Origin of the sequence: Leptospira congkakensis, from assembly GCF_004770265.1 — a bacterium.
In the GTDB taxonomy this organism is placed as follows: Bacteria; Spirochaetota; Leptospiria; order Leptospirales; family Leptospiraceae; genus Leptospira_A; species Leptospira_A congkakensis.
Map to the genome: position 1 here is coordinate 519043 of NZ_RQGQ01000004.1, position 57671 is coordinate 576713.

Sequence of the window (57671 nt, forward strand, 5' to 3'; positions counted from 1 at the left end):
TAAATAATCAGTTCCTAAATCCTTTACTCGTAAAGATGGTTCAGTCTCTAAAAGTTTTGCCATCTCCTTTGGATTCACACCTGGATAGGATACACCTGTTTGGTCCACGGGATAATCAAATTTGCGACACATATCATCGCTAGTTTGTTTGGAAATGGAAAGGATAAAACTAGACCGCCTAACTGAATAACTTTGAAACATTCTTTGTTGGACTTTTGCAATCCACCGCATCGTTTCTGGGTATAAATACAAAACCAAATCACAATAGGTTAGAACTGCAGATAAAGTTTTTGGTAAAAAAGGAGGTAAAACTTGTTGGGAACCCCAAAACAAATCCAATCTATTTTTTAATAAATAAAACGGGATGAAAAGATTGTAATACAATCCCCCTTTCCATTTCAAAAACCCACCACCATTCACCCAAGTTACATTAGGTAAATCCAAAACTGCTTTGTGGTCTTCATGGATTGGTAGATGGGAAAATAAAAAGAAATCATATTCTTCTTTATGAGGAAATGCTTTGAGAGTTTCCGCAATCAACCTTCCCACTCCAGAAACTCGTGTGGATAAAGGTCTGGCATCAAGACCAATACGTTTGGTAGGTTTTACCATCGTTCCTTAACCTTGAGGGACAATTGGTGGAAATCAATTTTTGATTCCAAATAAGAAACAGCTGCTTTTTTACCAGCAACAAGTCCAAAGGAAAGGGTCTGAGCTTGGTTGAATTTATATCCTTTGTCTTTCAAAGGAAAACATGTAAAATTCTCTTCATCTAAAAGAGCAATCCCACCACAAATATCCCATTCGTTTTTTGGTTTTAAAGAAACAATAAGATCAATGAACCCGGCTGATAACAAACCTAACTTATAAGCAATACTTCCCATGGATCGGATATCAAAGTCTTCCTGCCAAAAGGAATCAGAAAATAAACCTTCCTTCATTTCCGATAGAGAAACTAGTAAAATTGGTTTTTTGGCAACAGGTTCTGCTTCCCCAAGTGGTTCTAAGACAGATCCACTTTCCACAACAATCGTCCTAAAATTTTCTTCCGTAGCAAAGGGTGGTTGTAACTTAGCAAAAAAAGTAGTTCTATTTTTAGAAAAAAACTCACCTGTCGAAGGATTAAAAATCACACCCCAAATGGCTTCTCCATTACGAACGAGTCCTAAACTGAGTGCAAACTGATCATTTTTTTTGACAAATTCGCGAGTGCCGTCAATGGGATCTAAAATCCAAACCCATTCCTTATCCAAACGGGTGTTTGTATCGACTTTTTCTTCCGACAAAAATCCATGAGTCGGAAATTGTTTCGAAATTTTTTCATACAAAAATTCACTCGCGAACAAATCAGCTTCCGTTACCGGATCGTTGCCACCTTTGTCTCGAATTTGAAAATCAGATTTATAAATGGAAAGAATTGAATCTCCAACTGATAATACCCACCGCCAAACTTCTTGAAAATCGTTTTCTTCCATTCCGTCCTTATTGGAAAATTAATTCTTCTTTTCTTCTTTATGTGCGCCCGCGCCAAGATCCAAACCTTCCGGTTTCTCTAAAACAATCTCTTCCGAAGGAGAGGTTACATAAGTTTCTGGATCAACTGGGAATTGGTATTGAAAATAATATTGTTTGTATTTAACAAAAAAAGTATTGGTTCCTTCCGAACGTTCTGCCTGTAAATCCTGAAATTTGAGATCTTTTAAATCCTTTTTTGGATTGGATAGTTTTTTGGAAAGTGTACTCCGAACAGAACTTACCATATTGGTTTCAAAGTTTTTCTTTTTCTGTTCTTCCGTTAATTTTGGATTTCTAAGATAATCTTCGAGTTTTGTAAACTCCTCCGCCAAACCGGAGTTCTGTTGTGAATAAACAAATGTCACCGGAAAAAATAAAACAATACAAAAAATCCAAACTCGTTTCATAACCAATCCTCTTCTAGTTCATGATATTATCTCTAATGGTGTGTATGCCAATAAGAATTTTTTATCCAAATGAGATCCAAATCTGACCTCTACCTTACGATTGTCTCCTGAACCGGAAACGGATAAAATCCGACCTTCGCCGTAGACTTTATGACGCACCTTCGTTCCCACTTGGTAGTCTCCATCACCCGTTTTGGCAAGCACCGTTTCAAATTTTTCTTCTGATTTTTGGAATCTTTCGGCTCTCGGCGTAAACTCTGGTCTTCGCACCCCGTAGCGACTTTCCGTAAATTCACCATCAATAAACTGAGATGGGAGTTCTTCCAAAAATTGGGAAGGAAGTCTCGCCTCAATATCTCCGAATTTACGAGTAAACCTAGAGAAACTAATTTCTAAATTTTTCCTAGCCCTAGTGATGGCCACGTATGCAAGCCTTCGTTCTTCTTCCAAGCCATCAGGAGAATCTATCGATAAAAAATGAGGAAAGGTTCCCTCTTCCATTCCGGCCATAAACACATGTTGGAATTCCAATCCTTTGGCATTATGAACCGTCATTAAGATTACATAGTCTGGTAAATCTTTGGTATTGTCCTCACTGGTGATGAGTGAGATATTTCCCAGATATTCTTCCAAAGTTGCTTCTGGATTTGTTTCTTCAAATTCCTTCAGCGCATTGACAAATTCATTTAAATTGGAAAGTTTAGAAAAGGATTCTTCTGTTCCCTCATTTTCCAAAAATTCTCGGTAACCAGAATGTTCCAAAACCTCATAGGCGATTTCGGAAGGAGTTTTTTTTCCCAAATCTTCCATAGCAGAATCAAACATTCGATGTAAAGAAGCTAACTTTTGCAAGGTTCCCTTTTTGACATCAGGAACTGATCTGCCCAAACATTCAAATAAAGAAAGACCTTCGCTCACCGAATAGGATAACAAACGACTCACAGTTGTATCACCGATTCCTCTCGGAGGAGAGTTAATGATCCGAAGCAGGGAAGTAGAGTCCACCGGATTCACGACAACAGAAAGGTATGCAATTAAATCCTTAACTTCCTTTCTGTCAAAAAACCGAAATCCACCAAAAATTTTATACGGGATGGCTTTTTTCCGTAAAGCCTCTTCAAAGTATCGGGACTGGGAATTCGTTCTATAAAATACTGCGAAATTCGAATACTTCTGCCCCCTTCTCACACCCATTTGGATTTTTTGTACAATCCCCTCTGATTCTTCCATTTCATTCTGGTAAGAACTGAGTTTGATTTTATCCCCCATGGGATTTTCAGTGCGAAGGGTCTTATTGGTTCTTTGTTTGTTATTAGAAATTAAAGCAGCGGCAGTTTCGATAATGGTTTTTGTAGATCGATAATTTTCTTCCAACTTAACAACTACAGCATCTGGATAATCTTTTTTGAAATTTAGAATATTCGAAATATCTGCACCACGCCAAGAATAAATGGACTGGTCATCATCACCAACTACACATAAATTTTTATGAAAAGAAGAAAGGGACTGAACTAAATGGTATTGGATTTTGTTCGTATCTTGGTATTCGTCTACCATGATGTATTTCCAAAGTCTTTGGTATTTCTCCAAAATCACAGGAAAATCACGAAACAAAATTACCGTTTTTAAAATTAAATCCCCAAAATCGAGTGCATTTCGTAAATCCTTTCGTTTTTCATATTCTAGAAAAACAGAAGCAATCGTCTTTGTATAAGAGTCGTCGGCTTTCTTTTTCGCATATTCTTCTGCAGTCATAAAAGAATCTTTAGCTGCAGAGAATGTATTCGCGAGAGCAGATGGTCGAAACTCCTTCGTATCCATATCTTTGGATTTTAAAATTTCTTTGATGAGTGACTCTTGCATGTCACTGTCGTATACGGTAAAATTATTCCCTATGCCAAGAGCTTGACCTTCCCTACGAAGTAGATACAAACAAAGGGAGTGAAACGTCCTTACAAGTGGTTCCCCATTCCCCTCAGGAATCAAACTCCTACAACGAGTTCGCATTTCTTCGGCAGCTTTATTCGTAAATGTTACAGCGAGGATTTGATTGGGATAAACTTTGTGATTTAAAATTAGGTTCGCAATTCGGTAAGTAATGACTCGTGTTTTTCCAGACCCAGCTCCTGCCAAAATGAGGAGTGGACCTTCTACCGCTTCAACAGCTTTTTTTTGTTCTGAATTGAGTCCAACTAACTCCACTTAGAATCGCATATCCCCAATACCAAAAACAAACTGAAAGCTGTTATTGTCTGGATAAAGTCCAAAAGGTCTGTCTTCCACTCCCGTATAACGAATTCTTTGTGCAAAATACAAACGAAGCGGTAATACTGGAATTTGAATTCTAAGACCGAACCCCCAAGAAAAACGGAAATTCGACATAGAAAGGTTTTTACTAGATAAAACTAAATTCCCTGGATCATTCACAACAAGAGGAGACTCAGGTAATTTTTGACCATAGGAATTGTAATTTTCGTAGAGGTATGTTTCCACCGGTTCTTTTTCCCGCTGCGCACGAACCAAAGCATCATAATTTCGGAAGAACTCTTTTCTTTCTCCAACAGCTCTGTTAATTTGTTCATACATCGCACCGGCATCGAAGAAAATAACAAACCAAAGCAAGGAAGGCTCAATGGGAAACCGTAACTCCGAAGTAAATAAAACCCTGCTCGAAGCCCCATCCTTCCATTCATCTGGATAGTATTTATCATCAAAAAACCATCCACGAAGAGATTCATATCCCCCGAGGAAAAGTCGATCTTGTACTTGGATGTAAGGAATTCTTTCTTTGTCCTGATTTTTATACTTAGGTGTTCTTTCGAAAGTGAACACGGATGAAGTTCGGAACTGTTGCACCACGCGCCATCGCCTAAGTGCGTTTTTGCGAATGAGTCCAAAAAATGTATAATCAAACCAAGTGTGGTAGTATTCCAAAATAGGGCTAAACTGGTCAAAATGACTTTCTCCACCAAGGAACTGACCTACGTTATCCACAGAAAAAATTAAATTAAAACCCTGGGTTGAATTGAATACGTTATCACGGCTATCGTAAGCAATACCATTTGTTAGTTGAGAACGAAATTGCCATCCACGATCAACTTCCGCCAAAACCTGATCAGACACAAGGGAAGTGGGTCTGGTTGATGCAAAGAAAGACGGCGAATAACGATGGAAGTGGGTCCAGTTGATGAGAAACCTATGACCAAGTCCCGCACTCACACCCACACCCGAACGTTCGTAAGACGCAACTTCCTTAATCCCTTGGTTGTTGTTCTCCGTAATGGAAGTAGCACCCACGTATAGAGTTCTAGAAGAATAAAAAGCAGAAAGAGTGAGAGACCAAGGTTTATCCATAAACCAAGGTTCTGTCCAAGAAATTTGTAAATAACGGCGGATCGGACCAAACTCCACCCTACCGGTGATTTGTTGTCCAGAACCATTTAGGTTATTTTCACCTAACTGCGTAAAGATGGAGAAACCGGTAATGGTTCCGTATCCACCCCCCATCGAAACAGTTCCAGTGGGTTGTTCTACAAGTTCGATGATAAGGTTCATTTTCGTTTCATCGGAACCGGGTCTCATATTAAAGTTTACTTCTTTGAAGTAACCTAAGTTAAAGATACGTTCACGAGAACGGTTTACCAGTGTGGAGTTAAAAAGATCACCTGGTTTGAAAAGAAGTTCTCTACGGATTACGCGGTCTTGGGTTTTTTTATTACCCTTGATGATCACATTTTCAATAAAAGCTAAGTTATTTTCACGAATAGTAAAATCTACGTGAATGAATTTTTTCCCTCTAAGTTTTGGTTCCTCTTCGTAAACCTTTCTTAATTTAGCAACGTTTAACCTTCCGTATTCCTCATTACAATCAGCGACAGCATCACTACTCCCACGTTTATCGCAATTTTCATACCTTGAAAGTGAACCATCACTTAACTCAATCACCTTTCTACGAGGGATTACTTGTGCAAACAAATACCCTTTCGCTGAATAGGCTTCGTTGATAGAAGCTCTATCTTTTTGAAATTTGCTTTCATCGAATACCTCGCCGACATCAGCAGGTGCAAATTCAAATTGATCTTCTAAAAATTTTACAGGATAAACAGGAGCCCACTCTTCTTTAGGAGTTCCGATAGGGTTGTTTTCTTTGTTTAAAAATTGCGGCATCCCATTGGGAGCAATGGTCATATCATGACTTGTCGAATAACCATTATAGAAGTATTGTTCTCCTTCTATAATTTTAAAATTAACGATCACAACACGTTTATCTTTTTTAAGTGGGTTTTCCCAACGAATTTCCCAATTGGTTCCTTCGTTACTAAGTTCCGCGTCTACATATCCTCGCGATTTCAAATAACCTGCGATTTTTTGTTTATCAGATTCAAAAGCAGATTCCTTAAAAACACCTGATTCAATAATCCCACTTTCTTTTAAATCCATGATCCCTTGCAGATCATAGGTATCGATTTCGTTATTACCAAAAATATTGATTTTACTAACGGGAATTTCTTCCCCTTCATCAATGATGAATTTCACCTTGACCGTGTTAGTTTCAGGGTTAACGGGCTCTGTTTCAAAACGAACATAGGCTAGAAAAAATCCTTCATCTCGGTATTTTTTCAAAATCACTTCTTTGGAAAGAGTCACTTTTTTGGGAGTGATGACTTCGTTTTCTTTTAATGGGATTTTATCACGTAAGTCAGATGGAAAAACTTCATCGGCACCGATAAAATCAATGTCCTTCACACGAGGTCTTTCTTTGACAATCACAAGGATTTTGACCCCATCCCCATCTGCTTCCCCTTGGATATCAATATGGTAAAAGAATCCAGAAACAAAAAGAGCGCGCATATCTGCGTTCAAAATACCTTGTGATAATTGTATCCCAGGACGCATGTCCATTAATTCCAAAATATCATCCGAGGAAGTATTGATATTTCCTTTAAACTCTATTTTGGTAATGACTTTATCTATAAATACAGATTTGTTCGACCAAAGGGAAACCCACTCTGCCGAAACTAGTAAAAGGAGAGATAATACAAAAAGACTAAAGAATTTTATTTTTTTTCGAATATTCAAAAAATCACTTAGATGTGCCTTTTACCATTGCTAGGTTAAAGCGACTAACACCCGCAGCATTGACTGCATCGATTACCTTAACCACAACTTGGTAGGACGCACCACCATCTCCACGAATAATGACTTTGTTTTTTTTAGGGTCCCTTTCTTTTTCTGGACCGAGAAACCCATTGATTTTTTCGGTGAGACCTTCCAAAGCAACAGGGTCAGGATTTTGGTCCAAATAAATTTTACCTTGTTTGTCTACAGTGATTACAAGTTCATCTTTCTGTTTTTCTTTGGCAACACTCGATGAACGTGGCAACTCAACCTTAAGAGCTGTGTTTTTTTCCAAAGTTGCATTCATCAAAAAATAAATCACTATAAAGGAAATAACATCAATCAGAGGAGCAAGTTCGATGTTATTAAATGATTTTTGCGTTTTGCGAAATTTCATTTAATTCTATCGTTTGTTAAGGTGAGGTAACACCAAATCTGTTACGTTTTCCATTTCCGTAATTCTTTCCTCTTTCATTCGAGAAAAAAGATTATAAAAAATGTAAGCAGGAATCGCAATCGCAAGGCCCATAGCAGTAGTAATCAAAGCTTCTGAAATACCAACTTCCGCACCTTGAGTTCCCGCACCTTCAGCAAAGGAACGAACAATCCCGATAACAGTTCCAAGAACCCCAAGTAATGGACCAATCGTAGCAATCGTTCCAAGTCCAGTTAGGTAACGTTCCATCAAATAAATTTGTCGAAAACCCTCTTGGCGAATATCCTCTTCCCAGAACTGAACTCCACGACGTTTGAGATCAAATGCCATACGAAGGAGAACTGCGGCAGGAGACTGAACATCATGGCCGAGTACATCTTTTGCTTCATCCCATTTTTGTTCCCGAGCCAGTTCTCGAACACGACGAAAATGATCTTGTGGGATGGCCTTTAATCGGAAGTAATACACAAGTCGTTCTACAATGATGGTAAAACCAACAATAGAAACAAAGATGATTAAAATAGGAATGGTTTGTGGAGGAACCGAGGATATGATTGAATCTGATTTAGCGAAAGGAAAAAACATGAATGGGACCCCATTGAAGGATTACGAATAGAGTTTTCAGTCTTCCCTTTTTCGCCAAATACTATTTTTAAATGACTAACCTGCTTTTTTCATCAGTAGGTCTGTGGCTGCTTTTAACACCGCAGAAGTCACTTGTTTGCCACCAATCATCCTTGCCAACTCCCGTTTTCGTTCTTCAAAGTCAAGAACCGAAGCCTGTGATACGGTTCTACCGCCTTCCTGCCGTTTTTCGATCTTGATTTGGTGGTCTCCCGCGGCAGCAACTTGTTGGGTATGCGTGATCAGGAGAATTTGCGAGTTTCTTGCTAGTTTTTTAAGCTTTGTCGCCATAGCTTCGGCAGCCTCACCTCCAAGACCCGTGTCCACCTCATCCAGAACCAACATTTGCGGGGATGGAGCCTGTTTTCCGAGTACGCTGCGAAGGGCAAGCATCACCCGAGACAATTCCCCTCCAGAAGCCACTTTGCGGAGTGGACGCGGTTTTTCTCCCGGATTGGCACTAAAATAGAACTCAATTTGGTCCAAGCCCGATTCGGAAAGGAAATAGGATTTGGAGCCTTCTTCCACTTCGCCTTCAGGATTTTCTTCCCAACGAAGAACCACTTGGAGTTTTCCACCCTCAAGCCCTAAATCGGCCATTTCCTTTTGGACATCTTCCTCAAACTGGGAAATGACATTGCGGCGCAATTTGGACAATTGAAATCCGAGTTCCTTCATCTCGCTAAGGCATTGGTCTTTTTTGATTCGTAAAAAATCTTCATCACCTGCTTGTTCATTCCAACGTTCCAGTTCTGATTTTTTCTCCTCTAACAAAAGATTGATCTCGGTTAAACTGACATTGTATTTTTTCTTTAATTTTTTGATATCTTGGAGTCTGGACTGAACCATATCCAATCTTTCAGGACTAAAAAATAATTCCTCTTCCTCTTCTCTGATGATCGACTTTAGAGATTTTAACCTGTCGTAAACCTCTTCCCATTCTTCCAACATTTCCTTTTTTTCAGGAATTAAAATGGAAACCTTTTGGATGGCATGAATGAGTGTGGGAAATACTTTTAGAATTGAATTTTCCTTTTCCGTTAATTCCTCTAATACCAAACGGTAGTTTTCTGCTAGTTTTTCCCCATTTGCCAAAAGGGATTCTTCTGAAGACAAACTTTCATCTTCTCCTTCTTTCGGAGAAATGGATTCGATCTCTTCAATTTCATACTCGAGGATTTCTTTTCGTTTGAGCATACTCCGTCTTGTTTCTTCAAAATCATTTAGTTTTTGTTTCCAATGGCGGTATTGTTGTAATGCAGATTTGAATTTAAATTTTAAGGATTCCAAATTGCCGAACCGGTCAAGAAACTCCAATTGGTTGGACTTTTCGAGTAGAAAGAGTTGTTCGTTTTGGGAATGGATCTCCGCCATAGTTTTTCCCAGTTCCCGCAAATGGGTGGTGGATGCCAAACTCTCCCCAATTTTCACCCGTGCCTTTCCATCTTTCATGAGTTCTTTAGTGATGATGATCTCATCCCCCGTATAACGGAAACCCTGCTCCATCAAATAGTCTTTGGCTAAGTTTTGTCCGGTTAAAGAAAGGACAGCTTGTAAGGAATACCTTTCCTTACCTTGCCTAATATTGGCAGTGGAGCAACGTCCCCCAAACAAGGAAGCCAATGCATCGAAAATTAAGGATTTTCCAGCACCGGACTCGCCAGTAAAGACAGAGAGACCATCCGCAAGGGAAAGTTCCAGGGATTCAAAGAGTGCAAAATCTTTAATTTTCAAATGTGTAATCATATAGACTCCTGTTTGCTAAACATACAATTACTACTTAACAAACAAGTAGTCAATGAAATTTTTTAGATTTGGACAAAAAACGAAATTCTCTCTTTTTCCCATCTGAAACACTGGTGGAAAAGGTCCCTTATGAAAGATTTAGAAGGAAAAATCCACCTTGTATCCAGTTTGCCCCTATTCCGAAGTTTGTCTCGGAAGGAAAAGGTTTGGGTGGCCGAATCGGTCCATATCGTAGAATCAGAAAGGGAAGAAACCCTATTCACGGCAGGAGACTCGGATAGAAGTTTATATCTAATTCTTTCGGGCGGAATCAAATTGTTCCTTCCTAAAAAAGGAGAGGGCAAGCGAGAAGAAGAAGTCCAATACCTCAAAAAAGGGGAGTATTTTGGAATCCAATCCCTACTCACTGGAGAAAAACATAGCCATACGGCTGTTACAGTTTCCGAATCTAGATTCCTTGTTCTTTCCCAATCGGGATTCCAAAAATTAATCCAAAAAATTCCTTATTTATCTCTTACATTTTCTAAAATGCTCACCAAGTCACTCCGGGGAGAACTTTTAGGTGGGAGAGAATACTTTCGTAACTCTGTGGTTTGTTTGGTGCATTCCGATCCAATTGCGAGAGAAACTTTGGCCAAAGAACTTGTAAGTTCCATAGAAGAAGAATCCGGAAAAAAATCTGTAATTTTACATTTTGGACCAAATGGGCAAACCGAGAATCCTTATTTAAAATCGTATAAGTTTAAGGATTCGGACCGTATCAAAGAAACCCTTGGCAAACATTATGCCAGCCATTCTTTTATTTTTTTGGAAGTGTTTCCAGAAACAGATGAAGAACTCAAACGTCTGTTAATTGACGAAGCTGACCATATAGAAAACTATATTTCTTTGAATCAAAAAATCAATCTTTGTGATTCCATCACAAGTGAATCCAAAGAAAATGAAATTCTTTACCATGAAACCAATATCAGGGATTTAATCGAACATGGGAAATGGGAAATCCATATCAGACGAAAGGCAAGAGAACTTTCTGGAGTCCAAATTGGTGTAGCTCTCGGTGGTGGTGCTGCCCTTGGCCTTGCGCAGGTTGGAATCATGAAGGTGATGGAAGAGGAAGGTTTTGTTCCCGATATGATTGCAGGAACTAGTATTGGCGCTGTCATTGGCGCCTTCTGGGCGAGTGGTCTTGGATACAAAGGGATCTTACCTCTCCTTGCGGAAATTGATAGTATCTTCAAAATGTTCAAACTGGTGGATTTATCCTTTCCGGGACAAGGGCTTTTGCATGGCAAACATGTCCGTTCCCTCCTTGAAAAGTATTTGGGAGATTTATATTTTGAAGACCTTCCGATCAAACTGAGACTCATTAGTTGTGATATCTCAACGAGACAAGAAATTGTTCTTTCCGAAGGAAAGGTTTTGGATGCGGTGATGTCTAGTATTTCGATCCCGGGAGTTTTTGTTCCCCAACCTCAAGAGAATGGAAAAACTTATGTGGACGGAGGGATTGTCAACCCCCTTCCCGTTTCTGCCCTAAGTCATGAAGGTGTTGGGAAAATCATCGCCATCAATTCCATGCCGAGTTCCAAAGATGAAATGAAAACAAACAAACTTTTGAATTTGAATGTATTGGACATCATTGTGAATAGTTTGTATTCTTTGCAATACCGGATTGGAAAGTACAGTGCGCAAGAAGCAGATGTTTATTTAAACCCCATCCTTCCTAACTCCAATTGGTTTGAATTTTGGCGGAGTGCTGAATTCATTCAACTCGGGGAAACCGTTGTCAAAAGTTCCCTCGAGGAAATCAAACAGTTGTTTAGCGAAAAAAACTAATCCCTATCGGGAGAAAGGATCACTATGTTAAATGGATTTCTTTCGTTCCTTTCCGATTCGGGAAGGGACTCAGAAAACCTAAGTGCACCAGTGATCACAGTTCCTGTTGTGAGGCCGGCAAAAATTCCTTCTTTTTCATAAAGGTCAGCTTGCAGGTGTAAGGCTTCGTCTGGGTTTACATGGAAGTAGCGATCAATCAGTTTGGGATCATAAACTGCAGGAAGTACAATCCTTTCTCTTTCTTTTGGATTGTCTGTTTTACCATATTCCATGAAAGGTGAGTTTGGTTTTCCTGCAATGATGACTTTCACACGTCGGTCTTGGGATTTTAAATACCTCCCAATTCCTGTGATGGCACCACCAGATCCAGGAGCAGAAATCACGGCCCCCACTTTGCCTTGCAAATCTCTCCAGATTTCAGGCCCAGTGGTTTTGAAATGAAAATTAGGATTTGCTGGATTGGAGGCTTCATCAGGAATCCAACCGCCAATTTTTTTGGCTTTCTCTTCCGCTAGATCGTACAAACGACCAAGGTCTCCTTCATTGGTGACAGTGACCTCAGCGCCATAACTTCGAAGCAACTGAATTCTTTCCGAACTTGTGTGTAGAGGGACCAGGCAATAAACAGGATACCCCTTTACCTTTCCAATCCAAGTGAAACTAACAGAAGAAGAACCAGCACCAACAAGCACCACACTCATTCCTTTTTTTAGTTTCCCTCTCCTTTCCGCATCGATGTACATAGCAATCGCAGTACGATCTTTGGCGGAACCAGTCGGATTTAAAAATTCGGCTTTGAGATAAAACTGAACTCCAGAATATTCCGATCCAATTCGATTCAAACGAATGAGTGGAGTGTTTCCAATGAGCTGGAGGATATTGTCCTGAATGGGTTTGGCAACGGAAAGTTCCTTTCCAAAGATACCTTGTACATTGTTAAGCGCCTGAAGTAGGCTATTGCCTAGGTCATCGATGCCTTTGGAAATTGGATCTATCATTATTTTACTTTAATCAATTCCACATCAAAGACCAGTGTTGAATTTGCAGGGATCGGGCCGATGGCGCGAGCACCATATCCAAATTGTGGAGGGATGGTGAGTTTTCGTTTTCCACCTTCTTTCATTCCTACAATTCCTCGTTCCCAGCCTTGGATGACTTGTCCTTGGCCTAATTGAAAACTAAAAGGTTCACCGCGATCTACAGAAGAATCAAAAACTTTTCCGTTGGTTAACTTTCCTGTATAATGAACCACAACAGTAGTTCCACGAATAGCTTCTCTACCTAACCCTTGTTTGGTGTCTTGAATGAGAAGTTCGTCCGCGAAAAGACTGCCTGTTAAAAATAAAAATCCGAGTAAAATTGAAAACCGTTTCATAGAGCGATTATACTGTTTTCGCATACAACCAGGGAACTTCTTTTTGGTTCTTTTCCTCAAATTTTTGAATAAAATCGGCCTTTTGGAGGGTGAGTCCGATATCATCAAGACCATTGAGGAGGCAATGTTTGCGAAAAGCATCCACTTCAAATGGGTATTTTTTTCCCTCTTCAGTGATCACCACTTGGTTTTCCAAATCGATTTCCAAGTTAGCACCCGGTTTTTTATCGATGGTTTGGAAAATTTCTTCTACCTGGTTTTCTGGTAGAACAATGGGTAACATTCCATTTTTAAAACAGTTATTATAAAAAATATCTGCATAAGACGGCGAAATGATGGAACGAAATCCATAATCTTCTAAGGCCCAAGGAGCATGTTCTCTGGACGATCCACAACCAAAGTTATCTCTTGTCACTAGGATATTGGAACCTTTGTATCTTTCTGCATTGAGAACAAATTCAGGATTTGGTTTTTTGCCAGCGTCATCCAAAAATCTCCAGTCATGGAATAGATGTTGCCCAAACCCTGATCTTTCAATTTTACGAAGGAATTGTTTAGGAATGATTTGGTCAGTGTCTACGTTTGCTTTATCTAAAAGAGCCGCGATGCCTTTTAATTTTGTAAATGCTTTCATCTTATTTCCACTCCCGAATGTCTACGAAATGTCCTTCGACTGCTACAGCCGCTGCCATTGCAGGGCCAACCAAATGTGTTCTTCCACCCTTTCCTTGTCTTCCTTCAAAGTTTCTGTTGGAAGTAGAGGCACAACGATCCCCAGGAGAAAGAACGTCATCGTTCATTGCAAGGCACATGGAACAACCAGGGTTTCTCCATTGAAAGCCGGCATCTAAAAAGATTTTATCAAGTCCTTCCGATTCCGCTTGTCGTTTCACACGACCAGAACCAGGAACAATGATGGCTTCTACTTCTTTGCTAACTTTTTTTCCTTTGACAGTGTCTGCAACAACACGTAAGTCTTCGATACGAGAGTTGGTGCAAGAACCAATAAATACTTTATTTACTTTGACATCCGAAAGTTTTTGACCAGGTTTTAAATCCATATAAGCAAGAGCAGACTCTGCAGATTTTTTCTGAACTGGATCTGTAAAATCCGTTGGAGCCGGAACGGTTGCTGTCACAGGAATCACTTGGCCAGGGGATGTTCCCCAAGAAACCATTGGTGCAATATCAGCAGCATTCAAAACTACTGTTTTATCAAACTGAGCCCCTGCATCGCTCGCATAAGCTTTCCATTTAGCAGCTGCTACATCAAAAGCCTCACCTTTCGGAGCAAAGTCTCTTCCTTTGATATAATTGATAGTTGTATCATCTGGAGAAATGAGTCCGGCCCGCGCACCAGCTTCAATGGCCATATTACAGATGGTCATACGACCTTCCATACTAAGGGAACGAATGGCCTCACCGGTAAACTCAATCACATATCCAGTGGCTCCATCGGTTCCAATTTTACCAATGATGGCAAGAACGATGTCTTTTGCAGAAACAAGGGGAGATAATTTTCCATCCACTCGGATCTCTAAAGTTTTTGGTTTCTTTTGGACGAGAGTTTGAGTCGCAAGAACATGTTCCACTTCCGATGTTCCAATTCCAAAAGCAAGTGCTCCAAAAGCTCCATGAGTGGCAGTGTGTGAATCCCCACAAACAATTGTCATACCAGGATGGGTGAGCCCAAGTTCAGGGGCGACCACGTGGACAATCCCATTGTCAGGATGGTTGATATCAAATAATGTAATTCCGTTTTCTTTGCAGTTGTCCATCAGAGTTTGCATTTGCAAAACAGAGATAGGATCTACTGATTTCCAATCGCGAGTTCTAGTGGATACGTTGTGGTCCATTGTTGCAAAAGTAGCATCAGGGCGACGCACCTTTCGGTTGGTTAATTTTAAACTCTCAAAAGCCTGTGGGCTTGTCACCTCATGGACTAGGTGTCTATCGATATAGATGAGGCAGGTTCCATCATCCTCGTGAACCAAATGGTCGTTCCAAATCTTTTCAAACATGGTTTTCATAACTAGACTCCCTCACTTCCAGTCATAACTCGGACATGGGGTGGTGTGTCCAGGGAATTTGAAAAAATAGGAAAGTTCTAAGGGGTCTGGACTGTGGCTCCGTCTACATAAGTTCCTGAAATTCCCGAACAGTGAGCAGCTGCAGTCCCTGCCCCTCCCGTCAGTGGAGCGGTATAAACACTGATGATATAACCAACGCTGGACTGGGTGACCTTACAGGAACCCACGACACTCGTTTCCGTACATTTAGACGCCTGTTTGGTTCCTGTAAGGCAACTTGTGAGATATCCGTAATAATTTTGACAGACACCACCACCCACAGCACAGGCAAATTTAAAGGTCTTAATCGAACCCCCGTTCAAAAGATCCGAAAGGTCTGAATCTGAAACGTTTTGTACAGGTGTTCCATCGGTAAGCACTGTCAACGGATTTGCAGAGGCACTTTCCTTTTGGTAAAGATAAATTAAATAACTTCCAGCCTTGGAAAAGGTAATCACAGTTGCTGGTGAATCGACTTTGGTATATTCTGTGCCCTCTTTTGCAAGCACTGCTACGGAAAGATCCAAAGGACAACTTGTGGAAACATAAACAGAAAGTTTCGCATAACGAGAAAGTACAACTCGTGTTCCAATTTGAGCCCCTGCAATTTGCATCACTCCATAATAAGTATCTCCTGCAAGAGAAAGCGATACAGATTGAGACGTAGTTGTGATCCCGGTATACCCGGCTTTGATTTGAGTTCCAAGACCTGCCACCGTACAACCGTCAGCTCCAGATTCCTTCGCTAAAAGCAGAGAGGATGCAGCATTATTTTTAGAAGTCTCACCAGAACATCCAAAACAGAATAGAAGAAAGGTTAGATTCACTATTAGAAAAAAAGAATTTAATTGGATCATCTGGAACATCACTCTACCTTCCTCTAAACGATAGGATTGTTTTTCCTATTTGGATTTCGTCCAAATTATGGAGAACTTTGGGACGCAGTAATTTTCTACCGTTTAAGTATACCCCGGTTTCAGAGACACAATCAAACAATATATACTTTCCTTTTCTATTTTTTATCTTTGCATGGAGGCTTGCCACAGAGGGATCCATCAATACCAGGTGATTGGATTCTGAGTTTCCTATCGTCACTTCATCAAACTGCAACTGGAATTGATCCGAATTTTGATTTCCATCCCTTCTAATCAGAACCGCATAGGAATAAGATGTTCCCATTAGAGGGATTTTTTCCGCAATGGCAGAAGCAATTTCACGATCCCGTGCTGCCTTTTCCATTGTCTCCCCATACATTCTATCATAAACTTGAAGTTCTTCTTTTCGTTCGAAAGATTCTGGTTCGGGAGGAGCAGTAGTTAATATTCCTTCCTCCTTTTCTTCGTAACCTCTTAAATAATATAAGGCCGCCAAACAAAGGAAAATGAGGAATAAACTGACTGGGAAAAAGAATAAAGGATCGGATAATTTTAAATATAAAGATTTAAAAAAGGAAAGTTCATAATCGAATTCAAACCGAATCCCCTGGTCTACGGAAACGAATCCACTCGATATAGAACTTGTTTTCCATCTGGAAAGGTTCCAAGGAGAAACATATACTAATTCGTAATCAGAATTTCCGAGCGCACGTAAATAGGAAAAAAGATTCGAATAACTATCTGCTTTTGCGATTGGGTAATGGCTTCCGTTCGCATAACTTGCTAACTTCGTTGCTTCCAAAGAACTAGGAGCAAGGACGATCAGTTGGAGATTTTTGTCCCGAATTCGTTTAGCAAGTTCAGGGATCTCAAAACGGTCCTGCCATTCGGGAGAAAAACTTACGAATATAAGAATGTGATCTTCTGTAGATAAATTTTTAGGAATTCCTTCCAGGAAATTCTCCCAGGTTCGAATGGGGTAAACGGGAGCCGGCTCTTTTGGAAAAGGAAAAGAGATATCCAAAACATTCGATCGAATTCTTTCAAAGGAATGTTTGTTCTCATCTGATTGGATTTGTAATTTAGAAGTCCCACCTGATTGTTCCGAGATCTTAACCAATTGGTTTGCCAATTGGATGATCCAACGTCGGTCTTCTGCGTTTGTATAACTAGGAATGGATATGTATAAGTGGATGGGGTTCTTTGTTTCGGTTTGTTCCAATCTAAAAGATTCAGTGAGCCGAACGACCGAATTCATTTCTTCGGAAAGAACAAATCCTTGGGGAGTCACATTTGTATTGGAATGGAATCGAACTTTAACTTCTGGGTAGGTCCTTACATCTACAGACCTAAGTTTAAACCCAGGTTCTGCAAAAAGAAGTGTCGGTAAAAAAAGACAAAGGAAAAACCCATTACTGAAAGAGAAGAGAAGCTTCCTTAAGTTGTTTTCCATATTCTGTTTTTGGCTCCAGGTTTTGGTTTAGAACCGAAATGGTTTCTATGACTTCCCCTTGTTTCATTATCGTAACTTGGGAGGCCAGACTTTCGACGATCCGAAGCTCGTGTGTAATAAAAACAACTGACATCCCCATTTTTGCAAGGTTTTGGATGGTTTCCAAGACAATTTTTTCAGAAAATGCATCGAGGCCAGTGGTGGGTTCATCCAAAATCAAAATTTCAGGACTTCGTAAAAAAGCGAGGGAAAGTAGAATTCTCTGTTTCTCCCCACCGGAAAGAGATCTTGCATACGCCTTCCAGTGATTTCTGGGAATAGATAACTTGTCCCAAATGGAAAGCAAAGATTCATAAGGAAAAGAACTTAGTCCTGAGAGTTTGAAAAAATCTTTAATTTGTGAATCCATTCTGCGAAAAGGATGGAAGGCCGAATTCGGATTTTGAGGCACCATAAATAATTTAGAGTGAAATGAAGTCGAAAGAACATCTTCGCCTAACACAATAAAGGAATCGTATTGAAGCCGGCAACCTTGAGGAACCATTCCAAAAAGGGAAAATCCTAGAGTGGATTTTCCTGATCCTGATTCTCCAATGATCCCGTAAATGATTCCTCTCGGAATTTCTAAAGAAATTCCCTTCCAAATCTTTTGCCCATCCTTTGTTTCGATGGTTGCATTTTTGATTTGGACAACAGGAAGGTCAGTCGAGCCCAAAGAGTTCCTTTTCAATGATGCTACAAAGGATATGGCCAATCAAAATATGACATTCTTGGATTCTAGCTGTGATTTTGGAAGGGACAATGATTTCCACGTCACCCTTACCCTTTAGTTTTCCCCCATCACCACCCAAAAACAAAACAACCTTCATTCCAATTTTCCGAGCTTCTTCTACCGCCAAAACAATGTTTTGCGAATTTCCAGAAGTGGTTAGGCCCACAAAAACATCCGACGGTTTTCCAAACGCTTGGACTTGTCTTTGGAATACATATTCATAACCATAATCATTGGAACAAGCAGTAAGAACTGCCTGGTCACTGTTGAGGGCAAGGGCAGGAATGGCTTTTCTTTCATTGCCTGATTTGTAACGAACCACAAGTTCCGCTGCGATATGAGAAGCATCACAACTAGAACCTCCATTTCCACAAAAGTATAACAATCCATTTTGTTTCAGTGATTCCACGAGAAGTTTTCCAGCTTTTTCAATCGAAGGCAAAAGAACAGGAAGTAACTGCTGTTTGACAGCGATAGAATCTTCTATTTGTGATTGGATGAGTGATTTATGATCCATGTTTTAATTCCTTTTCTCTTCTTTCTTTTATGGTATTGACAGCATTGCCAAATTCAACAAGAGCAGACCCAAATCCAAATAAGTTTTTGGCTTTGGAATAAGGGTTATTCTGATCTGTATTTCCAAGATTTAGATAAAATAATTCGTCTCGAACAAGATTCTTTTGTCTTTCCGTTGCCACGGATTCAAAAAAGTCCCGGCATTCCTCTCCAATGGCAAGCATCGCCAGTGCCATCGAATTGGGTTTCATTTGTAGGACTAGTTGTTCTTTCCAAAATCGTTCAAAGGATAAAACAACTCTCCAGTCTTCCCGAGGAGCATCACTGTCCAAAAATAAATCTGTTTTGGGAACTGAAAGAGCTTGTAACAATCCCTCCACACCAGAGAGATCTTTCGTTAGACTTTTGTTTAATTCCCCTTCATCCACAAACAAAACGCCGGCCCACTTATCTTCTTTATTTTTATATAAGTGATTACCTGTTACGAGAATCAAAGAGTAGTCTACCCCTTCCGCTCGAAACAATTTGTCGTTTGTTTTTGTTAAGCGAAATTTCGGTGATTCTAAAACGGTACCCGTTGCAATTTGTTTGGTGCGAAGTTTTTTCTTCCAATTTTCAATGGCTACGGCCCATTCCATGGGGAATGATTTTGGTTCCTTTTTTCTTTTGGATGGATCCTGTTCTTCTAATTTTCCACTGGATCGAAAAAGGTTCAAAAACCGGCCAAAGAAACCTTTCTTAGATGTTTTTTTAGTTTTTGCCATATTCTTTTCTAATATTGGACGGTCTTTCGATCTGTTTTCGGTCTAGTTCATACAATTTTGCATATTTCAGAAAGGTTGAAAAAGAAGAAGCTATGGCAATCCAAAGCCCAGGGATTCCATCCAAGAACCCAAACTTAAAAATATAAATTTCGATAAATTTTCCGAAGGGTTTGAAAATAGTTTTGAAGAGAGAAAACCTTTCTCCTTTCGCATAACGAGTGTAAGCAACAATACTAGAGAACTGATTGATGGTTGTGATTTGATGACTAAAATCAGTAAAACTATAATGAAGGATATCTCCCTTCATGACTTTCCCAGAAGAACCAGGTTTTAATTCGATATAGTCATGTGGGTTTTCACCGACCCAAGTCGCAGCATTTTTCAGGAAAAGACGAAATCTACGTAGCGGATACCAACCACTATAACGAATCCACCGACCCAAATGGTATGTGAGTCTTGCAATTTTAAACCCATCGGCAGAAACTGACTCTGATTCTAAAAACAATTCAATAGACTGGATCAGGGTTTTATTCGCACGTTCATCTGCATCAAGCGAGAGAATCCAATCATTGGAACAAAAACCAATTGCTTTGTTCTTTTGTTCCACATGGCCCGGGAATGGAGATTCATAGAATTTTACTTTGGGAAAGGAAGTTGCAATTTCTTTAGTACGATCAGTACTCAATGAATCCAAAACAATGATTTCATCGGCAACTGACAGAACGGATTGGATACAATCCCCGATATTTTTTTCTTCATTGAAGGTGATGATGGCCACCGACAATTTTCTTTTTCTCTTGCCTTCCATAGGAGTTAAAACCTATTCTGAGAACCAAATATGATTGGGAAAGAAACATTTCATAAGATTTCTGTCGTTTTTCTATACCTTTTTTTTGCACTCTCTCCCTTTTCGATTAGTCTTTGCCAGATTTTTGCCGGAGCCTCCCTTTTCTTTTTATTTTTGGACAAAATGATAAAACGAAAATATCCAGATTTGGAATCACAAATCCTTTTTTGGATCCTTCTCTATGTAAGTTTTCTCGTCACACCGATTCTACATTGGAACGAAACCAATTGGAAACTAACTATCTTAAAATCTGAGTTTGGTGATGTCTGGATGGGATTTTTGTTACTACACCATTCGAGTTTATCCACTTACGAAAAAACAAAACTGAAAAAAGCAGTTCTGTTTGGTGCTGTGTTTCTCATCTTATCCGGCTTGGTATCATTACTTTCCCCCTACAGACTTGCTCCATTTGTGATGGATGGATTTCAATATACCGAAGGAAGACGACTGCCTCACCTACTCGCCATTTTTATGGGAAAACTCCCTCTTTATTTACCGATTGGTTTCCAAAGTACTCACCTAACTTATGGGGGATTACTTGCCCTTTATCTTCCCTCTGTTTTAGAAAGGTCTTCTCGTATTTTCAAAATATATAAACAAACTTCAAAATTTCGTTTTGTTCTCATTGGATTTATCATTTTGTCTTTGGTTGGTCTCGTTTTACTTTTTCTCAACCAAAGTCGTTCCATTTGGTTTGGGCTCTTATTTGGAATCTTCTTAATTTCCTTTCAGAAAAGGATTTCTATCAAAAAATACTTACCGACTCTGGGTTTGGGAGTTTTGGCAGTTGCCGGCATCCTCTATTTGGTTTACCAAAACAACTGGCTTTTCCAAAGAGCAATCGATGATTTATTCGCTAAACGTTCGTTAGAGAACCAACGGATATGGATTCATAAAATGAATTTTGCAATTTTAAAAGATTCTTATTTTCTGGGGATTGGATCAGGAAATTATACAAATGAGTTTGTCACACAAGCGAAAGGATTAGTAAATCATCTACCTGAATTGTATTATGATTTGTTTATCACACCCAAGTCACATGCCCATTTTGACTTTCTACATTTTTGGATTTTGGGAGGGTTTCTCTCTGGTTTTTCTTTCCTATATTTTTTATATATAGAAACAAAACTCATTCTAAATACAGGCAAACATACAGTTTTCTTTTTAGGTTTTTTTGCCATTATATTTGCAGGTAGTTTCCAATGTTTTCTGTTAGATGATGAAGTCTTGTTTCCTTTTTTGGGGATTTTATGTTTACTCCCTTCCTTCAAAAGAAAAAAAATCATTCAAGATTCTTTAGCAGATAAAAATCAGATCAAAATTTTTGGAATGATTCTTTTTTGGATTCTACTTTCCTGTTTGGGAGCTTTCTATTTAACAAAAACTCCAGATAAAGATCTTTTTTTACACCGAACTCGCACAGAACATAACTTCCCCGACTCGCAAGCACAATCGTCAATCAATGGAAAATTACTGGTCGCTTTGCCAGAAGGAACCAAGGAACGATACTTCAAACTCGCAGGATGTTTGGATCATAATTCTAACTTTAATGAAACGCACCAAGTCAGAGAGACACCGATTCTCTTCCAAATCCATTGGGAAGAGAATCAAAAAGGAAATCTACCAGATACTCTGACTCTAGAAATTCGGAAACGAGAAAGCTTCGACCAAGACAAAGAATACAAAGTCCAATCAGAACGAATTGTAAAAATAGAAAGTTATCCCAATACAAAGCAGATCCAAAAGATCCAAGTCCATCCTAAGGAATATTTGGGAAAGGGATTAGAGTTTATTGATTTTGGATTTAAGTATACTTGGATGGGAGAAAAACCGGTTTTGCCTAGAATTGAGATTTCGGGAAACTGTGAATGATAGGGGGAAGAGGTCGCTAGGATGAAGAGGTGCTTGAATTAAGTTTGGTTTGATTAGGAACGTCCTGAGGGAATCGCTTCGATCTTCGGCCTTCCTGGCCTTTCGATCTAAAGCCCGTCTTGCTCATAACCTCAGGCTTCCTGCCTTCGGAAAAACGTTTACGCTCCTTCCACCCTTGGCCTCACGCCCAACTTTGCCTTCGACTTCGATAAAGCCTTCGCAGGGTCGCTAGGAGTAAGAGATGTTGATTTTAGTCTTGTTTGATTTGGAATGTCCGCGGGAATCGCTTCGATCTTCGGCCTTCCTGGCCTTTCGATCTCAGCCCGTCTTGCTCGTCACCTCAGGCTTCCTGCCTTCGGAAAAAACGTTTACGCTCCCTATGGGTCGCTACGTTTTTTTGGACTCGCAATCGTTCGATTTATACCTGGAGCGGGAATCGAACCCGCACGGGATTACTCCCACAGGATTTTAAGTCCTGTGTGTCTACCAATTCCACCATCCAGGCGAATCAATCGTGAAAAGGCGTCGGCCGGATTCGAACCGGCGGTCAAGCTTTTGCAGAGCCATGCCTTACCACTTGGCCACGACGCCAATCGTGACTTTGGATAGGCTAAAATAGGAAGGCCTGGTGTCAAATGGAAACTGAATTCACTTTTCATCGGATTGTAACATTTCTCTAAAAAATCAAATTGCCTATGTTTTTCAAAAGGATGGGCTGTAAATATGAACCTAAAGACCTTTCTCACGGTATCCATTCTATCGATTGTCTCTCTAAATTCTTATGCGGACACGGTGAAAGTGAAAGCAACCAAAGAGGTGTTGGAAAACGTAAAAACATCCTCTCCGACCGCCAATTATGTTTTGGTAGAATCAAAAGATGGCACCAAACAAGCGTTTAAGAAAACTGCTGTAGATGTTGTTTCTCTTCCTGTAGAATGGGAAGCTCCAAAAAAGGAAGAAAACCCTGGATTTTTTGGTTCCTTATTTGCTTCTAAAGATACCAAAGAAGAAACAAATACAGAATCGAAAAATCCTGAAGAACCAAAAGAAAACCCAGAAAACCAAAGTTTTTTCAAAAGAAAACTTCCTGAACTTGCAATGGGTGGAATGGCCCTTCTTTGGATTTTACTACCGTAATTTCTTTTCCAAACTTATTTTTAGAAATATCCTAACTTATTCCCACTCTATCGTTCCTGGTGGTTTGTGGGTAAGATCATACAACACCAGAGAAATTTGCGGCAAAACTAACAATTCTTTGGTGATACGTTCCAGTATCTTTCTATCCATCTCATAAAAATTAGCAGTCATTGCTTCGGTTGATTCCACTGGGCGTAACACTACCCCATAAGAATTTGCGCGTAAACCCACAGGAACAAGGACCACTGGCATTTGCCAGATGGAAGTGTGAATGGATTCCTCATAGAGAATTCTGTTTACGATTGAATCAGCCTCTCTTAAGATATCCGAGTGTTCTTTATCTAAAGTCAGTTTGGTATAATGAAAAGCTCCAGAGAAAGTTTGAATCCCCGGGGCAAAAACCACACGATTGATTTCCTTTTTGAAATTGGTGATCTCAACGGCGCACTCGTCCAATTCCTTCCAGTTGGTAGTAAAATCATTTAACACGGCACAGTGGGCATAACTTCTTTGGTCCCCTTGCACTCCGACAGAAAGAATTGGTAAAATTTTGACTTCTGCCTTTTTCTGAGAAAGACCCAAATCAGAAAAATCGAGCACTGGTGGTTTGGTCTCTGGGCTCGCAATCATTCTTACCACAAGGCCAGGCCCTGGGAATGGATGCCTTTCAATCCAACGTTCTGGAAGGCCAAGAAGCCTTCCGAGTTCCCTCACTTCATCTTTGTACAAATCAGCGATGGGCTCAATGATTTTCCCTTCTTGGATGAGTTTTTCAATTTGAGGGACGCGGTTGTGATGGGTTTTGATTTTATGAGAATGTTTGGTTCCCCCAGATTCGATGGTGTCTGGATAGATGGTGCCTTGGCCAAGAAGCCAATGTTCCGAATCCAAACCCAGGGAATCTGTGGCTTTACTTTGTGCTTCTAAAAAGAGATCACCAACGATCCGGCGTTTTTTTTCTGGTTCAAATTCTGATTCTAAGTGATTGTAAAAGATTTTGCTTTCATCCCAAATGGTGAGATCAAAACCAACTTGGTGCAGGTTGTCCATAAGATCTTTCACTTCATTTTTACGCATAAACCCCGTGTCGACAAGGAGTCCTTTGACACGGTCTTTCCCAAGAGCTTTTGCTAGAAGTAGATAAGCAACAGAAGAATCCACACCACCTGACACGAGTAAAAACACATTTTTACCTGGCGGAACTTTCTTTTGTAACTCAGAGATTTGTTCTTCCAGAAACTGAGATATACTCCAACTTGCACCTGCATTACAAAGATTCACAAAGTTACGAAGTAATACTTCCCCTTCTTCGGAATGAGTGACTTCTGGATGGAATTGGATCCCAAATTGTTTTTTAGACTCATTAGAAACGAACGCATAACAACAATTATCCGAAGAAGCAACGATTTTAAAACCTTCGGGCATCCGAACCACTTCATCACCGTGACTCATCCAAACTTTTGTCTTAGGCGAAAGGGATTTAGAAAGTAAGGAATCTGGATTTTGAATTTCTAAAATAGCAGGGCCATATTCTTTTGAATTGGAAGAAACAACCTCACCACCGAGGGCCTTCATTAAAAGTTGGTGGCCATAACAGATTCCGAGAATGGGAACAGAAGTTTTAAAAAATCCATCTGGCAGAAGTGGTGCACCCTTTTCGTAAACACTACTTGGGCCACCTGATAGAATGATTCCAGCATAGGACTCATAGACAGACAAAGGTTCTTCGTTGGAGAGAATTTCTGTATAGGCACCAAGCCTACGAATTCGGGATGCGATGAGGTGAGCGTATTGACCGCCGAAATCGACGACTGCAATTTTTTTATCACTTTTCATGGGATGATTCCAAAATAATTTTGCAATTGTCGGGGTAAACAAATGTCGGAAAAAAAATCAGAATCTTCTTACGAGGACAAACAAGACCATATCCCGTCCTGGAAAACCCCGGAAATCGAGTGGTTTGCCAATGTTTATGCCGGAAAAGAATACAATATCGAATTCACCATCCCTGAATTCACGGCCGTCTGTCCAAAAACTGGTCTCCCTGACTTTGGTTCTATATTTATCGAATACATCCCTAGGGAACGCTGCGTAGAACTCAAATCGCTGAAAGAATACATGATGTCCTATCGAAATGTGGGAATTTTCCATGAAAATGTTGTGAACAAAATCCTAGAAGACTTTGTTCAAGCTGTGGACCCTCTATATGTAAAAGTGGTGGGAGATTACAATGTTCGCGGTGGAGTCAAAACCATTGTGAAACGAGAGTTCAAAGCCTAAATGGAAAACCTGATTGGCTACATTGCTGCCTTTTTAACGACTGTATCTTTTCTTCCGCAAGTGTTACGCGTTGTTATGACCAAACAAACCCGAGACATCAGCCGCAATATGTACATCATGTTTTTTATCGGTGTACTTTTATGGTTTGTGTATGGAGTTTTAAAGTCTGATTTTCCTATCATTCTCGCAAATGCGGTAACCATATTTTTTGTATCGATCATTTTATATTATAAACTCAAAACAGAGGAAGAAACATGAGAAAAGCTTATGTAGACAAAGACAATTGTACTTCTTGTAACCAATGTGCTGATAATATGCCGAAATACTTTATGATGGATGAGGATGATGTTTCTCAAACCCATATCGGAGGAGAGTCAATCAATGATGCGATGATCCCAGACGAAGACGAAAAAAAAGTGCAAAAGGAAATGGATGAATGCCCAGGGGAATGTATCCACTGGAAAAAACATTAGTCGAAACGTTTAAACATTCATCCAATCTTTCAGTTTTGGGAATTTTTCTTCTAAATAATCGACGTCTTCTTCTCGACTGACAAGATACAATTGGTTCTCAAAACTCCGACAATCCTTTTCATTTGTATACAAAGGAGATTTTTTCCCAAGTAGATACGTAGGCAAAACGGAAACACCGCTCCCGAGTTCCAACGCAGTCTTGATATCATGAAGGTTTGGTAAAACAGAATACTCTTTTAATTTCGGTCGAGAATCAAAATTCACCTTCCAGAACCTGCGAACAATTGCGAAGTCTTCGCTATACACAAACCAATGTTGGTTTTCCATCCAAGTTTTGATCATTTCGATTTTGGGTTTGGTTTGTCCACGGAATGGGAAATTGGCATCCGAACTGATGGATTTTGATGCTACAAAAACAAATTTTTCTCTGTATAATTCTTCTAATAAAATTCCAGGAACATTTAACTTTTGATTGGTGATAACTAAATCGATTTCCTTTTTTTCCAAAGAATCCAAAAGTTCAGGAGGATGACCGTACAGGACGTGAAATCTTTCTCCCAATGCAGAAAGATTTGGCAAAATTTTTTCTAAAAAAATCTCCTTGGCTGAACCAATTTTTAGCCTACGAATATTTTCTTTCGGTTTCAGTTGCCCTTCCATCCTTTCCAATTCTTCGATTGGGCCTGCTATCTGAACATACAACCGTTTGGCGGCGTCAGTGGGAATTAAGTCTCGAGAAGTGCGGCGAAATAAAACTTCTTTTCTATGCCTTTCCAGGGATTGTAAATGCAAACTAAGTGCCGGTTGGGAAAGCCCAAGGATTTTTCCTGCTTTGGTTAAATTCCTCTCGCGATAGATAAGGTAAAAACTTTGGTACAATTCGATCGGATTCATTATGGATATTATTTTTTTAATACCTTATTATAAACACCATCATTATTCTAATGACTCGTTTCTCTTGTCTAAAAAATCAGGTAGGAAAAAATTTTCCTACCACAGATATTTAGAATCTGCAAACAAAGCGAGGATCCAATGAAAAAAGTATTATTTGTATTAACAAGCCACGGAGAAAAAGGAAACGCCGGTTCCACTGGTTACCATTTGGGAGAAGTAGCTCACCCATGGAAGGTCTTACACGATGCCGGTGTGGAAATGGATTTGGTCAGTCCGAAAGGGGGCGAACCTCCTGTAGATGGATTTGATTTGGAAGATATGGCCAACAAAGAATTTTGGAACCATCCAGTTTACCAAACAAAACGCATCCATACCAAGTCCCCAAAAGAAATTAAGGCAAGTGACTACTCAGCCATTTATTTTGCCGGCGGGCACGGAACCATGTGGGATTTTCCGGACAACGCGGAACTCCAAGACCTCACAAGATCAATCTATGAATCAGGTGGGATTGTGGGAGCTGTTTGTCACGGTCCCTCGGCACTTGTCAATGTCACTTTGTCCAATGGTTCCAAACTGATTGCGGGAAAACGAGTGAATGGATTTTCCAACGAAGAAGAAGAGATTGTGAAACTAGAAGGAGTGGTTCCCTTTCTTTTGGAAGACAAACTGATTGCTGCCGGTGGTAAGTATTCCAAATCAGCACCTTGGAACTCACATGTGGAAGTGGATGAAAGGCTTGTGACAGGACAAAATCCGCAATCAGCAAAGGCTGTGGGTGAGGCCATTCTTAGTTTATTAAAAAAATAAGAAGAACCCTTTCATCTAAACCGATTCAAATCGAATCGATTTTGGATCAAGGCTTTGTGTGCAAGGGCGGCACACGAGGCCCATTGGTTTTCTTTTCTTTAAAACCTAACATATCTTTTACGATTCTAAATACATCTTTTACCGATTGGAACTGGTGTTTTTTTCCCGTTGGATCATATACAAATCCAATGGTTTTCATCTCAGGGTTTGCATTCCAATACCCATGTCCGTGGACCTTTGTTTGGGACTTGGTAAACACTTCCCCTTTTCTGGTTCCACTAAAAAACATAGTTTGCGAAGTCCGTAAAAGACCCAAGGCGCTAGGATGGATTTTCTTTTGCAGATTACGATTCTCTTGGTCATCTGAGGTTTGGTTTATTCCTTCACCTAACATAATACTAGTGAAAGGAACCCACTCAGCTCCTGGACAGGCCGCTAGAATTTCAGAAACAAGGGATTGAATTTCCGAGTCAGTAAATTTTGCATTCGCACCTGGCAAAAGGATGGCTGTTCCACCGGAACTTTTAAAGGTGAGCTGAAAAGTTCCCTCTTCATCCCGAATGTACCCTTTTTGTTTTAAAACCACATTCGGTGCACAAACAAGATCGGCAGATTGAAACCCGTGATCAGAAACAATCACTAGTCCCGGACCTTTGGGTGCAAATGCTCCCACGGACTGTAAAAATTCAAAAATGACTTTGTCCAATTCCAAAAGTCGGGAAAGGGCTTTTTCTGATCCTGGGCCAAACCCATGGTGGTTGGTATCCAAATCCGTAGTGTAAACAAACATCAGATCCGGTTTTTTATTTTGAAAGAGCCAAGTGGCTGTTTTTAATTTCACTTCATCTTTTGAAACGTCGTTTAACGGAGTTCCTACGGCAAGTTCAGCATCTTTGTGAAGATCCTTGGTGGAAAGCACTCGAAGGAGTTTGTCATCCTCTGGGATTTTTTTTCTCCAATATTGGGGAAGATTCCAATCAATGCCCGCCCCCACAGTCACAGGCCAAAATACGTTAGCCGTAGTTTTGTGATTCTCTTTTGCCAAATCCCAGAGTGTTTGACTTGAGATATCTTCCGCATACCACATCCATCCCCCATCATTTTTTTCAAAAGGATCAGATAAGGTATTGTTGTAGATTCCATGTTCTGCGGGATCTTTTCCCGTCACCATAGAGGTATGTGCTGGATACGTTACCGAAGGATTGACGGTAACAATTTCAGAAACTCCATACTTCTGGAAGATTTCGCTTAGATGTGGGAAATAAACATGGTATTTGGGATCAGATAAATAATAAGCAGGAAATCCATCAATAGATAAAACAATGGTTTGGCGAATCTTGGAGGATTGTCTCGCATGTTTTTCCGAAGTTTTTTTGGTTTTGGCATCAATAGAAACACTAAAAATGAGAAATGCCAAAATCCCGAAAGCGGAGATGATACGAGTCACTACTTGAAAAGAAGTAAAAACCTTTAAGAATAATACAAATTGTATAATTTTTCGCATAAACACTGTTTAGCGAAAAACCTTAATATTCTTGTTCCGATCTCGTAGATCCAAGGAGTTCGTCTGGAATGTCCTCAATGCTATCCCCAATTTGGATGGCAAGGCGGTTCCCTACACGACCCGGTGTGGCCTTAAACTTACTGCGATCCCCTACTTTTACCATAAGGTCGGTTTTGATCGGAGTATTTTCTAATTTGATCACATCCCCCACATGTAAGTTCATAAGGTCATTGAGAGAGATGTCCACACTTCCCACTTCGGAAATCAGAGGAATTTTGACTTGGTCGAGTCGCTCTTGGATGACGGCTCGGTTTTCATCCACTTCCCCTTTACGAATCGAGGAATACCAATACTGTGCTGAAAGTTTATTAATAATGGGTTCAATGGTGATGTAGGGAATACAAAGGTTGGTCATCCCTTCTACTTCACCCACTTTGGTTTCCAGGGTAATTAATACCACCATGTCATTGGGTGGAACCACTTGGGCAAACTGTGGGTTTGTTTCAATGTTTCCAAGTCTTGGACGTAAATCAATTACAGTAGACCAGGACTCTCGTAAGTTTCCAAGAATCCTAACAATGATCCCTTCCATTACAGACAACTCAATATCAGAAAGTTCCCTGTTGACTTTGGAAGATTCACCCTTACCACCGAACAGACGATCGATGATGGTGAAGGAAATGGACGGGTCAATTTCTAAAATGGCAGACCCGCGGAGTGGATCCATATTGATCACAGCAAGAGTGGTTGGGTTCGGAATGGAACGAATGAATTCTTCGTAGGTTAACTGGTCTACCGAAGCCACGTGCACCACAACCAGGGCTCGAAGCTGAGCCGATAAACCGGTGGTTGCCAAACGGGCAAAGGTCTCGTGCATCATCTGCAAGGTACGAATTTGGTCTTTTGAAAATTTATCCGGACGTTTGAAGTCGTAGATTTTGACTTTCTTTTGTTCCCCAACCGATGAGTATTCATCCTCAGATACTTCGCCTGAGGAGATGGCATTTAACAGGGCATCAATTTCGTCTTGGGAAAGGATTTCCGTCATTTTTTTACCTTTACGAGTAAGTTTTTAATCTGCCAAAATCCAACTCGGCTTCCTTCTTCTTGTCGCAAGGTGTATATATATTCGTACCTTGTTTTGAACCGACCCATCATTCTTTCTACATAGACCTGGACTCTCGCATCCCGTTTGGAAGGATAGTCCACATTCATCACTTTAAAGTATTTTAAAACTCCGGAGGGTGTCTCCGTCAAATACTCTTTGAAATCTTCTATGATTGTTTCGCGTTCCCCAAGACCAGCTTCTGTATAGGCACTGCTGTAACGATCATAAGCTAAAATATATTCCGAAAAATCGATCCACTTAAAATGGTATTCCCAATGTTTTTTCATCTCGGCACCGAGAAAGAGGAAGATGGTTTCTTCTGGAGAAAGTCCTCCGTTTTCCGTGATTTGGCGAGTGACCGTTTCTTTTCTCTCTGCTTTGGAATTTTGAAAAAGAAATCCTACTGTATTTCCAGAACGTAAGAAAGCCGATTTATCTTCTGTATAATTGGGATAAAAATAACCGGTCACATAGAATTTTTGATCTGGCAAAAAACTATAATGTTCATCCAGATAGATGGTTTTGGAAAAAGACTCATTGCGGTGGAGGCTGATTTCTTTATTCTCATCTCCCACCAAATTCACGATGGTTGTCCTACGTTTCAGGATAGGATCTGGAAATTCTGGATCTTCTATAGGTGTGAGGATGCGATCATTCTCGTCTTTCACAATGATTTGAAAAGAGTAACGATAATCAAAGGAAGGAAAAATGCGAACGACTTCCTTTCCTGTATTGGTCACAGTGAAGGTAAGCGGAACTCTTTCTCCGGCTTGGTAACTCCGCTTTGTTAAGGAAAGGCTGATTTTTGACTGGAGGGAGACAAAATTATCAATTCGTTCTCCCCTGGCATCTCTGTCAGGAAATGCATAGAGGGAATCTACCAATAGAATTCCTAAAATCATGAAATTTCGGAGAGACCGCATACAGTTTAAGATTTCGGCAGAACCTTAAATTTCCGAAAGAATTTTTAGGACATAAAACCGGTTATCCGGCCCCCATTTTAGCTTCTTCCAAAATATAATCGGCGATACGGATGAGCCTTGTCGTGACTCCCACTAGTTTTTTGTATTGGTAGTAGTTTTCCCTTTGTTTGTCCAAATGTGGTTCCACGAGGGCTACCGTTTTTGAGGAAACCTTGAGGTTTTTGATCTCGTTTTCAGTAACCCCATATAGGTTGGCTTCGGAAACAAAACGGTTCAGTTCCTTTACCAAACTTTCGTCGGTGAGGTCTTGGATTTCAAAAACCTTTTCGATTTTTAAGATAAAGTCGGTTAACGTTCGTTTGATTTTTGATTCTTCTTCCGTCGGGCGGCGTTTGGAAGTGACCTGGTTTAAGGATTCGTATCTTTCGAGGGCTGTTTCATACAGTTGGCTCATTTTTGATTTTTGACCCAAAATGAAACTGATAAAACTGAGAAGTCCAACGAAGGTATCGGGATAACGATTGATTCCCCCGATCTCATCAAGTGCATTCGCAAATCCTTCTTCATTATGAGGGATGGTCATAATGAACTTTAACACCGGTTCCACGGAAGAACCCGATGTGTATTTTTGAATGACTTCGATTCCTTCTAAGTAGTTCATTGGCGTTTGTCGATGATGACAACCTTACGGATTGTCGTCTGTAGATTTCCTTTTTCAATGATTCGGTCAAGCACATCATATCCAGTAATTAAAAATCCAAAAACTGTATGAAGGCCATCCAAATGCGGAGTGTCCACTTGGTTGATAAAAAACTGTGACCCGTTCGTATTGGGTCCTGCATTCGCCATAGCCAAGGATCCACGAAGGGCTTTTTTGCTGGGAAGGGCTTCATTGTAACGGTAACCCACTCGGTGTAATACTTCCAAAACGGGTAATTCCATAGCTTCTTGGTAAGCTTTTTCTACTTCAGTTCGTTTTTCTTCAAACTCAGCTCTCGATTGGATTTTGAATTCGGTGAGTACGGCACGTTGTAGTTGGGATTGGTATTGAGGTGCATCTTTGATTTTGAGTTTGTCGAGACCCAGTGCTTTTCCATTGATTTCATCTTCTGTTTGGTATCCAGGACCACCAGTTCCGTCACCTCTAGGGCATCCACCTTGTGCCATAAAGTTTTCAATCACTCTATGGAATTTTAACCCATCGTAAAAAGGACGTCTTTCGGAACCTTTGTCGGTTTTGAATTCTTTTTCACCTTGGGCCAAATCGATAAAGTTCTGAACGGTTTTAGGCGCAGCTGCATCATAAAGTTCTAAAACCAAATCACCAGCAGTGGTGGAGAACACAGCGTAAATGGCAGGTTTCTCCGGCAACTTTACCGTAGTCACATCTTGGCGTTTGACAATGACTTTGGAAGGAGAATAGGATACAGGTTCATAAGTGATTTTTTTGAAGGTTTGATCACTGCAGAAAATGGTTTGGGAAAGAGCCAAAAAGAGAAAGGCAAAAAATGGGACTTTGTTTGGTACAATGGATTTCATATTTATTTTTTACCCTTTGATTCTATCGATTTTAACTTTTTGGTCAATTCGTTTACCTTTGCTTTCGCCCTTTTGATTTGTTCTTTTTGACGAGGAAGCGAGGTTCCTCCCATCACATCTTTTTTGTCACAAGAAGTTTCTAGGGAAATAGCTGCCTCATAACCTGGATCTGTCAAAACCGCATGGATCTGTCCCCTTTCTCCGCTTGGAATCGTAAACAAATCATAACCCTTTGAAGAGCAATGTTTTACCAGTTCTCCTACAATTTCATGGGCAGAACGAAATGGAATTCCTTTTGCACTCACAAGCCAATCGGCAAGATCAGTGGCTGTGGAAAATCCGGAGCGAAGGCTGCGGATTGCATTTTCAGGAAACACTTGGATTCCCTCTACCATATCCCGGATCCCTTCAATACTCAGTTTGATTTGTTTGACTGTGTCAAATAACGGGAGTTTGTCTTCTTGGAAATCTCTGTTATACGATAAAGGTGTTCCCTTTACCATCACAAGCAAATGAGTAAGACTTCCAACCACACGCCCCGATTTTCCTCGAATGAGCTCGGCCACATCAGGATTTTTCTTTTGCGGCATGATGGAGGATCCTGTGGTTAAATGGTCAGGAAGTTTGAAATAACTGAATTCCTGGGAAGTGTAAAGAATGATCTCTTCACAAAACCGAGAGACATGGATCATAAACTGTGATGCAGCAAAAAGAAATTTAAAGATATGATCTCTTTGACTCACCGCATCCATGGAATTTTCGGAAATCCGAGAAAGGGACAAATCTTTTCGGAGGAACTCACGATCTGTGGCATAGTTGACTCCCGCGAGGGCACCAGAACCCAACACCAATTCATCGGCTCTTTCATAGGCTCCTAAAAAATCTTCGAAGTCTCGAACGTTCGCCCAAAAATGAGATAAAAAATAATGAGAGGCTCGAATCGGTTGGGCAATCTGGAGATGAGTGTATCCAGGGATAATGGTTTTTGTATGCGCTTCTGCTTTTCCAATCCAAGCAAGAAGTAAATCAGCAAGTAAAACCAAAATCGATTCCACTTCCGATTTGATATACAAACGAACATCTTGCGAAACTTGATCATTTCGGCTTCGACCCGTATGGAGTTTTTTTCCCAAATCTCCCAGTAGCTCCGTTAGGCGAGACTCAACCGACATATGGATGTCTTCGTTTTCGATTTTGAATTCAAACTTTCCGGAATCAATTTCCTTCTTTATCTGTCCGAGTCCTGTTTCGATTTTTCGTTGTTCCGATTCGGAAAGAATTCCAATTCGTTTTAACATTCGGGAATGGGAAATAGAACCTTCAATATCGTGAGCATAAAGTTCTTTGTCAAAACTGATGGATTCACCAATACGAATCATGAGTGAGGACGGCGGTGCATCAAAACGACCACCCCATAACTTTTTTTCTTTCATTCGGATTCCTTATCAAAACTATCTGTCCACTGTTTCAAAATCTCTTTATCTTTTTCAGATAAATGAGACTTAGGATGAAGTAATAAATAGTCTTTTGGAGGCATCTCTCCTTCATCCACTTGTTCCCAAACTTCATATATTTTTTTATTTTGTTTTCGTTCTGCCAATTTTCCAAATTCGGAAAAGTTCAATTCTTCACGACCTTCTTCCACATGGTGAGAGATAAGCAATGATGCCGGAAAAATATAAGAATAAGCAGGCCAAACCGTTTCATTCGAGTGGCAGTCGTAACAACTTCGTTTTAAGATTTCTTTGACTTCCTGGTTCGTTTGGATTTCAGAAGTGACAGGGGGGTTGTTTCGAGAGACGGGGAAAAACTGGAGGATCAGAAAAACTCCAAGTATGATGAGAAAAATTCGTTTCACACAGACAGGTTCTAAGCCTTCGTTCGAAATCAAAGTATTATTTTTCTTGCCTTACATTAGAATTTAGTGATCCTTCTCCTGAGAGGTTCCCTTTGGATTTTATTTTTGCTAATTCACCCTATGTATGGATTTTTCTTGGAATCACCTTGTTATTTTCTGAGTTTATACTTCCCGGAACTTTTGTGATGTTTTTAGGAGTTGGAGCCATATTTACCGGCATTTTGGCTCGTTTGGTTCCTATCGAATTTTATACCCAAGTGGTTGTTTGGATAGTTTCCAGTCTTGTGTCCATTCTTGTTGGTGGGTCTGCCGTAAAACGATTTTTTAAATCAGAATCTTCCGTGGATCCTTTCATCCAAGATGATTTTTTAAATCAAATTGTTCCTGTTGAAATTGATATTTTAGTACAAAGGCATGGTGGCAAAATTCGTTTCCAAGGCACACTTTGGGATGCCATCTCCACTGATTCTAAAATCCCGAAGGGAAGTTTTGTTAGGATTCTTTCTAGGGAAAATCTTACTTTCACCGTTGAACAAGTAGAATCATAAACATTAAATTACACTTTTTTTAATTACAAAGAAAAAAACCTTTTCTCTTTTCCTCATCTAAGTATGGTCAAACGTCACAGAGGAGGAAATTATGGGCGCAACCGTCATCGTTGTATTTTTGGTAATTGTCTATATTATAAAAAAGACAATCATCATTGTTCCAGAACAAAGTGTTTATGTTAAAGAAAGATTAGGTGTACTCAATGGGGTTTTAAAATCGGGATTTTATTTTATGATCCCTTTTGTAGACCAAATTCGTTACCGCCAAAACTTAAAAGAACAAACCATCGACATAGATCCACAAGTTTGTATTACTAAGGATAACGTATCCGTTGAAGTGGATGGTGTATTGTATTTAAAAGTCATCGATGGAGAAAAGGCATCTTACGGGATTGATAACTTTATGTTAGCAACCACACAACTTGCTCAAACCACTCTTCGTTCCGAAATTGGAAAATTGATTTTTGATAACCTTCTTTCTGAAAGAGATGAAATCAACGGCCGAGTGGTTTCCAATATCGATCGTGCTACCGATCCTTGGGGCATTAAAGTCACAAGATACGAAATTCGTAATATCACTCCTCCCAAACAAATCCTTCTCGAGATGGAAAACCAAATGAAATCCGAAAGGGAAAGACGAGCCGAAATCACTATCTCTCAAGGAGAAAAGGAATCTCGTGTCAACCACTCGGTAGGAGAAAGACAAGAATCCATTAACATTTCCGAAGGGGAAAAAATTCGTTTGGTAAACGAAGCCGATGGAAGGGCCCAAGAGATCACCCTGATTTCCAACGCCACAGCAAAAGGATTACAATTAATCTCCGATGCTATTAGTAAAAAAGGTGGGAAAGAAGCTGTCAGTTTACAAATCACACAAGAGTATTTGGATGCCCTTGGTATCATTTTAAAAACTTCAAAAACGACAGTGGTTCCCGAAGCTCTTGCAAACATTGGCGGAGTTTTTGAAGGCCTTTCCAAAATCACAACAAAAATCCCACAGGTAGGAGAATAGTATGGAATTCGTATACTTAGCCTTTTGGTCGATCATTGCTATTTATTTGATTTATAATATCTTTCGCTGCATTCGCATCATTCCAGCACAAGATGTATTAATTGTAGAACGTTTGGGTAAATACTCGAGAAGTTTAAGAGCGGGATTTCACATTCTGATTCCTTTTATTGATCGTGATGCGTATTACCATACTCTCAAAGAACAATCGATTGATGTCCAACCACAGATTTGTATCACGCATGACAACGTACAGGTAAAAGTGGATGGAGTGATTTATTTAAAAATCATCGATCCCGTTCGTGCTTCTTATGGAATTGAGGACTTTCAGTTTGCCGCCATTCAACTTGCACAAACTACAATGCGGTCCGTGATTGGAACTATGGAACTCGATAAAACCATTGGGGAAAAAGATGCCATCAATTCTACCATTGTAGCTGCCATTGACCAAGCTTCTGAACCTTGGGGAATCAAAGTCAATCGTTATGAAATTCTCAATATTGTTCCACCAAAATCAGTTCTTGATGCCATGGAAAAAGAGAAGAAAGCACAGATCGCTAAGAGGTCCCAAGTCCTTCTTTCGGAAGGGGAAAGAGATTCAAGAATCAACCGTTCCCTAGGTTTTAAAGAAGAAGCCGTGAACAAATCGGAAGGGGAAAAACAAAGAAGGATCAACTCTGCTGAAGGTAAAGCAACAGAAATTGAAGCCCTTGCGGTTGCGACAGCAAAAGGGATTGAAGCCATCGCTGGTGCTATCTCTGAACAAGGTGGTGCCTCTGCGATCAAACTACAAATCACAAAAGCGTTCATCCACAACTTCCTGAACGTTGCCAAAGAGAATACGGAAATCCTCATCCCAGCGGATGTGATGAATTTACCAAATCTGATTGCCAACCTAACCGAAGGAAAAAAACCAAAAGCATAATAGGACCAACCTAGTATGCCAAAAAAAATGTCTAACATTTGTCATCCGGTGGATTTTCCACCGGATTTTCTGCAAACAATCGAAAGCTAGGTTTTGCCATGGCTTGGGCAGCAAGGGATACAAGCAAAGCTTCGTTATCATCAGGCCCAATCCGATTGGCATGAATCACACCACAACCTTTGCAACGATGTAAAATCACCCATTCTCCTTTTCTCACCCAAATGGAAATTGCTTCCATTTTACTTCCGCAAGTAGCGGCACGGTCTCCCGGTGAATTGTCGAGATGTAAACTTGTCAAACAATTCGGACAATGATTCCTTTGGTCTGTTCCGAAACCTGGAGGAAAAACCATTTGTTTGCATTCTACACAACGAAATTCATCTACATCAGAACGGAAACGATGCGATTTTGTTTTGGGTTTTAGAGAAGAAATATCTTCGTCTTCATCATCAAAACGTTTTTTCTTAGAGAACTTTTGTAAATTAGATAGTTCAGATTCACGTGACATATCCAGTTTTTGCGGCAAAACAAAAAGAGGAGACCAAAACAGTGGATGAGAGGGAATAGACCGCCTGTGCGAAGATAGCCGCCTCCTAATTGAATTTAGGCGGGGTATCCAAAACAAGTTCACCGTTTTGGCGGTCTACACAATGGCTAGAGTTAACATAGAGAACAGATTGAAAGAGATGGAATTGTTGTCAAGGAGAATCGATTGTCAATTTTTTACAGAGGAAGTAACAATTCTGTCCTTCTGGATAGTTCGAAATTTTTCCCACTTCCTCATATCCTAGTTTTGTATAAAATTTAGGGGCCTGGAATCCAAAAGAATAACCAAAAACAAGAGTTGCTCCAAGACTTTTAGCCTCGTTCTCAATTTCTTTGAGTAATTTTGTTCCGAAATCCAATCCCCGTTTTTCTTCGGCCACCCAAAGCAGTTGGAGGTTGAGTCCCTTAAAAAATAAATAACAGAGGGAAGCAGCAACAAGTTTATCACCCTCTTTCACAAGGATGGCAAAGAACTCTTTTTTTTCAAAACTAGGATCACCTAACTTTGATACACTGTATTCGTGCAACAGATTCCAGAGCTCTGATTGTAAATCTTCAGAAGGGTTTACAATCCTTTCTAGTGAATAAGGAGATTCAAATTCCATATGTGAATTGATTTATTGGTTCAGGTAAGGTGGAAACCTATAAAAAGGCTGGGCCACCGAGTCTTTCCATAGGATCTACGATTTGAGTGATTTGTACCCCATAGTAATCATCCAGAATGATGAGTTTTCCTCGACCGACAAGTTTGCCGTTTGCAAGGATATCCAGTTCTTCCCCAATATTTTTATCTAACTCAACCACAGTTCCTTCCGTAAGTTGGAGGACATCTTTGATGAACATAGTGGTTCGCCCCAGTTCGATTGTGAGTTGGAGGGTAACATCTAAAAGTAAATTGAGATTGGCAGTATTACTTCCTGGACTGCCTTGCGATTTGGCACCAGACCTTGCAGGACTGGGAGTGGCACCTGGGCCTAGGGCCGCAGCAATATCAGCAAAAGAAGGACCATTGTCATCCCCACCGCCACCACCGACGAGAGCATCCAAATCATCAAGACCACCCCCACCTCCGGAACCACCAGCGGCAGGAGAATTTCCTCCTCCGCTAAATCCACCGAGTAGTGCATCTATGTCTTCTTGTGATAGTGAACCTTCACCCATATCTTTGCAACCTCTCCAATTTATTCGTCGGTGGAAATCAAAATCCTTCCTTGAAAAAAAAGGGAAAGTTCCGTATTTTGTTCCTTATGTCCAATTCTGTGACCCATCCGGATTATTTTAAAGCAAAGGATTTATTTGCTTCCGAGCTCAAAAACGCCAATTATCAATTTGTTCAGGAAAAGGAAGAGACGATATTTCGATTTCGCACAGAAAACGCTGGCAAAGATCGGATCCTGGACTGTTTGGGAATTGTTCGGAATTATATCGAAAACTTTCGGATCTATAATTTTGAAGAAGGGTACATCAGCATCCAAAGTTTAAACGAAAATCTATTTGAACCACAAAAAAATCTCTCTGGTAAATTTCGGATTCGTTTTTCATTCAAATCGGATTTAAAAGTGGAATGTTCCAAACACGGAGATTTTTCCACTAAGGAAATCCAAACCACGTTAAGCCTCTTCCAATTTTTAAAGTCGGAAGGGCAAACAGCAAAGGACCCAAGGATCCTCCTCCACCAACTCGGAGCCGAAGTTTATGATCCGCATTTGGAAAAAGCAAAAGGGAATGATTTAGGTTTTGATTCTGTTTTTGGTTACGAGGGAGTGAAAGCTCAGATCTTAGAAAGTTTGGTTTTTCCCATTTTAAAACCAGAACCCTTTTACGAGATCACGAAACTCACACGAAAAAAACCAAGTCCGAACCTCCCCCGCGCTGTCCTCTTTGAAGGGGAACCTGGAGTGGGAAAAACCAGTATGGCAAAAATTGTTGCCCATCTTTGTGGGGTTCCCATGGTTTATGTGCCCATCGAATCCATCTTAAGTAAGTATTACGGCGAATCCTCTCAAAACTTAGCCATGGTTTTTGATGCCGCAGCCCTATTTCCTAAGTGTATGCTTTTTTTGGATGAAATCGATTCCCTTGCCACATCCCGAGAAGATGGGCTTTTTGAAGCCACTAGAAACCTACTCAGTGTTCTTTTACGGAAACTGGATGGATTTGCCGAACGCAGCGGAACCATTACCATTGGCGCCACCAACCGAAAAACTGATTTAGATTCGGCTCTTTTGTCTCGGTTTGATCGAAAGATCTACTTTCCTCTCCCAAATAAGGAGGAACGAGCCAAAATTTTAGATGGTTATGCCAAACAATTAGATCCAAACGAACGCCTAAAGCTGGCGGATGCTTTGGAAGGTGCTTCCGGTCGAAATCTTAAGGATTATTGTGACTATGTGGAACGCCGTTGGATCACCCAAAACTGGGAAAAAGAGGACTTTTTGTCCGCTCCCGACATTTCGTTTTATTTGGAATCTTTACCAGATTTTGGATGGAAACGCTAAAAAGTAATCGATTCGGCTTCAATCTTCTAGGAGATTTACCGATAATTTTTACAGGATAGTTGTTTACGACCATTGGTCGTTCTTTGGTATCCTCAAATTAACCTTTTAGGAAGATTCGGACATGAAAATAAAATTAATACTCCCCATCCTTTTGCTCAATATTGGGGTTTTCGCTCAAACTGGTAGCTCGGAAACAGGTTCCACTTCTGCTGGAATTGATCCTACTCAATCCGGTAAATCCATTACTGAGACGGAAAAAGAATTAGATGATAATATTTCTGAAGTAAACAAACGACTTCGTTTACACACAGTTCTATTTAAAATGAAAGTGAGAACTCTTCCTCACCGCACTGTCCTTTACAAAGGGAAACCAAGTGCTGATGGAGAAAGATGTGAAGCTGCTGACAAACAAGAAGCACAAGATAACACTTGTTTGCATCTTGAAGTTTTTGATTTCGTTGGAAGTGAAGACGGAAGATCTAGCCGAAACCTTGGTGCAAAATTCAAAAAAATGGAACTTTTTTTTGAAGGAGTAAACAACGCAGATCCAGATCCAAGAAAAGAACAACCACGTAACCTAACTAAAATTAGAACTTACATTTACCAAAACAACTTCCTATTAGAAGACAAAATCATTTCTGTGATTGTTGACGTTGCGCCAAACGGAGCTGCTGCTCATGATGATAAACTTGAATTGTTCTATCAACATGATGATTATCCTGTTTGGGGAACTCCAGAAACTCCTTCTGAAAAAGGTGTTGGTAAATACATTCTTTCGAACGTAGAGAATACAAAAACAAACCCGATTAGAAACAATTTCAAAAAACAATTTTACTTCAAAAACTTGGACTACTTTGACAAACTGTTTACAAAACTTTTCGATTATAACGATCGAGATTCTAATAAACATTATAAGAAAAACGTAGAAGCATTGAAGAGTTCTTTAAAATACTAAGAACAACAGGTTCTTAATTGAATCTCGTTAAACAATGTCCGAATTGTTCCACGATGTTACGGTTCCCTGCCACACAGGGAACCATTTTGGTTCAATGTCCCGTTTGTTCTCATCGTTTTACCTTTGTACCAGATCAGGAAAATTCGGAAGATTTTCATAGATCGGAACAAGTTCCCTCTTTTCAATTCCAACCATCCTTTCAAAGTTACAAAGAATTATTCCTCGATTTGCTCTATGCTCCCATTGATTATCTAAAATCAAAACAAGGGCCCAAAAGAAGAGAAATCCGTTTAATACCGATCTTACTTTTTACAATCCTCATGTTGTATTTTTGGAAATGGTCCTCTTTTCCAAATACCCCAAAACCAGACGCGAGTGTTGAAGAAAAACTTCCAAACCCCATGATAGAAGAACCAAATCAAGAGTTGGTTCCACCCGACTCTACAGAAGATTTACAACCAGAAACAAAACCTGGGTATGAGATCTAAACATTGAATTGGATTCTTGTTTATGAAACCGAACTTAAAAATAAGCAAATAGTCCACCTAACAGGAGAAAGATTCCTCCATATCCGCACCATCTTGAAGAAAACTCCAGAGGATAACGTTCAAGTAGTGATTCCAGGTTCCGGTAATTTTTTATTTAAAATCCAATCCATTTCAGATTCTTTTGTTAGTTTAGAAAAACTAGAAACACTACAGGATGAATTTCAGTCTTTAGGAATCCATACCTTCTTTTCGCTTCCAAGACCTCAAACAGGAAAAAAACTTTTGCACTTAAGTGGAGCATACGGAGTGGACTCCGTATATTTTTATGCTACAGAATCTAAGAACAAAGAATATTGGACTTCCCCCGTTTATACAAAAGAAACAGTTTCTTATTTAGAAACAGGGCTTAGCCAAACAGGCAATTCTCGATTACCCAATTTGAACTTGGCCAAATCCTTGGCCTGGAAACCATTTTTAAAATCGTGGAAGGGAGAAGTTTTGGTGTTGGACCGCGAGGGAGACGAGTTCCTTAATGATTGTTTAGAATCAAAGGAATCCATTCAAAATTTTCTTTTTGTATTTGGGCCAGAGTCTGGATGGAAGCCGGATGATATTATGTTTTTTAAAGAATGTGGATTTAAGCTGATAAGTCTTGGGAAAATCAATCTCAGAACAGAATTTGCTTATTCTGCTCTTTTATACCAATTATTTTCGATTAAAAACTAATTCCACCCGAAACCAAAAATCGAATTTCATCAATACTGACAAAAGACTTTTCGCTACTATCCAAATAATACTTTCGATAGTTTTGTAACCGCAAAACAATTGGACCAAAGGATTTGGAAATTTCTGCTGCTGCTTGAGTGTTATTGTCTAACTCAAAAGCCTTTCCTTGTGTTTCATATCCTTTTTTTGTATAATAAAAAGACATTAAAAAAGAGGAACCTAAAGGAATGTAAGCAGCAGCAAACACTCGTTTGTTTCCTTTTAATCCATAATCTTCTACAGCAAATTCAAAACCTAAATGATAAAAATTAATATAAATCGTATGATAGTAACCAGTGACTTTGGCATTGGACTGATTTTCTAAATAATCGTATTTAGGACGAAGAGGTGCAGAAACTGGGAATTTTTGAAACCTTTCCACTTCATAAAAACTATCAAAATACATAGGAGCGTAGTTTGCAGTCATCTGACGAAACTCAGGTTTTAGAATGACATTTAAATCCTTCGTTCCTAAACGAAAGATACTTCCATAATGTGTTCCTTGCGCGCCGTCGAGTCCCTTGATTTTATTAAAGTCCAAATAAGGAGTGAATTCGACAAAAGGTAAATTGAGAAGTCGATATTCGATATCCATCCCTTCTACAGAAGCACGAGTCACCTGAGTTGTTTTTGGATTGTCTAAATTCTTTTCTGTGACAGGAGAACCATTGGTATTATAAGACATTTGTACGGGAGCGGCTCTATCCCAGGCTCTAGTATATCCAATCGTCAAACGGTTGTACCATGGATCATTGTCCACAAGTTCCATCCGTGAATCTTTATTAATAGGTCGAATTTCTTTTTTTTTAGTTTCTTCTGCTTGTTTGTTTTTTGATTCTTCCGATCCGGCTTCTTCTTCTACACTTAATCGTCCCGATTCATCAAGGACATTCCCTCGTAAATTCATAAGGTAAACTAAATCGGAGGACTTATCAAATAGAGAAAATAACGATTTTCCAATGGCAAGTGGTTTGATATAAACCCGAGCGGCATTCACTTCAAAATTAACGACGGAATTCGCAAAGTATTGAACTCCGACATAATCTGTATTTAAATCGGCCATGACACCTGGATTATAGGAATCAAATCTAGAGGAACTTTGGTATTTGTTCACAATGGTTCCATGTCCAACATATCCATCCACCATCTTACCTGTATAAGCTGAATAAGTCACCTTACCCGGAACTTGTTGGTTGTAGGTTCCATAAGAAATATAATTCAAAACACGCGAATAATCATTTTTACTATTATAGTCCATCTCTCTGATTTTACCGGCTTTGCTATCCAATTGGAGAGGATCTTTATCGACAGCGAGAGCATTGATAGGAAGAGAAAAGGAATAACCGAAATTACTTCCGTGATTATAGGTAAAATTGGGAGAGATATATCCGTAATAATCTTTTTGAAAACTGGATCCACCAGCATCAAATTGTAAAGCGGAAGCCCGTCTAGATTCCGTTCCTGTGGGAACCCAAACCTGTGCTTCCAAAGTGAATACCAATGGGAGAAGTAGCAAAATTAAGCTTTGGGTCAGAAGAAACTTCATAACAATACGATGATTATCGTAAGGTTTTGGTCTGAAAATAAGAAATAATCTATTTAGAACCAATCCAATAAAACGAACCAATATTCTGCTTTATTAGATTTTTTCTTGACAAATAAGCAAGATAAGATGAGGATGACAAGACCATCGGGGGAATCTATGCCACGTAATTTTAAACCAGAAACTATCGCACTCCACGGAGGACAAGAACCGGATCCGACAACTACGTCGCGTGCTGTGCCATTGTACCAAACCACATCTTATGTATTCAAAGATACTGACCATGCTGCTCGCCTTTTTGGCCTTCAAGAATTTGGAAATATCTATACAAGGCTAATGAACCCAACAACGGATGTTTTAGAGAAACGTGTGGCGGCATTAGAAGGTGGAGTCGCAGCTCTTGCAACAGCATCAGGCCAAAGTGCCGAGCTCTTAGCCCTTTTAAATATCGTAGAAACTGGACAAGAAATTGTGGCTTCCTCATCACTTTATGGTGGGACTTACAACCTTCTCCACTATACATTCCCGAAACTCGGAATTAAAGTTCACTTTGTAGACCAATCAGATCCTGAAAATTTTCGCAAAGCTTCTAATGATAAAACAAGAGCGTTTTATGCAGAGACTTTAGGAAATCCTAAACTAGACACTCTCGACATCGCTGCGGTAAGTAAAGTTGCTAAAGAAGTCGGTGTTCCACTAGTCATTGATAATACAATGCCATCTCCTTATTTAGTGAATCCATTGAAACATGGTGCAGACATTGTGGTTCACTCTCTCACTAAATTTTTAGGCGGCCACGGAACTTCCATCGGTGGAATCATCGTTGATGGTGGTAGTTTCAATTGGGGGAACGGAAAGTTTAAAAATTTTACAGAACCAGATCCATCTTATCATGGTTTGAAATTCTGGGAAGTTTTTGGAAAATTTGAACCTTTCGGTGGAGTGAATATTGCTTTTATTCTCAAAGCTCGTGTGCAAGGTCTAAGAGATCTTGGTCCTGCGATTTCTCCATTCAATGCATGGCAAATCATCCAAGGTGTGGAAACACTTCCACTTCGTATGGAACGCCATTCTACTAATGCCTTAAAAGTGGCAGAGTTTTTACAAAAACATCCTAAGATTGAATGGGTCAACTACCCAGGCCTTCCTACAGACAAAAACTATGCGACTGCCAAAAAATACCATGAACGTGGGCTCTTCGGTGCTATCGTTGGTTTTGAAATCAAAGGTGGAGTGGAAAAAGCAAAAAAATTCATCGATGGACTTGAGCTTTTTAGTCTTCTTGCTAACATCGGTGATGCGAAATCTCTTGCCATCCACCCAGCTTCGACAACCCACCAACAGCTGACCGCAGCGGAGCAAGTTTCTGCAGGAGTGACTCCAGGATTTGTTCGTTTGAGTGTAGGACTTGAAAACATCGATGACATTCTGGTAGACTTGGAAGAGGCATTAAAAAATATCTGATTAAGACTATGCCTACCTCCGAACAGAACGAGTTTTCCCACGGATCCGTAGGCGTCGTATATACTCAGAGCATTCAATTTGACTCTTTGACCTTAGAGGGGGGTGAGACTATCACTCCTCTCGAAATTGCCTACGAAACTTACGGCAAATTAAACGATAAAAAAGACAATGCTATCTTAGTTTGCCATGCACTTTCCGGAGATGCACATGCTGCCGGTTTTCATGAAGGGGACAAACGCCCCGGTTATTGGGACTATTATATTGGTCCAGGAAAAGCCTTTGATACCAATCGCTATTTTATCATTTCCTCCAATGTGATCGGAGGATGCAAGGGATCTAGCGGACCTCTGACTACGAATGGTAAAAATGGAAAACCATTCCAATCGACATTTCCTTTTGTCTCCATTGGAGATATGGTAAACGCACAAGAAAAACTAATCAGCCATTTTGGAATCCATAAACTATTTGCCGTTGCCGGTGGTTCGATGGGTGGAATGCAAGCCTTACAGTGGTCAGTTGCATATCCTGATCGGCTCAAAAACTGTATTGTGATGGCATCCTCATCCGAACACTCTGCACAACAAATTGCTTTTAATGAAGTGGGAAGACAGGCAATCTTATCCGATCCCAACTGGAACCAAGGTTTATATACACAAGAAAATAGACCATCGAAAGGTTTAGCCCTTGCCCGAATGATGGGTCATATCACTTACCTAAGTGATGAAATGATGCGTGAAAAATTTGGTCGTAAACCACCCAAAGGTAATATCCAATCCACAGACTTTGCTGTAGGAAGTTACTTGATTTACCAAGGGGAATCCTTTGTCGATCGGTTTGATGCAAACTCATATATTTACGTAACCAAAGCACTTGACCATTTTAGTTTAGGAACGGGAAAAGAACTTACCAAAGTATTAGCAAAAGTTAGATGCCGGTTTTTGGTAGTTGCTTATACATCGGATTGGCTCTATCCACCCTACCAATCAGAGGAAATTGTAAAATCATTGGAAGTCAATGCAGTTCCAGTTAGTTTTGTCGAACTCAATAATCCGGCAGGACATGATAGTTTTTTATTACCAAGTGAACAACAGGATTCAATCCTTAGAGATTTTTTAAGTTCTACTGACGAAGGAGTTTTCCTTTGAACATTCATACCAATGAAGCCCTAGGTTTGGATTTAAAAAACAGACCCGATATTTCATACATTGCCAATTTAGTCAAACCTGGAGAAAGAGTTTTAGATCTTGGTTGTGGGTATGGCGAACTTATGTTGATCCTAAAAAACAAAGGGGTTCGTGTCCAAGGGATAGAAAAGGATGATAAATGTATCATCCAATGTGTTAAAAAGAGTTTATATGTTCATCATGGTGATATTGATGATGGACTCAAACACCATCTAGACCATAGCTTTGATTTTGTCATTCTGAACCAAACCATCCAACAGACATTAAACCCCGGTGAAATTATTAAAGAATGTTTGCGAATTGGGAAACAAGTGATCATTGTATTTCCTAACTTTTCTCATTGGCAAATTCGTTCTTCTATCCTTCTCAGTGGAAAAACTCCAGTCACTGACCTTATGCCTTTTCATTGGTATGATACACCAAATTTACATTATTTGTCTGGTAAAGATTTTGAGGATTTTTGTGATTTTGAGAGGATCAAAGTATTACACCGAGCTTTTTTTAATCGGACTAGACAAATTAAATTGTTTCCCAATTTATTTGCGACACTGGCTTTATTTGTGATCAGAGCTTAAGAGAGCAAAATAGAATCGGCCTGAATCTAGAACCGAAGAGACTCATTTAAGATCAAAAATTTCGAACGAGTATTACAAATCGGAAACGCAGCGTACATAGCCAGTTGCATCTTTAAATTCATAAGACTGGTTCCCTAGGTTAAAATTTACTGTATAGGCCTGTTCATCACCCAATGCCGGGAATGTTTGAGAACTCCAGTATCTAAAAACTTGAGCATTGGGAAATAAAACAGGGTCAGCTGTCGCACCAGAATATTTTGTATAATCACCAACGGTAGCACATCCATCCTCACCTGTGATCTCTGCTGTATTGGTAGCACTACAACGAATTACCGAAAACATTTCTGTATAAAGAGGAAGGCGCCAGTTCTTTCGTAAGTAAGCACTAGCAAGATTACGAGAAGAACAAGACTGAAAGACCGGTCCTATATTGACATGCTGTGTATTGACACCGCCATTACAAGCATTGGGATTTGAGGATGAATTATATCCCTCGGCTGATGTACAAAAGTTTAAAGTTTGTGCCGTTCCCAAGGAACAATCGCCCTTTCCGACTCCAATACTTGTTCCATCAGGATTCCATGAGGATCCGTATGTGCACCGATCCCAAAGAAGAGTTTTTCCGCTCACAACCGTCCGAACAAACGGACAAGTAATTTTGGTATTGATAAATCCGTCTCCAGTCCAGGTTCCCAAGTCCCAGAGCATACAGTGAACATCTGTAGGTTGTGTTGAAAAATCAAGTTGGATGTATTTCGGAGAGGCGAAAACAGATAATTCGAAACTGCCATTTGCAGAAACGGATGTGTAACTTCCATCAGATGGAGAAAGAATCACGACCGGTGAATTGTTAAGACCTGTGACCATTCCGCGAATCGTAAATGGACGTGGGTGGGCCACAATCCATTCTTCGGTGACTCGAGTTTCCCAAAACGCTTGCGTGGTGGGATCTCCAGGATTATTCCATTCTAGCTTACAAGCAAGGTTTAAAAAAAAGATGAATAGAAAGACAAAAGGATGTATGAGAAGTAATGCATTTCGGACTTTCAAAAACTGATCCTATTCATCCTAAATTAAATCGGAGTGAGGCAAATTCAATAAAAGTTTTTTGGAAATAAATTATAGTTTTTAGGGGAAACAATAGGTTCTGGTGGACTCGGTAGGTATATTATCCCCGCCCAGATCGAACTGGGTGGGGTTATCCACCCGCCACCCAATGACGCCTGTTTAACACATCTCGCGCAAAAGAAAAGGCAAATCAAAAAAGGCTAAGTTTTATTAGCTAAAAGTTCATATTTATACAAAAGCCCGGCAATCACTCCGGGCTTTTAGCTGTACGACGATCATTCAATCATTATAGATATCGAAATGTTTCAAAAATCCTTTAGGGATTTCCTAACTATTTTGGAAAAATAATTAGGTCATACAAAAATCACTAAAACGAAATTTAGAAAAGAATTTGTTATCCATAAACAACAACTAACAGATATTATTTGATTTATATATCTAAATTAAATATTCAAATAAATTTTCATCTTGGTTGACCAACGTGAAATTCAAATGAAACGCATCCATTCGTTCTAACAATGATTGAAAATCATCCTTCGATTTTAACTCAATACCAATCAAGGCAGGACCAGATTCCTTATTATTTTTTTGGATGAATTCAAATCGAACGATATCATCGTTTGGTCCAAGTATCTCATTTACAAATTGTTTTAAAGCACCAGGTCTCTGAGCAAACCTTACGATAAAATAATGTTTTAATCCTTCATACAACAAAGATCTTTCTTTGATTTCTTGCATCCGATCGATATCGTTATTTCCACCACTAAGGATACAGACTACCTTTTTCCCACGAATTCGATCGGCATACTGATCTAATGCAGAAATACTCAATGCTCCTGCCGGTTCCGCAACAATGGCATCTTCATTATATAATTTCAAAAGGGTGGAACAAACCTTCCCTTCTTTTACGAGCAACATATCAGAAAGAACTTCTTTACAAATAGGGAAAGTAAGATCCCCTATTTTTTTTACCGCAGCTCCATCTACAAATTTATCAATTTTTTCTAGCGTAACGGTTTTTCCTTGTTTGAGAGACTCGGTCATTGAGGGGGCCCCAAATGGTTCGACACCAATGATTTTTGTGTTGGGGGATTTTTCCTTAAAATAACTGCCAAGTCCAGCGCAAAGCCCACCTCCACCAATGGGAACAAACACATAATCGATATCGGACTCTTCGTCTAAAATTTCTTTGGCAACAGTTCCTTGGCCTTCCATAATTTTGATATGATCAAAAGGTGGGATAAAAACTTTATGATAAGTTTTGGCATACTCTAAGGCAAAGGATTGGCATTCATCAAATGTATCACCAACAAGTACAATTTCGATTGAATTTCCGCCAAACATCTTTACTTGGTTGATTTTTTGTTTTGGAGTGATCGCTGGCATATAAATCACACCACGCAAATTTAAAATTTTGCAGGAATAGGCGACACCTTGTGCATGGTTACCAGCACTTGCACAAACGACACCTCGTTCTCTTTCCTCTAAGGTTAAACTTTGGATTAGGTTGTATGCTCCTCTAATTTTATAGGATCGAACCAATTGCAGGTCCTCTCGTTTGATAAAAATTTTTGCACCAAAACTTTCAGACAATTTGGCATGAAATTGCAATGGAGTTTTAAATACTATCGAATGGATCACATTGTATGCTGTTTCAATATCTAATTTCATCAAGGAGGACTCACCCATATATTCTAAAATACCTATTCCGTTTTTTTAGAGAATGAATTTAAATAAAAAATATAAAAAAACTACATGAAATTGGTTCAAACTGGAAAACTAGGATCATTGAATTATTAATAAATCTAATTAGAAATGAATTTTATCTGAGAACCTAACAACCACTGAGTGGAAGGAACTTTTTTTGAAATGTACAATGCAAGGGATTAAAAAAGATAAAATTTATATATTAGTGAAGGTTTTGGAAAGGGAGAGATATTAAAATTAAAAAAAAGAATCTTAAGAAAATCGAGAAACCAGAGGCGGGGCCCCAACCACCCTGCCCTACCTTTGGTTTCTCTTATCCTATTACTGGAGCAATCTCATCACGGACTGAGACTTCATGTTTGCTTGCGCAAGCATTGATGTTGCAGCCTGAGTTAAGATTTGGTATCTCGTGAAGCTGGTCATTTGTTCAGCCATGTCAGTATCACGGATACGAGACTCAGAAGCTTGTGTGTTTTCATAAGCATTCATAAGTCCTTTCGCAGCATGCTCCATACGGTTGTAATAAGCACCAAGGTCAGCTCTTTGTTTAGAGATCACTCTTAGGGCATCATCACAAAGTCCGATCACGGAGTTTGCTTTACCTGCAGTCGAAAGAGAGATGAAAGTAAGAACCGTAGGGTTTCTTAATCCCAATGCCGCAGTGTTCATTGTTTCAATGTACACACGCTCTCTTTGGTGCATGTTAGCTCCAATATGGAACCACATACTAGCAGTTGGGTTGAGACGAGCAAAAGCTCCTGTAAGCAGTTTCATTTTGTTGAATTCCGCTTGAGAAGCAATACGATCGATCTCGTCCACTAGCTGTGAAACCTCGACTTGGATCTGTTGTCTATCTTCTTCCGAGTAGATACCGTTCGCAGCTTGCACTGCGAGTACACGAACACGTTGAACGATTTCGTGTGTTTCTTGAAGATATCCTTCCGCCGTTTGAATGAGGGACATACCATCTTCAGTATTCTGTTCTGCACGTCGAAGACCAGCAATCTGAGTTCTCATTTTCTCAGACACTGCAAGTCCAGATGCGTCATCTCCGGCTTTGTTAATACGCATACCAGAAGACAACTTTTCGATATCTTTGCTCAGGTTCGCGTCGTTAGACTTCAAAGTTCTGTGTGCAAAGATCGCACTTACGTTGTGGTTGATAATCATCCGGGTTCCTCCTTGAATCCGTTCCTTCGCCACTTCAGGTTTTCACCAGAAGCCCGAAAAATTGATGAATTTTCGAAGAGGCCATCCTTGGCCTTTTCAAGATAAGGATCGGTCATTCCGGTAGGGAGGATAATAGGGAAAATGAAATAAAATTTGAATAAAAACAGAACTTCCCCTTTTCTAAAATATGTCCTAGTAAATCAATGGAACTGGATTTCAGAAAAAGGCAGGCTTTTTACGTGTTAGAGACAATTTACCTAGCGAACCCCCGAGGATTTTGTGCCGGAGTGAAATATGCCATATCCTACGTGGAAACAGCATTCCAGGAAAATCCAGAAAAACCTCTCTATGTTCGAAAAGAAATCGTCCATAACCAACGAGTTGTGGAAGAAATGAAAAAAAAAGGAATCCAATTCATTAGCGAACTTTCGGAAGTCCCAGATGGAGCCACTGTTGTTTTTTCTGCTCATGGCGTTTCTCCCGAAGTGGTAAAAGAAGCAACCGAAAGAAAAATGAAAATTGGCGATGCTACCTGCCCCCTTGTCACAAGGGTACATAAAAAAGCCCGCAATATCAAAGACACTCACCAAATCATTTATATTGGACACAGAGGCCACGACGAAGCCATTGGAACGATGGGAGAGGCGGAGATGTTCTTAGTGGAATCTCCTGAAGATGTAGAAAATCTAAAATCTAAAATTGTAGAAGGGAAACCACTTACCTATCTGATGCAAACCACACTCTCTGTAGCGGATACTAAAAATATAATTAAAAAAATTGAAGAAGTTTTTCCCTATGTAGAACACCCGCAAAAAGATGATATCTGTTATGCGACTACCGAGAGACAGGAAGCTGTCCAATCAATGTTGGAATCTGTTGATGCCATACTTGTCATTGGAGCGGAAAATTCTTCTAACTCCGTACGACTTTGCCAACTTGCTAAAAAAACAAGACCTGATAGTTTTCAAATTTCAAAAAAAGAAGACGTAAATCCTGATCATATCAAAAATTCAAAAATCAAAACTTTAGGAATTACCGCTGGTGCTTCCAGTCCACAAATCCTTGTAGATGAAATTGTGGGAGAGATATTAAAACATTTTCCTGATGCCAAGGTATCTTTATTCCCCGAAAGCCGAGAAGACACCATGAGTTTTAGACTACCAAAAGATTTGCTCAAACAATACTGAAATGCCTTTAGATGCCTGGTCATTGCTAAAAGCATCTCTCGACGGAGATGAGTCAGGATCAAGCATTCTCTCTATTGACAAAACCACAAAAAAGTTTGAGTTTATTTTGCGTAATAAACTTTTTGAAACCTTACAATTTGGGTTCGACTTAAATAGTTTTCTCTCTAAGAAAATAGATAACGCTGATTTTTCCAGGGAACTCATTTACAAAACGGATGGAACCATTTTAGAATCCTATTTTGGAAATTTTAATGTACCTGAGGAAAATAAAAACAGAGAATATACAAAGTTTTGTATCAAAGATATCACCACCAAACAAAAACAAGAAGAAGAAATTGCATGGAGATTACGATTTGAAATTGGTGTTGCTTCCTCTATTCAAATTCTAATCCAACAACCATCCATAAGAGAAGGATTACCACATGCACTTTACCAGCTGTTATACTTCACAGAAATGGATTCTATTTTTTATCTCAAGTATGAACCTGTTGATTCACAAAATAAATTTCATGTTTGGGTAAATGAAAGAAAATCTACCAAATACCCACTACTACCGGAAGAATGCCAAAATTCGGATTGGTATGATTTAGGACTCAGTCGTTGGGTTCATAAACTAAAAAAAGAAAAAACGATTCATTTAACGAAAGAACGGGCTTTGCCTCGAGAAAAATGGTTCTTTGAAAAAACAAAAGCAGAAACCCTCCTCCTTATTCCTGTACTTTTTGAAAATCAATTTTTAGGTGTTATGGGTTTTCTAAAATACAAACAAAATTCTCCCATCAAACAAGAGAATCTTTTGATCTACCAAACGGTAAGTCGTTGGATGGGACTTTTTGTCCAAAGAGACCTAGATTTAACGGAGATTAATCGCTACAAATCCACTTTAGAATCATTAGTTTTGGAACGAACTTTAGATCTCACAAAAACAAAAGAAGAGCTGGAACGTGCCTACCGCGCCAAAACAGAATTTTTAGCTCATATGAGCCACGAACTCAGAACCCCTTTAAACTCGATCATTGGATTTTCAAAACTGATCCAAATTCCTGACTCAGATAAAACGGGAAAGGAATATCTAAATTATATTTATACAGGTGGGACAAGGCTCCTCAGTATGATCAATGAAATTTTGGGTTTGATGAAAATTGAGTCTGGGCAAATCAAAATTCAGTTAACAACGTTTAAGCCGGAAGATCTATGTCGCCAAACACTAGAATTAATCCAACCACAAGCTAACGCCAAACGGATGGACATTCGATTCAAACCACCTGTAGAATCAAAATCGATCACCTCAGATTCTGGAAAAATCCAACAAATTCTCCTCAATCTTCTTTCCAATGCGATCAAATACGCAAACCAGCCCTATATCGAGCTTGATTGTCATTGGAATCAGGACTTACTGAACATTTCTGTTCGTGATTTCGGCCCAGGAATCTCGGAAGAGGATCAAAAACGAGTTTTTCATACCTTCACTCGGTTAAACGACGATGGGAACATCGAGGGAACGGGCCTTGGATTGTCCATTTCTCAGGGTCTTGCTGTTCGACTGGGGGGATACATTGAACTGAACTCTCGGCTAGGCCAAGGATCAAATTTTCAGCTCAAGTTACCTGAATTTATAAAATAAAGGAATTGAACCCTGTAGAATTTTCCTTTACGATTTCCGATAATCTATATGGTGGAATCGAACTTAAATTCAAACAATCTATCAAAATCTCAATCAAAGGATTTTTTGAGAAGGCCCAAGGAACCAATCCTAATCATTGAGGACAAAAAGGAAAACCAAGTCCTTTTGGAGGCAATTTGCAAACGGATCGGAATGGAAACCGAGATTGCAGAAGACGGAAAAGTTGCGCTCGAGATGGCATCCAGTCGATCATATAGCCTTTATTTGGTGGATTTGATGATGCCAGTGATGGATGGAAAAACTTTTATCCAAGAAAGAAAAAATTTGGAACCATCTGCTGTTTTTATCGTTCAGACTGCCATTGACCAAACGGAAGAAATCATCGAGATCATGAAACTTGGTGTCTATGATTATCTTTTAAAACCACTTCATGTAGAAATTGTTTGCGATCGTTTGGAAAAAGCATTAGAATACGTCTATCTAAAGAGAATGGAATCCCTTCTTGTTGATGAAGAATCAAAAGAATTAAAAAGCCAATTGGAATGGCTGAACTACAAAGAATCTCACAGAAAAACAAATGAAGTGAATTCTGAACTTTATGCCATTTTAAATCTTAAAACAACTTTAATGCAAGGATCAGGTCTTGGTGCGATGTCCACCATCATAGACTCCATCCAACAAATAAAAGTCGACCAAGGTAAAGATTACGTCATTAGTAAAGAGTTTTGGGATTTATTATACGAAAACCATGAACATAATATGGCAATGATGTCAGGACTCGATCATGCAGTTGATATCATTCAAAATAACACAAACCTAGTACGAAGGAAAAGTGAAGAGTTACTTGGAATTCTTCCTTCCCTTGTTGAATCATTTCGAAACGAAATCGAAGAAAGAGAAATAAAGGTAAATTTACCCGTATTCAAACAATCAGTTTATTTAGATTTTGATATTGATTCGATGAAACTAGCTCTTCATGAGATTATCACAAATGGATTAAAATATTCCAAAAGAAAATCTCATTTTGATGTGTTTGTAACATTTGTGGATGGATATTTTTGTTTATCTGCAAAAAACAACATTATTGAAGACGAATATGCAAAACAGTTGTCTAATTCAGAAAAAAGACTAATCGAACCATTTTATAGAATCCACCCACCGGTAGAGAGTTTTTACACTAAAGAAAAATTTAGTTTAGGGCTTGGCTTAACTATGGTTGATTTTATCTTACATAGGCACAACGGAATGTTTTTTATACGGAACGCTATAGATCATACAACTGAAGTAAAAGCAGATTGTATCATTGCTGAAATATTTTTACCAATTCAAAACGAAAAGGAAACAAACCATGAATAGAAAAATTCTCATTATTGATGACTCTGCGGTATTTCGCAAAATCATCTCTGTCCATTTAAAAAATGCTGACTTTGATTTAATTGAAGCTGGCGATGGTATCGAAGGTTTAAAACAACTAGAAACCAATGAAGTAGATTTGATTGTTTCGGACATGAATATGCCAAATATGGATGGTATTAGCTTTGTTAAAAAAGTAAAAGAAAATCCTAAATACAAATTCACCCCAATCATCATGTTAACCACAGAATCCCAACCGGAAAAAAAACAACAAGGGATGGATGCGGGAGCAAAAGCTTGGCTTACAAAACCCTTCTCACCAGAAGAACTGTTAGATACTATTTCTAAACTATTACCTTAACCATGGAACCAGTACAAACTCTTAGAGAATCCAATTTAGGTTTTGAAATTACTTGGCAGGGATATTTGACAGTATCCTTCGTCCAAGAATGGAAAAATCTATCGGAAATTTGGACCAACTCAAAAGGGAAAGTCATTCAATTAGATTTGAGTGGGATCGAACGTATTGATTCAGCTGGTATCCAATTTTTAATTTATCTAAAAGAATTAAGTCAAAACAAACACTACGCCATCCAACTCAAAAACCATTCACTAGCGGTACTCAAAGTATTAGATTTACTAGGCCTTGTTAGCTTTTTTGGAGATCGTGTTAAGGTAAAAAAAGAACACTCCAATGAAGTAGAATTTAAATACGGCACGAGGAAAGCCGGATAATGGATTTAACAGAGGTTATAGATGCCTATTTAGTTGAATCCGAAGAGTTTCTTCGTGATACGGAGACTATATTGCTACGTACGGAGGTATCGACACCTTCGGATGATGATTTAAACGCTATTTTTCGTGCAGTCCACACGATCAAAGGAACTGCCGGAATGTTTGGTTTTGATTCCACAGTGAAGTTCGCTCATGTTGTGGAAAATCTTTTGGACCGATTACGTTCACACGACATTCCCTTCCAAGAAGAACTCACAGAAATTTTACTACATGCAAAAGACCATTTGTCCTATTTGGTTTTAGAAGAAACCAAAGGAAAAATTCCAGAATCCAAAATTGATTTTGGAAATTCGATTTTGGAAAAAATGGAACCATACCTCAAGGGAACCATAGAGGAAAAAACAAATCAAAGCGACAAGTCCCCTACTCTCTCAGAAACAAAGTCCCCCAAAAAAACAAATAATGATTATGAAATTCCAGCTTATCTCATTTCATTTCGACCAAATCGAAATGTATTTTCACAAGGATTAGACCCTATATCCTTCATTGGATATTTAAAAAAAATAGGAACCATTCGTTCTTTAAAAACTATATCCGAACTCAGCTCAAATTTAGAAGAATATGATCCTGAATTATGTTATTTGGGATTCGAAATCCATTTAGTTTCTAATTCAGATTTGGACACCGTACGCAAAGTATTCAATTTTATTGAAAACGATTCATTTTTGCATATTTTACCTCCAGGAGCGGGAATTGAAGATCTCGCCGATTTATCAGGCCAACTTCCGGAAGAAGAAATATTCCTTGGCAATCTTTGGAAAGAGATCGAAGTTCTAACAGACGTCAGTTTAATTCATTATTTTGAAGAATTAAAAATTCGTAAAACTGGAATTTCCACTCCTATCTCTAAATCAGAAATTCCGGTTCCCAGTTTAGAACCACAAGATGTTTCACCTGGTTCCAATAATTTAACCAATCAAACCAAAGATCAAAATAAATCATTAACCATAAAAGTAGATTCCAAACGAATTGATAATCTCATCAATCGAGTGGGAGAACTGGTGGTGTCTTGCGCCAACATGAACCAACTCATTGGTAATATGGAAGATTCTAACTTACAAGAATCGTCCATACTCGCAATGAGACTTCTTAACGAAGTGAGAGAAATTTCTCTCAAACTCCGAATGGTTCCGATTGGTGATAGTTTCCAAAAGTATACGAGAACTGTCAGAGATTTAGGCAAAGAACTTGGTAAAGACATTCGGCTCATCACAGAAGGGAACGAAACAGAACTGGATCGCAATATTGTTGATAAGTTAGGTGACCCTCTCACTCATTTGGTCAGAAATGCTTGTGACCACGGATTGGAAACACCGGAAGAACGAGAAAAAAAGGGAAAACCAAAACAAGGAACAATCAAACTGAATGCCTTCCATGAAGCCGGAAGTGTTGTGATCGAAATCACTGACGATGGGAATGGAATCCAAAAAGAAAAGGTCTGGCAAAAGGGGATCGATAAAGGTTTGGTTTCTGGATCTATGCCTGATTCGGAGGAAGAAGTATTCCAACTTCTTTTTCA

At 39.5% G+C, this 57671-nt stretch carries 57 protein-coding genes and 2 tRNA genes (2 of these 59 only partly in view); 23 read left to right on the forward strand and 36 right to left on the reverse strand.

Going from position 1 to position 57671, the window contains the following annotated elements:
- The 8 genes from EHQ70_RS03460 to recN form a co-directional block, all read right to left on the reverse strand.
- Nucleotides 1-612, reverse strand: partial view of a glycosyltransferase family 4 protein gene (locus EHQ70_RS03460; RefSeq protein WP_135583536.1) — the 5' portion only. It extends 531 nt beyond the left edge of the window; 612 of the gene's 1143 nt are visible here — the first part of the coding sequence; its start codon is at nt 610-612; its stop codon lies off the left edge, out of view.
- Nucleotides 606-1475, reverse strand: coding sequence for a 3'(2'),5'-bisphosphate nucleotidase CysQ (locus tag EHQ70_RS03465; protein ID WP_135583537.1), 870 nt, complete (start codon nt 1473-1475; stop codon nt 606-608). Before EHQ70_RS03465 ends, EHQ70_RS03460 begins: the two co-directional genes overlap by 7 nt.
- Nucleotides 1476-1493: 18 nt before the next feature.
- Nucleotides 1494-1922 (reverse strand): LIC11625 family surface-exposed protein, encoded by a 429-nt coding sequence (locus tag EHQ70_RS03470; protein ID WP_135583538.1) that lies wholly within the window; start codon nt 1920-1922, stop codon nt 1494-1496.
- A gap of 18 nt (nt 1923-1940) precedes the next feature.
- Entirely contained in the window at nt 1941-4124 is a 2184-nt protein-coding gene (locus EHQ70_RS03475; protein ID WP_135583539.1) for an ATP-dependent helicase, read from the reverse strand.
- The gene (locus EHQ70_RS03480) at nt 4125-7001 is read right to left on the reverse strand and encodes a BamA/OMP85 family outer membrane protein (RefSeq protein WP_135583540.1); all 2877 of its coding nucleotides are present in this window, start codon (nt 6999-7001) and stop codon (nt 4125-4127) included.
- 4 nt (nt 7002-7005) lie between these two features.
- A complete protein-coding gene (locus EHQ70_RS03485) occupies nt 7006-7437 on the reverse strand; it encodes an ExbD/TolR family protein (protein WP_135583542.1) in 432 nt (143 codons plus the stop codon).
- A 6-nt stretch (nt 7438-7443) separates the two neighbouring features.
- The gene (locus tag EHQ70_RS03490; RefSeq protein WP_135583544.1) at nt 7444-8061 is read right to left on the reverse strand and encodes a MotA/TolQ/ExbB proton channel family protein; all 618 of its coding nucleotides are present in this window, start codon (nt 8059-8061) and stop codon (nt 7444-7446) included.
- A 75-nt stretch (nt 8062-8136) separates the two neighbouring features.
- Nucleotides 8137-9846, reverse strand: a complete 1710-nt coding sequence (gene recN / locus EHQ70_RS03495) for a DNA repair protein RecN (RefSeq protein ID WP_135583546.1) — start codon at nt 9844-9846, stop codon at nt 8137-8139.
- Between the two features lie 129 nt (nt 9847-9975).
- Here recN and EHQ70_RS03500 point away from each other — a divergent pair, with 129 nt between their 5' ends.
- Entirely contained in the window at nt 9976-11682 is a 1707-nt protein-coding gene (locus EHQ70_RS03500; protein ID WP_135583548.1) for a patatin-like phospholipase family protein, read from the forward strand.
- On the opposite strand, the gene EHQ70_RS03505 is transcribed toward EHQ70_RS03500, so the two are convergent.
- The 10 genes from EHQ70_RS03505 to EHQ70_RS03550 all read right to left on the reverse strand — a co-directional run bounded on the left by EHQ70_RS03505 (nt 11679) and on the right by EHQ70_RS03550 (nt 20314).
- Nucleotides 11679-12680 carry a PLP-dependent cysteine synthase family protein gene (locus tag EHQ70_RS03505; protein ID WP_135583550.1) on the reverse strand — a complete coding sequence of 334 codons (1002 nt, stop codon included), beginning with the start codon at nt 12678-12680 and terminating at the stop codon, nt 11679-11681. The two genes, EHQ70_RS03500 and EHQ70_RS03505, sit on opposite strands and share 4 nt — an antisense overlap.
- Nucleotides 12680-13057, reverse strand: coding sequence for an FKBP-type peptidyl-prolyl cis-trans isomerase (locus EHQ70_RS03510; RefSeq protein ID WP_135583552.1), 378 nt, complete (start codon nt 13055-13057; stop codon nt 12680-12682). Before EHQ70_RS03510 ends, EHQ70_RS03505 begins: the two co-directional genes overlap by 1 nt.
- A gap of 7 nt (nt 13058-13064) precedes the next feature.
- A complete protein-coding gene (leuD, locus tag EHQ70_RS03515) occupies nt 13065-13691 on the reverse strand; it encodes a 3-isopropylmalate dehydratase small subunit (RefSeq protein WP_135583554.1) in 627 nt (208 codons plus the stop codon).
- A 1-nt stretch (nt 13692) separates the two neighbouring features.
- Nucleotides 13693-15087 (reverse strand): 3-isopropylmalate dehydratase large subunit, encoded by a 1395-nt coding sequence (gene leuC, locus EHQ70_RS03520; RefSeq protein WP_135583556.1) that lies wholly within the window; start codon nt 15085-15087, stop codon nt 13693-13695.
- A 77-nt stretch (nt 15088-15164) separates the two neighbouring features.
- On the reverse strand, nt 15165-15983 hold the full coding sequence (locus EHQ70_RS03525; RefSeq protein WP_425270017.1) for a hypothetical protein: 819 nt from the start codon (nt 15981-15983) through the stop codon (nt 15165-15167).
- A gap of 13 nt (nt 15984-15996) precedes the next feature.
- Entirely contained in the window at nt 15997-17454 is a 1458-nt protein-coding gene (locus tag EHQ70_RS03530; RefSeq protein ID WP_135583560.1) for an FHA domain-containing protein, read from the reverse strand.
- Entirely contained in the window at nt 17414-18169 is a 756-nt protein-coding gene (locus tag EHQ70_RS03535; protein ID WP_135583562.1) for an ATP-binding cassette domain-containing protein, read from the reverse strand. Before EHQ70_RS03535 ends, EHQ70_RS03530 begins: the two co-directional genes overlap by 41 nt.
- Nucleotides 18156-18743 (reverse strand): D-sedoheptulose 7-phosphate isomerase, encoded by a 588-nt coding sequence (locus EHQ70_RS03540; RefSeq protein WP_135583564.1) that lies wholly within the window; start codon nt 18741-18743, stop codon nt 18156-18158. The genes EHQ70_RS03535 and EHQ70_RS03540 overlap by 14 nt, the downstream gene beginning before the upstream one ends.
- Nucleotides 18733-19506 (reverse strand): LBBP_01157 family protein, encoded by a 774-nt coding sequence (locus EHQ70_RS03545; protein ID WP_135583566.1) that lies wholly within the window; start codon nt 19504-19506, stop codon nt 18733-18735. Before EHQ70_RS03545 ends, EHQ70_RS03540 begins: the two co-directional genes overlap by 11 nt.
- Complete coding sequence (locus EHQ70_RS03550) at nt 19493-20314, reverse strand: glycosyltransferase family 2 protein (protein ID WP_135583568.1); 822 nt, start codon at nt 20312-20314, stop codon at nt 19493-19495. Before EHQ70_RS03550 ends, EHQ70_RS03545 begins: the two co-directional genes overlap by 14 nt.
- Before the next feature lie 30 nt (nt 20315-20344).
- Between EHQ70_RS03550 and EHQ70_RS03555 the strand changes: the two genes are divergently transcribed.
- The gene (locus EHQ70_RS03555; protein ID WP_135583570.1) at nt 20345-22225 is read left to right on the forward strand and encodes an O-antigen ligase family protein; all 1881 of its coding nucleotides are present in this window, start codon (nt 20345-20347) and stop codon (nt 22223-22225) included.
- Between the two features lie 421 nt (nt 22226-22646).
- On the opposite strand, the gene EHQ70_RS03560 is transcribed toward EHQ70_RS03555, so the two are convergent.
- Both EHQ70_RS03560 and EHQ70_RS03565 read right to left on the reverse strand, forming a co-directional pair.
- Nucleotides 22647-22730, reverse strand: a tRNA-Leu gene (locus EHQ70_RS03560).
- A 15-nt stretch (nt 22731-22745) separates the two neighbouring features.
- Nucleotides 22746-22816, reverse strand: a tRNA-Cys gene (locus tag EHQ70_RS03565).
- A gap of 132 nt (nt 22817-22948) precedes the next feature.
- Between EHQ70_RS03565 and EHQ70_RS03570 the strand changes: the two genes are divergently transcribed.
- On the forward strand, nt 22949-23362 hold the full coding sequence (locus tag EHQ70_RS03570) for an LIMLP_04285 family protein (protein WP_135583572.1): 414 nt from the start codon (nt 22949-22951) through the stop codon (nt 23360-23362).
- A 36-nt stretch (nt 23363-23398) separates the two neighbouring features.
- Here the strand turns inward: EHQ70_RS03570 and guaA are convergent, their stop codons facing one another.
- Nucleotides 23399-25198 (reverse strand): glutamine-hydrolyzing GMP synthase, encoded by a 1800-nt coding sequence (gene guaA, locus EHQ70_RS03575; RefSeq protein ID WP_135583574.1) that lies wholly within the window; start codon nt 25196-25198, stop codon nt 23399-23401.
- Nucleotides 25199-25240: 42 nt separating this feature from the next.
- On the opposite strand from guaA, the gene queF reads away from it, so the two are divergent.
- The 3 genes from queF to EHQ70_RS03590 are packed head-to-tail and all read left to right on the forward strand — an operon-like array spanning nt 25241 to nt 26115.
- Nucleotides 25241-25642: a preQ(1) synthase gene (queF, locus tag EHQ70_RS03580; protein ID WP_135583576.1), complete on the forward strand. Its 402-nt coding sequence runs from the start codon at nt 25241-25243 to the stop codon at nt 25640-25642.
- A complete protein-coding gene (locus EHQ70_RS03585; protein WP_135583578.1) occupies nt 25643-25900 on the forward strand; it encodes a SemiSWEET transporter in 258 nt (85 codons plus the stop codon). It abuts the gene before it with no gap.
- A complete protein-coding gene (locus tag EHQ70_RS03590) occupies nt 25897-26115 on the forward strand; it encodes a ferredoxin (protein WP_100719354.1) in 219 nt (72 codons plus the stop codon). The genes EHQ70_RS03585 and EHQ70_RS03590 overlap by 4 nt, the downstream gene beginning before the upstream one ends.
- A 9-nt stretch (nt 26116-26124) precedes the next feature.
- On the opposite strand, the gene EHQ70_RS03595 is transcribed toward EHQ70_RS03590, so the two are convergent.
- Nucleotides 26125-27009, reverse strand: coding sequence for a LysR family transcriptional regulator (locus EHQ70_RS03595; protein ID WP_135583580.1), 885 nt, complete (start codon nt 27007-27009; stop codon nt 26125-26127).
- Nucleotides 27010-27147: 138 nt separating this feature from the next.
- Here EHQ70_RS03595 and EHQ70_RS03600 point away from each other — a divergent pair, with 138 nt between their 5' ends.
- Entirely contained in the window at nt 27148-27816 is a 669-nt protein-coding gene (locus EHQ70_RS03600) for a type 1 glutamine amidotransferase domain-containing protein (protein ID WP_135583582.1), read from the forward strand.
- Between the two features lie 46 nt (nt 27817-27862).
- Here EHQ70_RS03600 and EHQ70_RS03605 read toward each other — a convergent pair whose 3' ends face one another.
- From EHQ70_RS03605 to EHQ70_RS03635, 7 genes are all read right to left on the reverse strand, one after another.
- Complete coding sequence (locus EHQ70_RS03605; RefSeq protein ID WP_135583583.1) at nt 27863-29320, reverse strand: alkaline phosphatase family protein; 1458 nt, start codon at nt 29318-29320, stop codon at nt 27863-27865.
- A gap of 22 nt (nt 29321-29342) precedes the next feature.
- A complete protein-coding gene (fliM, locus tag EHQ70_RS03610; RefSeq protein ID WP_002974265.1) occupies nt 29343-30368 on the reverse strand; it encodes a flagellar motor switch protein FliM in 1026 nt (341 codons plus the stop codon).
- Nucleotides 30365-31351: a hypothetical protein gene (locus EHQ70_RS03615; RefSeq protein ID WP_135583585.1), complete on the reverse strand. Its 987-nt coding sequence runs from the start codon at nt 31349-31351 to the stop codon at nt 30365-30367. The genes fliM and EHQ70_RS03615 overlap by 4 nt, the downstream gene beginning before the upstream one ends.
- Nucleotides 31352-31412: 61 nt before the next feature.
- Nucleotides 31413-32012, reverse strand: a complete 600-nt coding sequence (locus tag EHQ70_RS03620) for a hypothetical protein (RefSeq protein ID WP_135583587.1) — start codon at nt 32010-32012, stop codon at nt 31413-31415.
- Nucleotides 32009-32890: a peptidylprolyl isomerase gene (locus EHQ70_RS03625; RefSeq protein ID WP_135583589.1), complete on the reverse strand. Its 882-nt coding sequence runs from the start codon at nt 32888-32890 to the stop codon at nt 32009-32011. The genes EHQ70_RS03620 and EHQ70_RS03625 overlap by 4 nt, the downstream gene beginning before the upstream one ends.
- Nucleotides 32891-32892: 2 nt before the next feature.
- Nucleotides 32893-34323 (reverse strand): argininosuccinate lyase, encoded by a 1431-nt coding sequence (argH, locus tag EHQ70_RS03630; RefSeq protein ID WP_135583591.1) that lies wholly within the window; start codon nt 34321-34323, stop codon nt 32893-32895.
- The gene (locus tag EHQ70_RS03635; protein WP_135583593.1) at nt 34320-34748 is read right to left on the reverse strand and encodes a heme-binding domain-containing protein; all 429 of its coding nucleotides are present in this window, start codon (nt 34746-34748) and stop codon (nt 34320-34322) included. Before EHQ70_RS03635 ends, argH begins: the two co-directional genes overlap by 4 nt.
- A gap of 92 nt (nt 34749-34840) precedes the next feature.
- Here EHQ70_RS03635 and EHQ70_RS03640 point away from each other — a divergent pair, with 92 nt between their 5' ends.
- The 3 genes from EHQ70_RS03640 (at nt 34841) to EHQ70_RS03650 (ending at nt 37230) form a co-directional block, all read left to right on the forward strand.
- Entirely contained in the window at nt 34841-35296 is a 456-nt protein-coding gene (locus tag EHQ70_RS03640; RefSeq protein WP_135583595.1) for an NfeD family protein, read from the forward strand.
- Nucleotides 35297-35387: 91 nt separating this feature from the next.
- Nucleotides 35388-36308, forward strand: coding sequence for an SPFH domain-containing protein (locus tag EHQ70_RS03645; protein ID WP_135583597.1), 921 nt, complete (start codon nt 35388-35390; stop codon nt 36306-36308).
- A 1-nt stretch (nt 36309) separates the two neighbouring features.
- Nucleotides 36310-37230, forward strand: coding sequence for an SPFH domain-containing protein (locus EHQ70_RS03650; protein WP_135583599.1), 921 nt, complete (start codon nt 36310-36312; stop codon nt 37228-37230).
- A 31-nt stretch (nt 37231-37261) separates the two neighbouring features.
- Here EHQ70_RS03650 and EHQ70_RS03655 read toward each other — a convergent pair whose 3' ends face one another.
- The 3 genes from EHQ70_RS03655 to fliN all read right to left on the reverse strand — a co-directional run bounded on the left by EHQ70_RS03655 (nt 37262) and on the right by fliN (nt 38937).
- Complete coding sequence (locus tag EHQ70_RS03655; protein ID WP_135583601.1) at nt 37262-37738, reverse strand: RNHCP domain-containing protein; 477 nt, start codon at nt 37736-37738, stop codon at nt 37262-37264.
- A 190-nt stretch (nt 37739-37928) separates the two neighbouring features.
- Entirely contained in the window at nt 37929-38381 is a 453-nt protein-coding gene (locus EHQ70_RS03660; protein ID WP_135583603.1) for a GNAT family N-acetyltransferase, read from the reverse strand.
- A gap of 37 nt (nt 38382-38418) precedes the next feature.
- Nucleotides 38419-38937: a flagellar motor switch protein FliN gene (fliN, locus tag EHQ70_RS03665; protein ID WP_135583605.1), complete on the reverse strand. Its 519-nt coding sequence runs from the start codon at nt 38935-38937 to the stop codon at nt 38419-38421.
- 50 nt (nt 38938-38987) lie between these two features.
- Between fliN and EHQ70_RS03670 the strand changes: the two genes are divergently transcribed.
- The 4 genes from EHQ70_RS03670 to EHQ70_RS03685 all read left to right on the forward strand — a co-directional run bounded on the left by EHQ70_RS03670 (nt 38988) and on the right by EHQ70_RS03685 (nt 42443).
- Nucleotides 38988-40274: an AAA family ATPase gene (locus tag EHQ70_RS03670; RefSeq protein ID WP_244288210.1), complete on the forward strand. Its 1287-nt coding sequence runs from the start codon at nt 38988-38990 to the stop codon at nt 40272-40274.
- A gap of 121 nt (nt 40275-40395) precedes the next feature.
- Nucleotides 40396-41229: a flagellar-coiling protein FcpB gene (gene fcpB, locus EHQ70_RS03675; RefSeq protein WP_135583607.1), complete on the forward strand. Its 834-nt coding sequence runs from the start codon at nt 40396-40398 to the stop codon at nt 41227-41229.
- Between the two features lie 17 nt (nt 41230-41246).
- Nucleotides 41247-41717, forward strand: coding sequence for a zinc ribbon domain-containing protein (locus EHQ70_RS03680; RefSeq protein ID WP_244288211.1), 471 nt, complete (start codon nt 41247-41249; stop codon nt 41715-41717).
- A gap of 3 nt (nt 41718-41720) precedes the next feature.
- Complete coding sequence (locus EHQ70_RS03685; RefSeq protein WP_135583609.1) at nt 41721-42443, forward strand: RsmE family RNA methyltransferase; 723 nt, start codon at nt 41721-41723, stop codon at nt 42441-42443.
- On the opposite strand, the gene EHQ70_RS03690 is transcribed toward EHQ70_RS03685, so the two are convergent.
- Nucleotides 42433-44028 carry a hypothetical protein gene (locus EHQ70_RS03690; protein WP_135583611.1) on the reverse strand — a complete coding sequence of 532 codons (1596 nt, stop codon included), beginning with the start codon at nt 44026-44028 and terminating at the stop codon, nt 42433-42435. The two genes, EHQ70_RS03685 and EHQ70_RS03690, sit on opposite strands and share 11 nt — an antisense overlap.
- Before the next feature lie 156 nt (nt 44029-44184).
- Here EHQ70_RS03690 and EHQ70_RS03700 point away from each other — a divergent pair, with 156 nt between their 5' ends.
- From EHQ70_RS03700 to metW, 3 genes are read left to right on the forward strand one after another with little or no spacing between them, the layout of a single operon-like run.
- Nucleotides 44185-45489: an O-acetylhomoserine aminocarboxypropyltransferase/cysteine synthase family protein gene (locus EHQ70_RS03700; RefSeq protein WP_135583615.1), complete on the forward strand. Its 1305-nt coding sequence runs from the start codon at nt 44185-44187 to the stop codon at nt 45487-45489.
- 8 nt (nt 45490-45497) lie between these two features.
- Nucleotides 45498-46634, forward strand: a complete 1137-nt coding sequence (gene metX / locus EHQ70_RS03705) for a homoserine O-acetyltransferase MetX (protein WP_135583617.1) — start codon at nt 45498-45500, stop codon at nt 46632-46634.
- Nucleotides 46631-47248 (forward strand): methionine biosynthesis protein MetW, encoded by a 618-nt coding sequence (gene metW, locus EHQ70_RS03710; RefSeq protein WP_100790150.1) that lies wholly within the window; start codon nt 46631-46633, stop codon nt 47246-47248. The genes metX and metW overlap by 4 nt, the downstream gene beginning before the upstream one ends.
- A 72-nt stretch (nt 47249-47320) precedes the next feature.
- Here the strand turns inward: metW and EHQ70_RS03715 are convergent, their stop codons facing one another.
- The 3 genes from EHQ70_RS03715 to EHQ70_RS03725 form a co-directional block, all read right to left on the reverse strand.
- Nucleotides 47321-48298 carry an Lcl C-terminal domain-containing protein gene (locus tag EHQ70_RS03715; RefSeq protein WP_244288212.1) on the reverse strand — a complete coding sequence of 326 codons (978 nt, stop codon included), beginning with the start codon at nt 48296-48298 and terminating at the stop codon, nt 47321-47323.
- Between the two features lie 456 nt (nt 48299-48754).
- The gene (gene ilvA / locus EHQ70_RS03720; protein WP_135583619.1) at nt 48755-49987 is read right to left on the reverse strand and encodes a threonine ammonia-lyase; all 1233 of its coding nucleotides are present in this window, start codon (nt 49985-49987) and stop codon (nt 48755-48757) included.
- Nucleotides 49988-50344: 357 nt separating this feature from the next.
- On the reverse strand, nt 50345-51193 hold the full coding sequence (locus EHQ70_RS03725; RefSeq protein WP_002974229.1) for a flagellin N-terminal helical domain-containing protein: 849 nt from the start codon (nt 51191-51193) through the stop codon (nt 50345-50347).
- A gap of 239 nt (nt 51194-51432) precedes the next feature.
- Between EHQ70_RS03725 and ispH the strand changes: the two genes are divergently transcribed.
- The 6 genes in view from ispH to EHQ70_RS03755 are tightly spaced (at most 48 nt apart) and all read left to right on the forward strand, a layout consistent with a single transcriptional unit that may run on beyond the window.
- The gene (ispH, locus tag EHQ70_RS03730) at nt 51433-52380 is read left to right on the forward strand and encodes a 4-hydroxy-3-methylbut-2-enyl diphosphate reductase (RefSeq protein ID WP_135583621.1); all 948 of its coding nucleotides are present in this window, start codon (nt 51433-51435) and stop codon (nt 52378-52380) included.
- A gap of 1 nt (nt 52381) precedes the next feature.
- Entirely contained in the window at nt 52382-54004 is a 1623-nt protein-coding gene (locus tag EHQ70_RS03735) for a sensor histidine kinase (RefSeq protein ID WP_135583623.1), read from the forward strand.
- A gap of 48 nt (nt 54005-54052) precedes the next feature.
- Nucleotides 54053-55360, forward strand: coding sequence for an ATP-binding response regulator (locus EHQ70_RS03740; protein WP_135583626.1), 1308 nt, complete (start codon nt 54053-54055; stop codon nt 55358-55360).
- Nucleotides 55353-55718: a response regulator gene (locus EHQ70_RS03745; protein ID WP_135583628.1), complete on the forward strand. Its 366-nt coding sequence runs from the start codon at nt 55353-55355 to the stop codon at nt 55716-55718. Before EHQ70_RS03740 ends, EHQ70_RS03745 begins: the two co-directional genes overlap by 8 nt.
- 2 nt (nt 55719-55720) lie before the next feature.
- On the forward strand, nt 55721-56092 hold the full coding sequence (locus EHQ70_RS03750) for an STAS domain-containing protein (protein ID WP_135583629.1): 372 nt from the start codon (nt 55721-55723) through the stop codon (nt 56090-56092).
- On the forward strand, nt 56092-57671 hold the 5' portion of the coding sequence (locus EHQ70_RS03755) for a chemotaxis protein CheA (protein ID WP_135583631.1). Its footprint extends 586 nt past the window's final position; 1580 of the gene's 2166 nt are visible here — the first part of the coding sequence; the start codon lies at nt 56092-56094; its stop codon lies beyond the right edge, outside the window. Before EHQ70_RS03750 ends, EHQ70_RS03755 begins: the two co-directional genes overlap by 1 nt.

Excerpts from the sequence above, each read along its gene's own strand:
- fcpB (WP_135583607.1), top strand. The coding sequence starts at position 40,396 with ATGAAAATAAAATTAATACTCCCCATCCTTTTGCTCAATATTGGGGTT.
- EHQ70_RS03465 (WP_135583537.1), bottom strand. The coding sequence starts at position 1,475 with ATGGAAGAAAACGATTTTCAAGAAGTTTGGCGGTGGGTATTATCAGTT.
- EHQ70_RS03690 (WP_135583611.1), bottom strand. The coding sequence starts at position 44,028 with ATGAAGTTTCTTCTGACCCAAAGCTTAATTTTGCTACTTCTCCCATTG.
- EHQ70_RS03745 (WP_135583628.1), top strand. The coding sequence starts at position 55,353 with ATGAATAGAAAAATTCTCATTATTGATGACTCTGCGGTATTTCGCAAA.
- fliN (WP_135583605.1), bottom strand. The coding sequence starts at position 38,937 with ATGGGTGAAGGTTCACTATCACAAGAAGACATAGATGCACTACTCGGT.
- EHQ70_RS03700 (WP_135583615.1), top strand. The coding sequence starts at position 44,185 with ATGCCACGTAATTTTAAACCAGAAACTATCGCACTCCACGGAGGACAA.
- ilvA (WP_135583619.1), bottom strand. The coding sequence starts at position 49,987 with ATGAAATTAGATATTGAAACAGCATACAATGTGATCCATTCGATAGTA.
- EHQ70_RS03530 (WP_135583560.1), bottom strand. The coding sequence starts at position 17,454 with ATGGAAAACAACTTAAGGAAGCTTCTCTTCTCTTTCAGTAATGGGTTT.
- EHQ70_RS03660 (WP_135583603.1), bottom strand. The coding sequence starts at position 38,381 with ATGGAATTTGAATCTCCTTATTCACTAGAAAGGATTGTAAACCCTTCT.
- EHQ70_RS03510 (WP_135583552.1), bottom strand. The coding sequence starts at position 13,057 with ATGAAACGGTTTTCAATTTTACTCGGATTTTTATTTTTAACAGGCAGT.
- EHQ70_RS03605 (WP_135583583.1), bottom strand. The coding sequence starts at position 29,320 with ATGCGAAAAATTATACAATTTGTATTATTCTTAAAGGTTTTTACTTCT.
- EHQ70_RS03555 (WP_135583570.1), top strand. The coding sequence starts at position 20,345 with ATGATTGGGAAAGAAACATTTCATAAGATTTCTGTCGTTTTTCTATAC.
- EHQ70_RS03600 (WP_135583582.1), top strand. The coding sequence starts at position 27,148 with ATGAAAAAAGTATTATTTGTATTAACAAGCCACGGAGAAAAAGGAAAC.
- EHQ70_RS03525 (WP_425270017.1), bottom strand. The coding sequence starts at position 15,983 with ATGATCCAATTAAATTCTTTTTTTCTAATAGTGAATCTAACCTTTCTT.
- guaA (WP_135583574.1), bottom strand. The coding sequence starts at position 25,198 with ATGAAAAGTGATAAAAAAATTGCAGTCGTCGATTTCGGCGGTCAATAC.
- EHQ70_RS03590 (WP_100719354.1), top strand. The coding sequence starts at position 25,897 with ATGAGAAAAGCTTATGTAGACAAAGACAATTGTACTTCTTGTAACCAA.
- EHQ70_RS03505 (WP_135583550.1), bottom strand. The coding sequence starts at position 12,680 with ATGATAGATCCAATTTCCAAAGGCATCGATGACCTAGGCAATAGCCTA.
- EHQ70_RS03750 (WP_135583629.1), top strand. The coding sequence starts at position 55,721 with ATGGAACCAGTACAAACTCTTAGAGAATCCAATTTAGGTTTTGAAATT.
- EHQ70_RS03735 (WP_135583623.1), top strand. The coding sequence starts at position 52,382 with ATGCCTTTAGATGCCTGGTCATTGCTAAAAGCATCTCTCGACGGAGAT.
- EHQ70_RS03625 (WP_135583589.1), bottom strand. The coding sequence starts at position 32,890 with ATGAAATCCATTGTACCAAACAAAGTCCCATTTTTTGCCTTTCTCTTT.
- recN (WP_135583546.1), bottom strand. The coding sequence starts at position 9,846 with ATGATTACACATTTGAAAATTAAAGATTTTGCACTCTTTGAATCCCTG.
- EHQ70_RS03650 (WP_135583599.1), top strand. The coding sequence starts at position 36,310 with ATGGAATTCGTATACTTAGCCTTTTGGTCGATCATTGCTATTTATTTG.
- EHQ70_RS03470 (WP_135583538.1), bottom strand. The coding sequence starts at position 1,922 with ATGAAACGAGTTTGGATTTTTTGTATTGTTTTATTTTTTCCGGTGACA.
- leuC (WP_135583556.1), bottom strand. The coding sequence starts at position 15,087 with ATGAAAACCATGTTTGAAAAGATTTGGAACGACCATTTGGTTCACGAG.
- EHQ70_RS03500 (WP_135583548.1), top strand. The coding sequence starts at position 9,976 with ATGAAAGATTTAGAAGGAAAAATCCACCTTGTATCCAGTTTGCCCCTA.
- EHQ70_RS03615 (WP_135583585.1), bottom strand. The coding sequence starts at position 31,351 with ATGCGGTCTCTCCGAAATTTCATGATTTTAGGAATTCTATTGGTAGAT.
- EHQ70_RS03645 (WP_135583597.1), top strand. The coding sequence starts at position 35,388 with ATGGGCGCAACCGTCATCGTTGTATTTTTGGTAATTGTCTATATTATA.
- EHQ70_RS03485 (WP_135583542.1), bottom strand. The coding sequence starts at position 7,437 with ATGAAATTTCGCAAAACGCAAAAATCATTTAATAACATCGAACTTGCT.
- leuD (WP_135583554.1), bottom strand. The coding sequence starts at position 13,691 with ATGAAAGCATTTACAAAATTAAAAGGCATCGCGGCTCTTTTAGATAAA.
- metX (WP_135583617.1), top strand. The coding sequence starts at position 45,498 with ATGCCTACCTCCGAACAGAACGAGTTTTCCCACGGATCCGTAGGCGTC.
- fliM (WP_002974265.1), bottom strand. The coding sequence starts at position 30,368 with ATGACGGAAATCCTTTCCCAAGACGAAATTGATGCCCTGTTAAATGCC.
- EHQ70_RS03545 (WP_135583566.1), bottom strand. The coding sequence starts at position 19,506 with ATGGCAAAAACTAAAAAAACATCTAAGAAAGGTTTCTTTGGCCGGTTT.
- EHQ70_RS03740 (WP_135583626.1), top strand. The coding sequence starts at position 54,053 with ATGGTGGAATCGAACTTAAATTCAAACAATCTATCAAAATCTCAATCA.
- argH (WP_135583591.1), bottom strand. The coding sequence starts at position 34,323 with ATGAAAGAAAAAAAGTTATGGGGTGGTCGTTTTGATGCACCGCCGTCC.
- queF (WP_135583576.1), top strand. The coding sequence starts at position 25,241 with ATGTCGGAAAAAAAATCAGAATCTTCTTACGAGGACAAACAAGACCAT.
- EHQ70_RS03585 (WP_135583578.1), top strand. The coding sequence starts at position 25,643 with ATGGAAAACCTGATTGGCTACATTGCTGCCTTTTTAACGACTGTATCT.
- EHQ70_RS03725 (WP_002974229.1), bottom strand. The coding sequence starts at position 51,193 with ATGATTATCAACCACAACGTAAGTGCGATCTTTGCACACAGAACTTTG.
- EHQ70_RS03540 (WP_135583564.1), bottom strand. The coding sequence starts at position 18,743 with ATGGATCATAAATCACTCATCCAATCACAAATAGAAGATTCTATCGCT.
- EHQ70_RS03550 (WP_135583568.1), bottom strand. The coding sequence starts at position 20,314 with ATGGAAGGCAAGAGAAAAAGAAAATTGTCGGTGGCCATCATCACCTTC.
- EHQ70_RS03490 (WP_135583544.1), bottom strand. The coding sequence starts at position 8,061 with ATGTTTTTTCCTTTCGCTAAATCAGATTCAATCATATCCTCGGTTCCT.
- EHQ70_RS03570 (WP_135583572.1), top strand. The coding sequence starts at position 22,949 with ATGAACCTAAAGACCTTTCTCACGGTATCCATTCTATCGATTGTCTCT.
- EHQ70_RS03655 (WP_135583601.1), bottom strand. The coding sequence starts at position 37,738 with ATGTCACGTGAATCTGAACTATCTAATTTACAAAAGTTCTCTAAGAAA.
- EHQ70_RS03620 (WP_135583587.1), bottom strand. The coding sequence starts at position 32,012 with ATGAACTACTTAGAAGGAATCGAAGTCATTCAAAAATACACATCGGGT.
- EHQ70_RS03595 (WP_135583580.1), bottom strand. The coding sequence starts at position 27,009 with ATGAATCCGATCGAATTGTACCAAAGTTTTTACCTTATCTATCGCGAG.